52 protein-coding genes (2 of these 52 cut by a window edge) are annotated in these 57,671 nt (G+C 44.9%); 23 read left to right on the forward strand and 29 right to left on the reverse strand.

The genetic code is table 11. The features are described 5' to 3' along the window. Window positions 1-338, forward strand: the end of a protein-coding gene (locus tag OCU90_RS22120; RefSeq protein WP_004731849.1) for a methyl-accepting chemotaxis protein. It extends 1,534 nt beyond the left edge of the window; only the last 338 of its 1,872 coding nucleotides appear in the window; its start codon lies off the left edge, out of view; it ends in the stop codon at window positions 336-338. Window positions 339-457: 119 nt separating this feature from the next. Here OCU90_RS22120 and OCU90_RS22125 read toward each other — a convergent pair whose 3' ends face one another. Further along, window positions 458-1,870 (reverse strand): alpha-amylase family glycosyl hydrolase, encoded by a 1,413-nt coding sequence (locus OCU90_RS22125; RefSeq protein ID WP_004731850.1) that lies wholly within the window; start codon window positions 1,868-1,870, stop codon window positions 458-460. Between the two features lie 283 nt (window positions 1,871-2,153). Continuing rightward, window positions 2,154-2,432 carry a peptidylprolyl isomerase PpiC gene (ppiC, locus tag OCU90_RS22130; RefSeq protein ID WP_004731852.1) on the reverse strand — a complete coding sequence of 93 codons (279 nt, stop codon included), beginning with the start codon at window positions 2,430-2,432 and terminating at the stop codon, window positions 2,154-2,156. Between the two features lie 279 nt (window positions 2,433-2,711). Here ppiC and OCU90_RS22135 point away from each other — a divergent pair, with 279 nt between their 5' ends. Next, on the forward strand, window positions 2,712-3,626 hold the full coding sequence (locus OCU90_RS22135) for a chemotaxis protein (RefSeq protein ID WP_017077393.1): 915 nt from the start codon (window positions 2,712-2,714) through the stop codon (window positions 3,624-3,626). Window positions 3,627-3,750: 124 nt separating this feature from the next. Here OCU90_RS22135 and OCU90_RS22140 read toward each other — a convergent pair whose 3' ends face one another. From OCU90_RS22140 to hutW, 4 genes are all read right to left on the reverse strand, one after another. Continuing rightward, complete coding sequence (locus OCU90_RS22140) at window positions 3,751-4,293, reverse strand: ATP:cob(I)alamin adenosyltransferase (protein WP_004731855.1); 543 nt, start codon at window positions 4,291-4,293, stop codon at window positions 3,751-3,753. 113 nt (window positions 4,294-4,406) lie between these two features. Next, window positions 4,407-4,937 (reverse strand): heme utilization protein HutZ, encoded by a 531-nt coding sequence (gene hutZ / locus OCU90_RS22145; protein WP_061022074.1) that lies wholly within the window; start codon window positions 4,935-4,937, stop codon window positions 4,407-4,409. A gap of 141 nt (window positions 4,938-5,078) precedes the next feature. Continuing rightward, entirely contained in the window at window positions 5,079-5,600 is a 522-nt protein-coding gene (gene hutX / locus OCU90_RS22150; RefSeq protein WP_029405101.1) for a heme utilization cystosolic carrier protein HutX, read from the reverse strand. Window positions 5,601-5,657: 57 nt separating this feature from the next. After that, entirely contained in the window at window positions 5,658-7,067 is a 1,410-nt protein-coding gene (gene hutW, locus OCU90_RS22155; RefSeq protein WP_061022076.1) for a heme anaerobic degradation radical SAM methyltransferase ChuW/HutW, read from the reverse strand. A 160-nt stretch (window positions 7,068-7,227) separates the two neighbouring features. Here hutW and OCU90_RS22160 point away from each other — a divergent pair, with 160 nt between their 5' ends. From OCU90_RS22160 to OCU90_RS22185, 6 genes are all read left to right on the forward strand, one after another. After that, entirely contained in the window at window positions 7,228-8,043 is an 816-nt protein-coding gene (locus OCU90_RS22160; RefSeq protein WP_061022078.1) for an energy transducer TonB, read from the forward strand. 2 nt (window positions 8,044-8,045) lie between these two features. Next, window positions 8,046-8,747, forward strand: a complete 702-nt coding sequence (locus OCU90_RS22165; RefSeq protein ID WP_017081907.1) for a MotA/TolQ/ExbB proton channel family protein — start codon at window positions 8,046-8,048, stop codon at window positions 8,745-8,747. Further along, a complete protein-coding gene (locus tag OCU90_RS22170) occupies window positions 8,744-9,157 on the forward strand; it encodes an ExbD/TolR family protein (protein ID WP_061022079.1) in 414 nt (137 codons plus the stop codon). Before OCU90_RS22165 ends, OCU90_RS22170 begins: the two co-directional genes overlap by 4 nt. A 149-nt stretch (window positions 9,158-9,306) precedes the next feature. Continuing rightward, window positions 9,307-10,197, forward strand: coding sequence for a heme/hemin ABC transporter substrate-binding protein (locus tag OCU90_RS22175; RefSeq protein WP_061022081.1), 891 nt, complete (start codon window positions 9,307-9,309; stop codon window positions 10,195-10,197). A gap of 125 nt (window positions 10,198-10,322) precedes the next feature. Further along, entirely contained in the window at window positions 10,323-11,360 is a 1,038-nt protein-coding gene (locus OCU90_RS22180; protein ID WP_029222281.1) for a FecCD family ABC transporter permease, read from the forward strand. Further along, window positions 11,360-12,142: a heme ABC transporter ATP-binding protein gene (locus OCU90_RS22185; protein WP_061022083.1), complete on the forward strand. Its 783-nt coding sequence runs from the start codon at window positions 11,360-11,362 to the stop codon at window positions 12,140-12,142. Before OCU90_RS22180 ends, OCU90_RS22185 begins: the two co-directional genes overlap by 1 nt. A 396-nt stretch (window positions 12,143-12,538) precedes the next feature. On the opposite strand, the gene OCU90_RS22190 is transcribed toward OCU90_RS22185, so the two are convergent. Next, window positions 12,539-13,000, reverse strand: coding sequence for a TetR/AcrR family transcriptional regulator (locus OCU90_RS22190; RefSeq protein ID WP_004731875.1), 462 nt, complete (start codon window positions 12,998-13,000; stop codon window positions 12,539-12,541). A 530-nt stretch (window positions 13,001-13,530) separates the two neighbouring features. Between OCU90_RS22190 and OCU90_RS22195 the strand changes: the two genes are divergently transcribed. Continuing rightward, window positions 13,531-13,830, forward strand: coding sequence for a YfcZ/YiiS family protein (locus OCU90_RS22195; RefSeq protein WP_004731876.1), 300 nt, complete (start codon window positions 13,531-13,533; stop codon window positions 13,828-13,830). Window positions 13,831-13,869: 39 nt separating this feature from the next. Here the strand turns inward: OCU90_RS22195 and OCU90_RS22200 are convergent, their stop codons facing one another. Further along, window positions 13,870-14,169, reverse strand: a complete 300-nt coding sequence (locus tag OCU90_RS22200; RefSeq protein WP_054541830.1) for a DUF1496 domain-containing protein — start codon at window positions 14,167-14,169, stop codon at window positions 13,870-13,872. A 101-nt stretch (window positions 14,170-14,270) separates the two neighbouring features. Here OCU90_RS22200 and OCU90_RS22205 point away from each other — a divergent pair, with 101 nt between their 5' ends. Continuing rightward, window positions 14,271-14,870: a hypothetical protein gene (locus tag OCU90_RS22205; protein ID WP_017081422.1), complete on the forward strand. Its 600-nt coding sequence runs from the start codon at window positions 14,271-14,273 to the stop codon at window positions 14,868-14,870. Between the two features lie 170 nt (window positions 14,871-15,040). On the opposite strand, the gene OCU90_RS22210 is transcribed toward OCU90_RS22205, so the two are convergent. Continuing rightward, window positions 15,041-16,147, reverse strand: a complete 1,107-nt coding sequence (locus OCU90_RS22210; protein ID WP_029222283.1) for a 1-acyl-sn-glycerol-3-phosphate acyltransferase — start codon at window positions 16,145-16,147, stop codon at window positions 15,041-15,043. Window positions 16,148-16,322: 175 nt separating this feature from the next. On the opposite strand from OCU90_RS22210, the gene OCU90_RS22215 reads away from it, so the two are divergent. Then, the gene (locus OCU90_RS22215; protein WP_017077381.1) at window positions 16,323-16,949 is read left to right on the forward strand and encodes a hypothetical protein; all 627 of its coding nucleotides are present in this window, start codon (window positions 16,323-16,325) and stop codon (window positions 16,947-16,949) included. Between the two features lie 113 nt (window positions 16,950-17,062). Here OCU90_RS22215 and OCU90_RS22220 read toward each other — a convergent pair whose 3' ends face one another. Together OCU90_RS22220 and OCU90_RS22225 are read right to left on the reverse strand one after the other, a co-directional pair. After that, window positions 17,063-17,554, reverse strand: coding sequence for a hypothetical protein (locus OCU90_RS22220; protein WP_004731883.1), 492 nt, complete (start codon window positions 17,552-17,554; stop codon window positions 17,063-17,065). A gap of 22 nt (window positions 17,555-17,576) precedes the next feature. After that, window positions 17,577-18,098: a nicotinate-nicotinamide nucleotide adenylyltransferase gene (locus OCU90_RS22225; RefSeq protein WP_004731885.1), complete on the reverse strand. Its 522-nt coding sequence runs from the start codon at window positions 18,096-18,098 to the stop codon at window positions 17,577-17,579. Window positions 18,099-18,207: 109 nt separating this feature from the next. Here OCU90_RS22225 and nadE point away from each other — a divergent pair, with 109 nt between their 5' ends. Continuing rightward, on the forward strand, window positions 18,208-19,038 hold the full coding sequence (gene nadE / locus OCU90_RS22230; protein ID WP_004731887.1) for an ammonia-dependent NAD(+) synthetase: 831 nt from the start codon (window positions 18,208-18,210) through the stop codon (window positions 19,036-19,038). A 96-nt stretch (window positions 19,039-19,134) separates the two neighbouring features. On the opposite strand, the gene OCU90_RS22235 is transcribed toward nadE, so the two are convergent. Beyond that, complete coding sequence (locus OCU90_RS22235) at window positions 19,135-20,991, reverse strand: hybrid-cluster NAD(P)-dependent oxidoreductase (RefSeq protein WP_061022084.1); 1,857 nt, start codon at window positions 20,989-20,991, stop codon at window positions 19,135-19,137. Between the two features lie 217 nt (window positions 20,992-21,208). Here OCU90_RS22235 and OCU90_RS22240 point away from each other — a divergent pair, with 217 nt between their 5' ends. Both OCU90_RS22240 and pyrC read left to right on the forward strand, forming a co-directional pair. After that, on the forward strand, window positions 21,209-21,367 hold the full coding sequence (locus tag OCU90_RS22240; RefSeq protein ID WP_004731890.1) for a YqaE/Pmp3 family membrane protein: 159 nt from the start codon (window positions 21,209-21,211) through the stop codon (window positions 21,365-21,367). Window positions 21,368-21,569: 202 nt separating this feature from the next. Next, window positions 21,570-22,598, forward strand: coding sequence for a dihydroorotase (gene pyrC, locus OCU90_RS22245; protein ID WP_061022086.1), 1,029 nt, complete (start codon window positions 21,570-21,572; stop codon window positions 22,596-22,598). 174 nt (window positions 22,599-22,772) lie between these two features. Here the strand turns inward: pyrC and OCU90_RS22250 are convergent, their stop codons facing one another. Then, entirely contained in the window at window positions 22,773-23,678 is a 906-nt protein-coding gene (locus tag OCU90_RS22250; protein ID WP_061022089.1) for a DUF808 domain-containing protein, read from the reverse strand. A gap of 174 nt (window positions 23,679-23,852) precedes the next feature. Between OCU90_RS22250 and OCU90_RS22255 the strand changes: the two genes are divergently transcribed. Next, the gene (locus OCU90_RS22255; RefSeq protein WP_061022092.1) at window positions 23,853-24,779 is read left to right on the forward strand and encodes a M14 family metallopeptidase; all 927 of its coding nucleotides are present in this window, start codon (window positions 23,853-23,855) and stop codon (window positions 24,777-24,779) included. A 253-nt stretch (window positions 24,780-25,032) separates the two neighbouring features. Here OCU90_RS22255 and OCU90_RS22260 read toward each other — a convergent pair whose 3' ends face one another. The 10 genes from OCU90_RS22260 to xsc form a co-directional block, all read right to left on the reverse strand. Beyond that, on the reverse strand, window positions 25,033-26,640 hold the full coding sequence (locus OCU90_RS22260) for a BCCT family transporter (RefSeq protein WP_061022093.1): 1,608 nt from the start codon (window positions 26,638-26,640) through the stop codon (window positions 25,033-25,035). Window positions 26,641-27,142: 502 nt separating this feature from the next. After that, window positions 27,143-27,715, reverse strand: coding sequence for an aldolase/citrate lyase/malate synthase family protein (locus OCU90_RS22265; protein WP_017094519.1), 573 nt, complete (start codon window positions 27,713-27,715; stop codon window positions 27,143-27,145). A 236-nt stretch (window positions 27,716-27,951) separates the two neighbouring features. Further along, window positions 27,952-28,872: a cache domain-containing protein gene (locus tag OCU90_RS22270; protein ID WP_054545772.1), complete on the reverse strand. Its 921-nt coding sequence runs from the start codon at window positions 28,870-28,872 to the stop codon at window positions 27,952-27,954. Between the two features lie 11 nt (window positions 28,873-28,883). Beyond that, window positions 28,884-30,224 carry a TRAP transporter large permease gene (locus tag OCU90_RS22275; protein ID WP_004731904.1) on the reverse strand — a complete coding sequence of 447 codons (1,341 nt, stop codon included), beginning with the start codon at window positions 30,222-30,224 and terminating at the stop codon, window positions 28,884-28,886. A 37-nt stretch (window positions 30,225-30,261) separates the two neighbouring features. Continuing rightward, window positions 30,262-30,804, reverse strand: a complete 543-nt coding sequence (locus tag OCU90_RS22280) for a TRAP transporter small permease (protein ID WP_004731905.1) — start codon at window positions 30,802-30,804, stop codon at window positions 30,262-30,264. Window positions 30,805-30,968: 164 nt separating this feature from the next. Beyond that, window positions 30,969-31,970, reverse strand: coding sequence for a TRAP transporter substrate-binding protein (locus tag OCU90_RS22285; RefSeq protein ID WP_061022095.1), 1,002 nt, complete (start codon window positions 31,968-31,970; stop codon window positions 30,969-30,971). 117 nt (window positions 31,971-32,087) lie between these two features. Continuing rightward, a complete protein-coding gene (locus tag OCU90_RS22290) occupies window positions 32,088-33,554 on the reverse strand; it encodes an NAD(P)/FAD-dependent oxidoreductase (protein ID WP_061022098.1) in 1,467 nt (488 codons plus the stop codon). Between the two features lie 48 nt (window positions 33,555-33,602). Further along, a complete protein-coding gene (locus tag OCU90_RS22295) occupies window positions 33,603-34,040 on the reverse strand; it encodes a nuclear transport factor 2 family protein (protein ID WP_016767899.1) in 438 nt (145 codons plus the stop codon). 264 nt (window positions 34,041-34,304) lie between these two features. Next, entirely contained in the window at window positions 34,305-35,120 is an 816-nt protein-coding gene (locus tag OCU90_RS22300; protein WP_061022100.1) for an FRG domain-containing protein, read from the reverse strand. Window positions 35,121-35,550: 430 nt separating this feature from the next. Beyond that, complete coding sequence (gene xsc / locus OCU90_RS22305) at window positions 35,551-37,362, reverse strand: sulfoacetaldehyde acetyltransferase (RefSeq protein ID WP_004731917.1); 1,812 nt, start codon at window positions 37,360-37,362, stop codon at window positions 35,551-35,553. A 262-nt stretch (window positions 37,363-37,624) separates the two neighbouring features. Between xsc and OCU90_RS22310 the strand changes: the two genes are divergently transcribed. Together OCU90_RS22310 and OCU90_RS22315 are read left to right on the forward strand one after the other, a co-directional pair. Then, window positions 37,625-38,608, forward strand: coding sequence for an AAA family ATPase (locus OCU90_RS22310; protein WP_061022101.1), 984 nt, complete (start codon window positions 37,625-37,627; stop codon window positions 38,606-38,608). Window positions 38,609-38,611: 3 nt separating this feature from the next. After that, complete coding sequence (locus tag OCU90_RS22315) at window positions 38,612-40,330, forward strand: cobaltochelatase CobT-related protein (protein WP_061022103.1); 1,719 nt, start codon at window positions 38,612-38,614, stop codon at window positions 40,328-40,330. 84 nt (window positions 40,331-40,414) lie between these two features. Here OCU90_RS22315 and OCU90_RS22320 read toward each other — a convergent pair whose 3' ends face one another. Together OCU90_RS22320 and pta are read right to left on the reverse strand one after the other, a co-directional pair. Further along, on the reverse strand, window positions 40,415-41,179 hold the full coding sequence (locus OCU90_RS22320) for a TSUP family transporter (protein ID WP_061022106.1): 765 nt from the start codon (window positions 41,177-41,179) through the stop codon (window positions 40,415-40,417). Window positions 41,180-41,252: 73 nt separating this feature from the next. Next, the gene (pta, locus tag OCU90_RS22325) at window positions 41,253-42,338 is read right to left on the reverse strand and encodes a phosphate acetyltransferase (RefSeq protein WP_061022108.1); all 1,086 of its coding nucleotides are present in this window, start codon (window positions 42,336-42,338) and stop codon (window positions 41,253-41,255) included. 153 nt (window positions 42,339-42,491) lie between these two features. On the opposite strand from pta, the gene OCU90_RS22330 reads away from it, so the two are divergent. Together OCU90_RS22330 and OCU90_RS22335 are read left to right on the forward strand one after the other, a co-directional pair. Continuing rightward, window positions 42,492-43,280, forward strand: coding sequence for an IclR family transcriptional regulator (locus tag OCU90_RS22330; RefSeq protein ID WP_004731927.1), 789 nt, complete (start codon window positions 42,492-42,494; stop codon window positions 43,278-43,280). A 180-nt stretch (window positions 43,281-43,460) separates the two neighbouring features. After that, window positions 43,461-44,888 carry an NAD-dependent succinate-semialdehyde dehydrogenase gene (locus tag OCU90_RS22335; protein WP_061022110.1) on the forward strand — a complete coding sequence of 476 codons (1,428 nt, stop codon included), beginning with the start codon at window positions 43,461-43,463 and terminating at the stop codon, window positions 44,886-44,888. A 195-nt stretch (window positions 44,889-45,083) separates the two neighbouring features. On the opposite strand, the gene OCU90_RS22340 is transcribed toward OCU90_RS22335, so the two are convergent. Together OCU90_RS22340 and OCU90_RS22345 are read right to left on the reverse strand one after the other, a co-directional pair. Further along, window positions 45,084-47,267 (reverse strand): malate synthase G, encoded by a 2,184-nt coding sequence (locus OCU90_RS22340; RefSeq protein ID WP_017094719.1) that lies wholly within the window; start codon window positions 47,265-47,267, stop codon window positions 45,084-45,086. Window positions 47,268-47,441: 174 nt separating this feature from the next. Continuing rightward, window positions 47,442-48,395: a LysR family transcriptional regulator gene (locus OCU90_RS22345; RefSeq protein WP_061022112.1), complete on the reverse strand. Its 954-nt coding sequence runs from the start codon at window positions 48,393-48,395 to the stop codon at window positions 47,442-47,444. A gap of 141 nt (window positions 48,396-48,536) precedes the next feature. On the opposite strand from OCU90_RS22345, the gene OCU90_RS22350 reads away from it, so the two are divergent. Together OCU90_RS22350 and OCU90_RS22355 are read left to right on the forward strand one after the other, a co-directional pair. Next, complete coding sequence (locus OCU90_RS22350; protein ID WP_061022113.1) at window positions 48,537-50,135, forward strand: isocitrate lyase; 1,599 nt, start codon at window positions 48,537-48,539, stop codon at window positions 50,133-50,135. Window positions 50,136-50,389: 254 nt separating this feature from the next. Beyond that, the gene (locus tag OCU90_RS22355) at window positions 50,390-50,968 is read left to right on the forward strand and encodes a hypothetical protein (RefSeq protein WP_061022115.1); all 579 of its coding nucleotides are present in this window, start codon (window positions 50,390-50,392) and stop codon (window positions 50,966-50,968) included. Window positions 50,969-51,090: 122 nt separating this feature from the next. Here the strand turns inward: OCU90_RS22355 and OCU90_RS22360 are convergent, their stop codons facing one another. Both OCU90_RS22360 and OCU90_RS22365 read right to left on the reverse strand, forming a co-directional pair. Beyond that, on the reverse strand, window positions 51,091-51,483 hold the full coding sequence (locus OCU90_RS22360; RefSeq protein ID WP_061022117.1) for a cystatin family protein: 393 nt from the start codon (window positions 51,481-51,483) through the stop codon (window positions 51,091-51,093). Between the two features lie 222 nt (window positions 51,484-51,705). Beyond that, window positions 51,706-54,153, reverse strand: coding sequence for a M9 family metallopeptidase (locus OCU90_RS22365; RefSeq protein WP_061022120.1), 2,448 nt, complete (start codon window positions 54,151-54,153; stop codon window positions 51,706-51,708). Window positions 54,154-54,613: 460 nt separating this feature from the next. Here OCU90_RS22365 and OCU90_RS22370 point away from each other — a divergent pair, with 460 nt between their 5' ends. Further along, on the forward strand, window positions 54,614-55,885 hold the full coding sequence (locus tag OCU90_RS22370; RefSeq protein WP_061022123.1) for an acyl-homoserine-lactone synthase: 1,272 nt from the start codon (window positions 54,614-54,616) through the stop codon (window positions 55,883-55,885). Further along, window positions 55,878-57,671, forward strand: the 5' portion of a protein-coding gene (gene luxN, locus OCU90_RS22375) for a quorum-sensing autoinducer 1 sensor kinase/phosphatase LuxN (RefSeq protein WP_061022125.1). Its footprint extends 813 nt past the window's final position; the window shows 1,794 of its 2,607 coding nt (coding positions 1-1,794); the start codon lies at window positions 55,878-55,880; the stop codon falls past the right edge of the window. Before OCU90_RS22370 ends, luxN begins: the two co-directional genes overlap by 8 nt.

Below are 57,671 nucleotides of genomic sequence, written 5' to 3' on the forward strand. Positions count from 1 at the left end.
TGATCGAGCAACTCCAAGCGGGTGCAAGCTCAGTATCGAACGCGATGAACCAAAGTAAAGACACAGCCACTGACGCCGTAGAACGCGCTCAGCAAGCAAACTCTTCACTTGACCGCATCCGTGACGCGATTCAGCGTATCTCTGATATGAATATTCAGATTGCTTCAGCAGCAGAAGAGCAGAGCTTAGTAGCGGAAGAGATCAACAACAACACAGTTAAGATCAAAGACCTTTCAACACAAGTATCCAACGCAGCTCAAGAAGCAAACACGGCAATGCAGGTACAAACTGACAATGTTCGTGCACAGGATGAACTATTGAACAAGTTCACGGTTTAATCGCCTGTCTGTTTAACTAACGCTCCGCTTAGTAACCAATAAACAGCTTCAAATAAAAAGCCCCGCTTACTGATTGCTAGTAAGCGGGGCTTTCTTTTCAGTCTTATCTTTCTAACCGATTAGACGTAACTCATCACAGGTTCGAACTCATTGGTCGTCAGCATCATGCACTGATTAGATTCAACCTGAATGGTTAACGTCTTATCGACACAATCAAACACTGCACCAGACAACAAATCCGTTACTGTACCAGTCCAAGTCAGTGATGCCGTTTTACTTCGCTTCGACTTGTTGATCACCACAATGCCTTTGTCGCCACGGACAAACACCAGCAAATCATCATTTGCCTCAACCACACGCATCGCTTCGCCATGAACATGGTTATGGAACTGAATCATGTTTTTCATGTAAGGCGCTTGCCAATCGTTAAGCCAACGAGGCTGACCACTCTGATCCAGAATGCCGCTGGTACTCAGTTCACTGTAAACAAGCGGCACACCGCCGTCTCGACCAAGAATAAAGGCATGCGCTAATCGCTCGTCAACTTCACCCATTACGTGATCCAAAAATACTTCATTATTTGGAATATCATGAGTGACGGCAAAAGTGATTGCTCGCATATTCGATAACGCCTGACCAAAACAGTAAGGGTTGATCAGAGATTTAAAGCTGCCCTGCTCTTCAAAGGATTTGAAAATAGTATTGAACAGAGGGAAATCGTAAGCGCCTAAGCGAGTGTGTTTGAGGTAAGGCTCAAGGAACAACTCGTACTCTTCTTTGGTCGCACCACCATCAGTAATGATCTCGCCAAAGATGTGCATTTCTTCGCAGATATCATCAGTCCACACCTTACGTAGATGTGACAGTGTCATGTGTTTCGCTGCGTCTATGCGAAACCCTTTCACGCCAATCTCTTTTAAGGCTTTTAGGTAAGCTCTCTGCTGAGCGACCACATTGTCGTTATCTAACAGCGTTGGCAAGCCAGGGTCACTAACTCCACCGGTAATACGTCCGTTCTGCACTTCCCAAGTGTCTTTCCAGTTTTTGATACCAAACGCTTCAACAAAGTCGTTTTCATCAAATAAAGGCTTAGAAAGGTCGCCAAACAAACGTATAGATTCGTAATAGTCAGCATCTTCTTGATAAGACGCCATGTCTTGCTGATTTGGATACGTTAAATCGCCACGGATACCCGACTCGTTGGCCATGTGGTTAAACACGACGTCCACATAGGTACGAAGCCCGTGTTGCTTTAACGTGTTCACCATCGCAGTGAAATCTTGCGTGTCACCCAGCTGATTATCAATCACACGATAATCTTGTGGTTGATAGCGCTGCCACCATTGGGTGCCAGAATCACGGTCGCAACCTTTAGGTCCGCGTAACGACTTCATTGCCGGTGATACTAAAACAGATTTATAACCCAATTCTTGGATCAGTGGGGCGTTCTTCATTACGTCAGCGTAGCACCAGTCAAAGGCATGCAATATCACATCTGTCGCTGGGTTGCTTAACATAGCTGAACTATCCATGTTGTTCTCCTACCAAACTTGTTTACAGCTTTCTAGATAAATACAAAGGCTAAAAGGCAAAGCTGCATAAATTTCCTTAAGAATGGTATTTATTATATGAGTTACTCATTAAAAACCCTCCTCCTCCCACCGATTAGTCACGGCGGATAGTCAAGGGCGTAGTGCCAATTATCGCATAACGTCTGGGATGAACACTCAGCCATAGTGCTTTTAAATGCGCAAAAAAGTGACAAAAAAGGAGCGTATATACGCTCCTTTTATTCAATCTAACACATATTTATGACTAAGTTCTGTAAAGAACCTTCACGACGTGCCAGCCAAATTTTGTTTTTACAAGGTGTGGTACTAGCGTCTCGCCAGAGAAACAAACCTTATCAAACTGAGGCACCATTTGACCTTTTTTGAACTCGCCTAGGTCGCCGCCCTTTTTACCAGATGGACACGTTGAATGTTTCTTCGCTAGCGTTTGAAACTTAGCGCCTTTTTTAAGCTGCTTGATGATGTCTTCTGCTACTTCTTTGTGCTTCACCAAAATATGAAGCGCTGCTGCTGTTCTTGCCATGATAATTCTCAGTGTGTTGCGGTCAGTTTACTTACGACGGTTTAGAACATCGTTAATGAACGGACTGTTGTAATTCTGTTTATCGCTAACGACTTGTCGACATAAAACCATCGACAGCGCGCGTTTAGCGTGATTTTAACCCAAGAACTGTCAATCTTCACTCTATAACCGAAAACAACTGCCTTAAAGCCCCTAAAAACCGTATAGTGACTTGCCGACACCCCTGTTTCCCTTTAAATTAATCCTTATAAATTAAGCGCGTATTAAGTAGGAGCCACTATGGCCAAACCGATCAGTAAAGCGAGTCAGTCACAGGGAATGTTGATGTTCAAATTATCCCTTACTCAAAGTTTTGCGATTGGCACGCTTAAGGTAAGAGAAATAGTGCCTTTTCAGCCGATGACTCAAATCCCATACTCCCATCATCACGTGATTGGTACGGTGACCATCCGTGATCTTACGGTTCCAGTCATTGATATGTCTGCAGCGATTGGCTTTCGACCGATAACACCCGCTGAATACCAAGATTGTGTGCTCATCGTCACCGATTGTTTAAGAACAGTAGTGGCCTTTTTGGTTCGTTCGATTGATAAAATCATTGAATGTGATTGGAAAAGCATTGAATCGCCACCGGCCAGCGTGGGTCGTAATGTGTTTGTGACGGGTATTACGCGTTTTGAAGATCGTATCGTGCAAATGCTCGACGTGGAGTTATTACTTTCTAAGATCTACCCGGCTTATGAAAACGCACATATTCCAATGCTGACCGATGTAGAAAGGGAGCGTCTCAAAGCGCTGAATATCTTATTGGTTGATGACTCTTTAATCGCGCGGAAACAGCTATCAGATGCCTTAGACAGCATCAACATCCCTTACAGCATTTGTAATAACGGCTTAGATGCTATTGACCTGATGCGAGGCGAGGCCGCAAAAGGTACAGCAATTGATCTACTCGTGAGTGATATTGAGATGCCTGGACTCGATGGCTATGAGCTTGCGTTTGAAGTACAAAATGACAGCGCACTGAGTCATGCCTACTGTATTTTGCATACCTCACTGTCCAGTGAAATCTGTGTCGACCGAGCCAATCAGGTAGGTGCACATGAAGCGCTTGAGAAGTTCAATGCGGGCGAATTAATCGAAGCCATGCTACGCGGCGCAAAAGTCTTAAACGAAGCCTCTACCGCTGCTTAGACGCTATTTTGGAAGCTAAACCTAGCATCATGCTTAATGGTTTAGCTTCTTAGCTTCTTAGCTTCTTAGCTTCTTAGCTTCTTAAGGATTAGATATTAGATATGAATCAATATAGAGCTCTTCCTTAAGATTTCTTTGGCATAGAATAACTCTTACTCACAAATTCCACTTCTTCAACTTCATTGACATGATTGGTAAAAGACGCCAATGCATAGAGTGTGTTCGCGACTAAGTTGGCGTATTTGAAAAGAATCGGGTCTGGCGACTTTTTGCTTTCATGATGTTCAATACTCACCAAAGCTCGCACGACCTTTTTAGCCTGACAACGACACAAGTGAAGTTCACTAGACACTCGATGCCCGCCGGGTAAGACAAACCCTTTGAACCCGCCTTCTAGCTGCTCACGGATACGATGATAGTCTTGCTTGAGCTCGACCAATTCAGACTCGGTGATGGCAAGCTTACCGCGCACAGAGCCATTCAAGTGATAGATGTTTGGCTGCAAGCGTTGCAGGATCTCACGAACCTGAGGCTCTAGCTCTAAAGACAACACCAATCCAACTCGGCAACAAAGTTCATCCGACAAAATCTCAAAATCACAGATAGGACTGTCTTCATAGATAAACGGATAACAAAACTCGTCCCAATCTCGACTTACTGGTTTCACGTACCGATCCTTACAAATAAATAGTCATCAAACGCCAATATACCAAACTCTTTGATTTAGACATAAAAAAGCCCTCACATTGGAGGGCTCCTGAAGAAATCAGTTAAACGAGATTACTCGTTAGATACTTTTTTGTGGCCTTCTTGTAGGTGAACGAAATCCACCAGATCGTCGCCAGACACTTGGTATGCCTGACCAAAGCCTTTCACGAACAGTCCATTCTCTGCTTTAAGGTTGAACAGAGAGAAATCTTGAAGCTGACTCAAACCATCAATGATTTCACCAAAACGCTCTTGCATCTGGCCGATCACTTGAGTCCAAAGTTCCGTTTCACGCTCCACAACACTTGCTTGAGCATCAAACGTTAAACGCTTACGCGCGTAAAGCTGCTTCGAGCTCTCTTCGTCTTCGATCATCATCAAAGAGACTTGAGGGTTCGCTTTCAAGTTACGAGCATGACGAGCAATATCAGAAATGAGAACAAAGTAACCTTCTTGGTTCTGAACGAAAGGCGCGTAACTTACGTTCGGGCGACCTTCTTCATCAACCGTTGCAAGTTGAAGGGTACGGCGCTCTTGGCGAAACTCTTTAATTTCTGGACCTAGGCGACCTTGTAGACGTTCTTGTTTTACTTGGTGTTCCATGGGTAATTCCTTTCTTCACTTTCTCTGATTTATTATTTTTGCCCGAGGTTGAGCGATCATCAGCGAACTAAACGATCCTCGAGCATTGATGTACTATTTAAGCGATTAGGCAACCTTATTTAAGCTTGCCGTTAAGTCTGGTTAAGCTTGTTCTTTTAGTGCTTTGAAGCGTTCAACTTGGTCGGCAATAAGTTCACGCTTTTCATTGCGGCCTAGGTAGATCTTAAAAATGTTCTCGCCCGTTTCACTGAAGAAACCGAAGTAATGACTTTCACGACCCATGAACGCCTTGCTCACCAAACCAACGTGTTTGATGTTGTCGAGTTTCAGGTGGCCATGAAGCTCGCCCTCTTTGCCCATCAAGTTGTAGTAACCACGCGCGACTTTACCTTTCGGGAATGGCGCTTTTACTTCGAAGATTGAGCCGAATGAATGCATAATTGTGGTCACTGGGCCCCAACCAACCAAACCTTCTAGAATCTCTTGAGCACGGCTGCCATCTAGCATTACCGCCATATCGTTTGGAAAAGCAGCAACCACTTCAACCTCTGAAACACCTAGCTTCTCAGCAATTGCTGTCGGCAGTAGTTTTGGCTCTTCTTCTAAAATTCGAGCTACGCTTTGTTCTAGAGTTTCTGTCATTTCTAATGTTGTATCTGTCATTGAATAGGTTCCGTATAAACGAGTAATTTACGTAAGTTATAAACTAAAAATTCGATATTAAGCGTGCTTCAAGCTTGCATGCGGGTGAACGCCCGAACCTGACACTTTCGGCGCTGGGTGCATCGCTTGATATTCAGCGTTAAGCACTTGAATTACACTCTGCGCTAGGCTTACTGCCCAGAAGCTGCCAGCAATAGTCAGGCTCAGATAATCTTCTGAAAGCTCAACTAAACCGTTCTTCTCCCAATGCGCGAACAAAGGCTTTAGGTAGTCGAACGTGTCTTGTCCCATAAAGGTCGGTAATGTGCTTCTTCTAACAACACCAGAATCAAAACCTGCCTTCAATGAAGAGAAGCTTGGCTCTAATGAGCTTTGCTTGGTCATCATGGCTATAGGCAATTGACCTTGCTTTATAGACTCCATGTAGCTGTCTAAAGTTCGATGTTGCATTACACCGTGGCCACCAATGTTGCCACCAGCGCCACAACCAATAGGCAGAACTTCGGCGTAGGTTTTCGCTAAGCTGTTGTAAATGCTGCGTTCGCGATTATCACGAGTCCAGTGATTCACGCTCAGTTGCTTGACCTTATTTTTTGCCATGAACTCAACACCCGCCAAATACATACTCGCCTTATCTGGCGTATTGGCCGGTGGTGGTATTTTTCCTTTCTCAACGAGATTCAGCATAGGAGCATTGCCCGAAACAATCAGTTGGTAGAGGTCAATGCCGTGTGCGCCAGTAGACATGTAGTCTTCTAAATCTTGTTGGAACACTTCCATAGACTGGTGCGGTAATCCGTACAGCAAATCAAGAACGATCGGAGCTTGTTCAGTGCGGCTCAGTGAACTGATACGTTCCAACACCACTTCTCGGTCATCCAAGCGCTTAGCACTGCGTCGAACCTGAGTGTTAAAACTTTGAATACCGAATGAGAAGCGATTGAAACCACCTTCAAGCGCACGATCAAACATCTCGTCGCCAAAGCGATTGATGCGTCCTTCCAAGGTCATTTCCACATCGTTTGCTAGTGGGAAATATTGACGAATGGCTTTACCAAGCTGCTCAACTTGTTGAGGAGACAAATCGGTGGGTGTTCCGCCACCAATATAGACAGCGTGAAATAGTCCAGACTGAGCCCAAGGTGTTTTGGCTTTCTGCTTTAGCTCGACCATCAGTGCATCGAAATACTCATCCACTAATTTACGGCTTGCGGCATTTTGGAAGAAATTGCAGAACGTACAGCGCACGCGACAAAAAGGAATGTGGATATACAAGCAACGCTTATCCTGTTTTTTCCCTTCACTCAGCATCAGTTCGTCAAAGAGTTCTAACTTCTTACTCGGGTCGACCGGAATTGAACTTCCTCCGGCATGGGCAGAATGCTTTTTAGCAAACGCAAAACGAAGCGGATCAGGGCTAGAAACACCCAAGATTGATTCGTCATACTTATAGATATTAAGACTCATATAATCTCTCTAAACACTTACATAGCAAAGTCTGGAAGACTATTCGCTAAAACTGAAATAATCATAAATAGACGCAAATGATAATGCAATTGATAATTGATCTTATTTAGATTCTAGGCAATAATCCGATACAGATTTTGGATTTGGTAAAGGATTGAGTGTGAACGTTCCTAGATATGTTATTGCAGGCGGTGCATCGTTAGTGATTCATGCGGCGCTATTATTTGTCGCTCAAGAATCCAAAGTATTCGCGATGCCTGCAGGTAGCCAATCGAACACGGTATCGATCAACTTCACTCCCAAGAGCACGCCTTCTCCAGCTCAACAAAAAACCATCACAGAGCCGGTTGAACCAGAACCAATCAAAGAAACGGTCTCACAAGCTGAACCTAAACCTGTCGAACCCAAGGCCGTTGAGCCAAAGCAAGCCAAACCGACGCCAAAGAAAAAAGCGATCACCAATAAGCCTCAACCCAAGAAAGTAGAGAAAAAGGTTGTTGAAAAGAGAGTCGAGAAGAAGCCGATTCAAAAGAAACCAGTGACTCAGAAAAAGGTCGTTAAGAAAGAACGCCCAGAACCAAAGTCCAAACCAACGCCTCAACCAGAAAAACTGGCCGACAAGAAAGTCGATAGAAATCTGGCTGAGTCTGCCAACCAACCTCAGCAAGTAAACCAAGGCGTATCAAACCAAGAGCCTGTGCTAGTCACTAAGCCTTCGTTTTCTTCACGCCCGACACCACCGAATTACCCGCGCCAAGCTAGACGTCGTGGGGTTGAAGGTGTCGCAACTTATGAGGTCTGGTTAGACGCTGAAGGCAAACAGATTAAACAAGCATTAGTAAATTCATCAGGCGCACTAATGCTCGACAACGCCGCTTTAGATGCCATTAAACAATGGAAATTCTCACCTCACACTGTCAATGGTCGAGCGATTGCTCACCGTGTACAAATACCTGTTCGTTTTAGGTTGGATTAATCATGCAACAAATCAGTTACTTACAAGATCAACTTGGCTTAATGACTTGGCCTCTTCTTATATGTTCAGCATTAACCGCAATGATCATCGCTGAACGAGTCTTCCAAGTCATGCTAAGCATTGGTGTTGGCAAGCGCGCCATTCGTCGCGAGCTCAATCAAATATCACCAACCAACAGCAAAGAAATTGAAGCACTTGCTCAGTCTATTTCAGGGAAAAGACCGCTGCTGTACAAGGGCGTCTCGATGTTGCTTGCTCACCACTCTTTTTCGAAAGGACTACGTGAAGATGCAGCAGGCATCTGGCTACAAGAAAAACGCCACCAGCTTCATGCAGGTTTAAGGTTGCTTGGTTTAATCGGCGTGATCAGTCCACTAATTGGCTTGCTTGGTACGGTGCTTGGTCTTATCGAGATGTTCAAAGGTGTAGCTGCTACCACCGGAAGTATTACACCTAACGATCTAGCTGACGGCCTTGGCTTAGCAATGAGAACCACAGCTGCAGGTTTGATGATTGCACTGCCTGCGATCTCAGGGTCTCAACTGCTTGGACTTTGGGCCGATAGGGTTTTGGCGCAGCTAGAACATACTTTGAATTATGTGAATGTGTGGTTAGAAGGCATGTCGATTCAAACTAATCAGTCTGACGAAACTAAAGATTCATCATTAAACAAAGTCGCTGTCGGTGATGTGAGACAAGCATGATTAAAACGCCCCACTCATCTCAAACACAAAGTTTGGCTCCGGACTTAACACCGCTGCTCGACATCATTTTTATCGTGATGGTATTCCTGCTGCTGACAGCATCGGTGAAGTTGGAGTCATTAGAAGTCGAACTGCCGAGCTCTGATATTAAGAACGTTTCTGAAGTTCATAAAGATTCGATTAGCGTCAATATCTTAGTCCACGAACCCTACTGGGCGATTAACGGCCAAGAGTACATCGACTGGGAAAACTTCAAGATTGCATTGCTAGAAGAAACAGGCACATCAGACAAGAAGCCGATCATCATTGGTGCAGATAAAGCCGCCAACGTTGAGAACCTAGTGAAGTTGCTGTCTTTCCTTCAAGAGAACGGAATACCAGCGACTCAATTGCTCACTGAAGATGGCTAGAACAACTCTCTATTTTCATGAAGTTAGGCTCTTGATGACTAACACCAAAGAAGCAGAGCTAAACCTCTCTATCGATACGAACTCACAATGCGAACGGACTGCTCACTGAGAATCTTCGCGAAACAAGTAGATAATATAAAGAAATGATTATGAACAACTTAAACGTGCTCAATAAATTAACGACCAAGAGACATCTCCTTTCAGTAGCTGCAATGAGCTTGGCACTGACTGCGCCAACGGCAATGGCCAATGACGTAGAACAACCTCGAATCATAAGTGCAGGCAGTGCCGTTACTGAATTGGTCTTGGCATTAGGCGCTGAAGAGCAGTTAGTGGCGATTGATGTGACCAGCCATTTCCCTCAAGCAGAGAACCTGCCGAAGATTGGTTACCACCGAAACCTTTCAGCAGAAGGCTTGATTGCTTTAGAGCCAACGACACTAATTGGCTCAGATGAAATGGGACCTGACAACGCGATTTCTCAATTGAAATCTGCCGGTGTCGATGTCGAGATCGTCAATACCGAAGCAAACGTTGAGGGGTTATTAAAGCGTATCGACCAAATCGCAAAAATTACCCACACCGAAGCTCACTCACAGCAAGTCAAAGCTGAAGTAAATAAGAAGATTGCGGCACTAAAAGCAAACCAAGTACCCAACAACGAAGCGAAGAAAGTGTTGTTCCTGTTATTGCATGAAGGTCGCCCGGCAAACGTTGCTGGCGGTGAAACGTCACCAAACGCGATCATTGAATTGGCTGGCGGTGTAAACCCTGCGGCTAAAAGCCTAACGTCTTACAAGCCACTATCGATGGAATCACTCGTTGAAATGCAGCCTGATGTCATCTTGGTGAGTGGCCGCAGCTACCAAAAAATGGGCGGCGCTGACGCTATTCTTAAATCGCTGCCTATGTTAGCAGCGACTCCTGCTGGCATGAACAAACAAATCATTACCGTAAAAGGCAGTGCATTAGTCGGCGGACTTGGCCTCGAAAGCCTTTCAGAAGCCAAGCGATTAAACGCTCTTATCTATCCGTTATAACTTATCTACCCGCTATAACTCAACTACCCTATTTCCACTGTTGCTTGCTTAATGCTCATCACCGTCTCGTTTTTTGCGAAGTCGGTGATAAGTATTGAAGCGGGTGATAGACATTGAGGCTCTTTATGTTGCTACGATCCGTCCCACTGAAAACATCGATGTTAGGCCTAGGGGCTACCCTAGTCTTCGTCGCACTGTTCTCAATTACCGTTGGGCCAATGAACATTAGCTTAGCTGACAGTGCAGCGAGCTTACTCCAACCAAACAATGATTTAGCCCCACACATCAATTTAGTGATTCAAGAGATTCGCTTACCTAGAACTATTTTGTGCATGCTAATCGGCGCGATTCTCGCGTTATGTGGTGCGGTTATGCAGGGGCTATTCCGCAACCCGCTTGCTGAGCCGGGGATCATCGGTGTCTCTGCAGGCGCGGCATTAGGTGCAGCGTTGGCTATTGTTCTTTTCTCTGAACTCTCATTGCAATACCCGGCCTTCATGAATTTTGCGGCCGTTCCTGTGTTTGCCTTTTTAGGTGGCGCTTTAACCACACTCTTGGTCTATAAACTGGGCACGGGTAAATTCGGAACCTCAGTAACCATCATGTTGTTGGCGGGTGTGGCGATCAGTGCGCTCTCTGGGGCTGGTATTGGGTTCTTAAACTTCATCGCTGATGACCAAATGCTGCGTGATCTTTCGTTATGGTCGATGGGGTCACTAGCAGGAGCGAAGTGGTCAGGCATTTTGCTTGCTGCAGTTACGCTCGTAGCACTGTTTATTGTTTTTTACCGTCAAGCGATGTCACTGAATGCCCTGCTCTTAGGCGAGTCAGAAGCGCAACACCTTGGCATTCCAGTACAAAAACTCAAACGAAAACTCATTCTATTGACAGCTGCGGGCGTTGGTATCACAGTGAGCCTGTCTGGCATGATCGGTTTCATCGGGCTCGTTATCCCTCATTTAGGTCGTATGTTGGCAGGCCCAGATCACCGAGTTCTTTTGCCATTGTCAGCAGTGCTAGGCGCACTATTGCTAACAGCCGCAGACATGTTCTCTCGAGTGGTACTGGCACCAGCAGAATTGCCTGTGGGCATTGTTACCGCGATTATCGGCGCTCCATTCTTCTTGTACCTTCTATTTCAACAGAAAGGGAGAATCCTTTAATGTTTCCTTCAGCGTTAAAAGCGACCGATATCGAAGTGAAGTTCGGCAGCAAAGTGATATTAGATGGCGTTTCTATTGAGATTGAGGCAGGAAAGGTAACCACACTGCTTGGGCCAAATGGCGCAGGAAAAAGCACGTTACTTAAAGCCTTGTGCCAAGAGATATCAAGCAACGGCGATATCCAATATTTTGGACACACCAAAGACAAGTGGCCTTCTCAAAAATTGGCGAAGCATCTGGCTATGCTACCTCAGCACAGTACGTTGACCTTCCCATTTTTGGCACATGAAGTTGTCGAGCTTGGTGGTATTCCTCTGCAAGAGTCCAACAAGAACCTCACCAACATCGCTAGTCAAAAAATGGATGTTGCCGATGTGACTCACCTGAGTGAAAGGCTCTACCCTTCGCTATCCGGCGGTGAAAAACAGCGTGTTCACTTGGCTCGAGTGCTAACCCAGCTTCACTATTCTGGTGACCAATGTATCTTGATGCTTGATGAACCCACATCAGCACTGGATCTTGCCCACCAGCACAACACCTTAAAGATCGCGAGAGAGCTAGCCGACAACCACAATGCCGCGGTTATCGTAGTTTTGCATGACTTAAACCTATCCGCTCAATACTCCGACCGATTAGTGGTATTGAAGGATGGACACTTAGTTTGCGATGGAAGTCCTTGGGAGGCGCTAAAGCCGTCAATGATTGAAGACGTATACGGATACAAAAGTATCGTCGAAAAACACCCAACCATGAGCTTCCCTCAGGTTCATCCCGCACAATAAACGCAATAAAAAACTGGCGCATTTAAAGTATTCGTTCCTTCTAACGCCGACACCATTCAAAGCCTCGATTTAGTCGAGGCTTTTTTATTGGCTCACAGCCTCTCTCTCGCCTTAAACTCAATTTTGTTAGTAACCATAGCAATAAGCTATAAAACGGCTCACCCAGAGCGTTTGAGGCTCTAGAAATAAACATAATCAGTTAGTGTTGCTAAGCTTTTCGCAATTGAGGTGGAATGTAAGACTCGAGCGTAAGCATATAAAAAGAAAAGAAATAACTTCATTTGGCACAAAGCAAGATAGCAGAAGCGATATGAGTTCGAGAGAAAAAGCGAAAGAGAAAGAGAAATTGCAGACACAAAAAAAGCCCCCGTAGGAGCTTCTTTTATCGTGTGTTGATTACTGACTCATGCGAATCAATGACTTACCAATCAACCACTCTAGTTCTTTACCGCTAGTATCACCAAACTGAGTTTCAGTCAGCTTGTATAGACGGTCAATACCGTTTGCAGCGAACTCATGAGCGCTCTCAGCAGTAACGATATGATGGAAAAGTAAACGTAAAATTGCTAGGAACTCAGCGTCTTCAAGTGCTGCAACCCAGCTTGCTGAAAATGCGTCAAGGCCATTTTCAAAGTCAATGTGTTCCATAAACATCTTGAAAATACGACCGTCTAAAGCAGCAGTAAAATCCGTTTTCTTAGGAAAGTGATGACTAATACCTGTACGAGAAACGCCTGTTTGTTGACTCAATGTCGTGTATGACATCTTGTCGTAACCCAATCTCAATAGCTGGTCCACAACGGCATCCATGATCTTCTGGATCGTGATTTCTGTATCTTCTTTACTACGCTTTGGCATATTCAGGCTCTTCTCTTTGTAAATCCATCTAACTCAATCAAATGAAGTCAGAATGAAAATCGTTATCAGCATTATGTGAGCAAGATGTTTTTTCGCAAGTATTTAGAACTAAATGCACACAAATACTATGTACGAACAATTTTACAGTGATGTCTCTTTGGACACTTTGTCTAATTATTCTTCGAAAATCACCTTACAATCCTAAGTCGATAATTTTAAATAACGACTTCGAATATGAAATACCCAACGAAAAATTCATTGTATAAATACCTATCAAGCGATAGATAGTCTTATAAAATCATTCCTGACGCAACTAAGTGAATGATATTCTGACAAATTAATAACATTCCTTTTCAACAAAACGTGAGGTAAATCACATACATATTTATCGGCGCGAATGTAGATATTCATTAAACACCTTAACAAACAACATAGCATACCAGTATAAATTAGTTCAAAGGTTTTAATTTTTGTAGATACAGTTCAAATTGCTCGTTAGAATAACCTCAGACTTTGTAAGAGGATTATTTATGAGCCAAGATATTGGTAACAACGATGTATGTGAGGCTTGCGGTTGCGCAGGTGAAATTGGCTTCATCATTAAAGAAGGCGACGAGGTTGCTGAGGTAACGGTTTACGGCAACTCCAAAGCACTTATTGAAGCTGAATTAGCTAAGTACGTTGAGTTAGCAAAGCAGGTGTCTAGCAATGTTGAATTTGAAGCATCAGAGATGACTGAAGACAGCACAGAATTGCACGCACGCTTTAAATTTGAAGTAAGCGCTGAGAAAATTATTTTCGAACTTAAGACTCGCTCTCTAGCGCGTTAATATAAGCACTTATGCTCATATAATTAAAAGACGAGTTTATTACTCGTCTTTTTTTATTATTTCAACCCAACCTAGAGCACCATTGGTCTCAAAGTCATTTTCAGCCGCACATTTAATCACAACACCAGTGACCTCAACGATAGCACCAACACTATATGCCTTATCATTGTAATAACAAACTCGTTGCTGTGAAGTACTCTGAGTGACAACCACTGCCGCTTTTGCAGGCGTTGATATTATTTTATTAGCACTTACTGATATTGAACAAAACGCAGAGGTCAGAATCACAAAGCATTTTAGAATTTGATGCTTTATTCGAACCGAAAATTTACCTTTCATTGTCTCTTATTCCTTTCTACCTACCAACAAATGAGTAAAACACTATGCGAGAATAATTTTTTCTTTATAGTGTTAACGTCTATCGTAATAAGAAGCTTGTTATGCTCCGAATAATTGCACTTATTATTGGTTCTTTAACCATAACAAATGTGACTGCTGAACCACTCGATCAGTATCAAATATTGAACCATCTGGATAATTACGGAAACTTATATTTACGAAATAAGCCATACACATCACTGCCAACAGGGTTAATCGTTGATGGCAACCTCAATATTGAGAACACTGCGATTACCCGCCTACCCAAAGGATTGGAAGTAAACGGAAGTCTTAAAGGCGGTAACAGCCAACTCTCGCGGGTTCCCTCGGGAGTGAAGATAAAAGGCTATGCCGACTTGATTGGCAGTCAGATTTCCAGTTGGCCAAGAGGTGTGAGAGTGGGCGGATTTATTAACCTCACGGATACTCCCCTCCAGAGCCTGCCCAATGGCTTTAGAGTGAAAGGCGACCTGAGCGTGATTCGTACGCCTTTGACAGAGCTACCAAACGGGATAGTGATTGATGGCGATTTATATATAGGCGGTTCTGGGATTACAACATTTCCCGATACCATGACAGTCAAAGGTAATATCTACCTCGGTGGTAACACGATTACCACGTGGCCAACCAGCCTAGAGCTTGGTGGCGCTGTCGCTCGCTAGTTCAGCCTAAAACTCTAATGCTCTGAAGCTCTAAAGCTCTAAAGCTCTAAAACTCTAAAACTCTAATACAGCAGTAGCAGTAGTAGTAATTCAGAAACAAAAAAGGAGCCCAAGGCTCCTTTTTCAATTCAAGCAAGTTACGACTCAACTCACAAGCTAACTAACGCTCGTTAACCAATGTTCTTCACTGGATTCGCATAGCTGTCGATCAAGTACTGACGAGCACCTTGTGGCAAACCAGATAGTTTATCTTCAAACTCCTGCTTAACCGCTGCTGTAATCGACTCGTCTTCTTTTTCCGCTGCCAGCAAGTTTACTGGAAACAGTTTGTAGTTGTCGTGGATCTGGCGGTCGATCTCTTGAGCAAGCGCTTCAGGCGTATCAAAATCTTGGTCGATAACCTGACCGAAACCAACATGAACACGTCCTTTATTGCCGATGATACCTTGAATGATACTTTCGATATCTTCAAATTCACCCTTTTCGTAACTGCCGTTTACGTCTTTTTCAAAAAGCTCGATCGCTTTCGCGATGTCACATGGATCGTTTTCGTAAGAAATAGACACAGGAACGATCTTCAACGACTTCACGTATTCAGGGAAGGCGATTTTTTGCTTACGACCTTCAACGTGGAACATCTTCAAGATTGCTGGCTCAGTAAAATCATTGCCGTCTTTTGCACGGCCTTCCTTTTGAGCGATCCAGATAGAATTGCCCGTTTCCAAAGAATGCTTGATGTACGAAGACAACTGCCCCAGTGCTTTCATCATCTCACGAGGCCCTTTTAAAGAACGCTTTACAATAAAGCTCTTATTAAGGCGCATCAGTTCAGTCGCACATGGTTTCTTCAACAAGTTGTCACCAATTGCAATACGGCAAGTTTGGTGATTGTTGTGATGCAATGCGTAGTTAACTAATGCCGGATCCATAGCAATATCACGGTGATTTGAAATAAACAGGTAAGCTTGACTAGCGTCCAGTGACTCTACACCTGTGTATGTCACACCATTCGTGGTTTTCGCTAATGTATCTCGCAAGTATTTCTTAACTTCAATCTGAATGGATTCAACGCTGGTCAGCTTGCTCCATTTCATTTTCAAGTAAACGCGCAAGATCGGACTCATTAATGCTTTAAACCAAGACGCATGGTTTGAAAAACGATAGTGCAGTATCGCACTGATAAATTCTTCATCATTAATAAGACGGTTTAGTGCCGCTGGAATTTCATCATCGCCGTAAGGACGAATATCAACATATGGATCGGTCGGAGAGGTCATTTTTTAATTCAAATAATAAAAATCTGGCTCATTCTACGCGTTGTTTTGACTTCTCGCAGCTACAGAGTCCATACTTTTGACAAGGTCAGACCAGAAAGATTGAAAATACCCTGTTATTGTTGGCATTCTTTAAAATTAACGGTAATCTTGACGCCCCAAAATTAAGGTACTATCTATGAACTTCGCTATTGAATATACATCGGCTTACTTTTCACACTTGGTGATCACACCTCGCAAAAAAGTACTTAAACATAGCCTTGTATCGGTTCAAAGTGGCTTGGTTTTGATAAAGCTGGGTAAGCAAGAGTATGCCGTCGAGCCAGGCCAGAGTGTATGGATTCCATATGACTGCCTAACATCACTGACCTACTTTCCAAACACCCAGGTTAATCGTGTCGATTTCTCAGTTCGTTTGACCGACTCATTCCCGAGACAAGCAGGATACATCACGCAAACCAACCTCTCTTCTGCGTTACTGGAAAAGTTGGAGCTAACCAAAGCTCGCGCTTCAAATGCCAATAATACGGAGCAAGCGTTTAAAGATATGCTTTCTGTTCTCAAGCAAGAAGTGTTGGCATTTAAGCCACTGCTTTGCGAAAGTGCTTTGTCTCAGCGATTCAATCAGTGGAACATCGATGACTCGAACCTACCGCAAGAACACACCTTGGTGATGGTAATGCGCGAGGCAAAGAAACGTATGCAGTCGGGTCAGAAACGTGCACTTGTGATTGATGATTTGTTCTCAGGCAAAGAAGAAGAGTTTGAACAGCTGTGCATGCTTGTTTTTGGTGAAGATTTATAGCTTAGCGATAAGTTATAGCTAATATGAAAGCAACAAACCAGATACTAAAAAGCCGCAAAAACTCAGTTTTTGCGGCTTTTTTAATTCTTAGCATCGATTAATAACCTAACGGTCTAGAACGGTAATTCAACCTGCATCATTAGGTCAGCGTCTCGTGAGTCATGCCAACGGTAATCAAATCGCATGCGCGGTTGCCCTTCTACTTTATCACCAAAGCCAATGCTTAATTGAAGGCCATGATTCATCAACCACTCTTCTGTCGACATATCATACTGATCATCTTCGAGATCTTCTGGGAACCACATACCTAATCCAACGTAGTTAGATTCAAGGCTTTGAGTTAATAGAGGCGCATCTTTGCTCTGAATAACCCAATCAGACCAATAGTCTGCCGTTGATTCAGGTTCATCTTCGCTTAATCCACTGAGCTCCATCATACGTTGACCGAAGGATTCAAGGCTTGTAGATAAGTCTAAACAGTTATTTTCATCGTCAGAAGTCAGCATGATCGAATCTAAGCTAAAGAAATCACAATCAGCGTGAGCAGGCATACTGCATGCTGCAATGATCATCGTCGCTGGTATCGCGCGCTTTAGCATAGTCATCAGACCTCTTAAATTAGTGAATCTACATTATTGTATACAGTTCACCATCTTGCAATATCTTTGTAACTGACTTTGTACTCAATTTCGCCACATTGCTCCCACTTTGCAAAGCAAGGCGGATATCGGTACTACGAATCTTTACTTTTTCAGGGCAAGCCATCACAGACCACTGCTTGGTAATCTCATCTGATTTATAGAAAGATGAGAATTTAAAGAAGTTATCTGGGCCAATAACAAACGTCAGTTCAGCGTCACGATGTAACTTTTGGAGTTCACTGAGCACCGCGTAAGTCGTCACGCTTTCACCTGGAGTGAACAAACTTTTTTCGATCAAAGAAAGCTCAACTTGATCCAGTGAAAGATCGCTAATAAATGCGTTAACTAACTGACATCTCGTATCAAAGTCTAGCATCTCTTTTCCCCAAGCATGGGCAATACTTGGAACAAGTAGAATTTTGTCAAAGTGAGCCAACGAATCAATCACACTTTTGTGCCCTAAGCTCGGCGGATTAAACGCACTACCGAAAATGGCTATTTTTTCCATTATTTATTACTGCCTTCTCTTTCTAAGCTTGTGCAAAGAGGTTTTTAAATCGGATGATTTAGGTATGATAACACTAGATTTTTAATTTGCTTGCAGGAAAGGAATACGAATGGAACAGTTAATTCGTGACGAAATGCGCGTACTACCTTCAATTGACCCTCACTTCGAAGTGACTCGCCGTGTGGACTTTATCAAAACGAAACTTCAGCAGTCAGGCTGCAAGTCTCTGATCCTTGGTATCAGTGGCGGTGTGGATTCGACAACTTGTGGCCGTTTAGCACAAATGGCCGTTAATAGCCTGAATGAAAGCGCTGGTAGCGACAACTACCAATTCATCGCCGTTCGCCTACCATATGGTGAGCAAAAAGATGAAGATGAAGCACAACTTGCTCTATCTTTCATTCAGCCTTCTCAATCCGTTTCTGTCAACATTAAAGCCGGTGTTGATGGGCTTCACGCTGCATCTCATGTTGCTCTTGAAGGCACAGGCCTGCTGCCAACAGATTCAGCAAAAATCGACTTTGTGAAAGGGAATGTGAAAGCTCGTGCTCGCATGATCGCACAATACGAAATCGCAGGTTACGTTGGTGGTCTTGTCATCGGTACCGACCACTCAGCGGAAAACATTACTGGCTTCTACACTAAGCACGGTGACGGCGCATGTGATTTAGCACCTTTGTTCGGCCTGAACAAACGCCAAGTTCGTGAGCTTGCAGCAACGCTGGGCGCTCCAGAGCAACTTGTTAAGAAAGTACCAACTGCTGATCTAGAAGAGCTTGACCCTCAGAAAGCCGATGAAGCAGCATTGAACCTTTCTTACGATCAAATCGATGATTTCCTTGAAGGCAAAGAAGTCTCTCAAGACGTATCAGATCGCTTAGTTGGCATCTACAAAGCAACACAGCACAAGCGTCAACCAATCCCAACGATCTACGATTAATTTTTAAATTAGCCTCAGAATCAAAAAGGCCGGAAGCTCATTTACGAACTTCCGGCCTTTTCTATTTAGTGTTTTTCCTTTTGACCGAACGTGTCGTTAATCCACAACTTCGATATCGGTTTGAGGCACACTGCAACACGCCAGTATCTGACCCATATTGCGTTCATGCTCTTGCAATGCAGGCACATCAGGTTGATGAACTTGCCCAGACTCGAGGGTCACTTTACAAGCGCCACAGAAACCAGCACGGCAGCTTGAAGCGATAGACACACCCGCCGACTCTGCTTGCTCTAGTAGGGTTGACTGATTATTACCTTCGAACAAGTAGCCATTGACACTCAATTGCAGTTGCTTCACCGCCTCTTCGGTAGACTGAGCGACACCAAACGCTTCTTGGTGGTAATGCTGGGGGGTGAGTCCCATTTGAATCAGCAGTTTCTTTGCATTATCCATAAAGCCGTCAGGGCCACACACGAACGCTTGGCGCTTGTGTAGCTCTTCAATTTTAGCGACATGAGACACGCTCAAACGTCCTGATAAACCTTCCCACTCTTTCGTTGGTTGACTTAATGAATAAATCACACGTAGGCCGGCATGCTCACTGGCGATCTTATCAATCTCAGCTTGATAAGGAATGTCCTCTTCGCTGCTACATTGATGATAGAAAACCACATCATCAATTTGATCATGGTCGGCTAGGTAACGAAGCATCGACAGCATTGGCGTAATGCCACTACCTGCGGATAATAGTAGTAACGGGTGCGTTGGATTTTGTTCTAGATAGAAAGCACCATCTGGGTTTTGAGCAACAAGAGTATCCCCCACTTGGAAGTGATCATTGAGCCAGTTTGAGATTTGACCATCGTCCACTCGCTTTACAGAAATCGCTAAACGCCCTGCGCGTGATGGGCTCGAAGATAATGTGTAACGACGAGACACTTTTTCGCCATTAATTACCATCTCAATCGGTAGATGTTGCCCTGGCTGATAGCTTGGTAATGAATGGTTCTCTTTCGCTGGCTCTAGCCAGAACGTCGTGAAGTCGCGAGCGATCTCTTCTCGCTCAACACACGTTAAATGTAGCGATTCTACCCATGTATCTTCGTAGTGCTCTTTTTCTTTAGTTTCTAATAGTTCAACAACATCACCGGCTTTGACTAAGCCTTCATTTTTAGCCACAAGGTTTTGGCCAAAGAAAACGCCACCGCGCTCGTTGGCTCTGAATGATGAAAAGGTGTTAAGCGGCTCTTTTGTCGATCTAAGTTCGCCACTCTCAACATCAACCGTGGTTAGGATACATCGTTCACAAGGCTTAACGGATTCAAATTCAACCTCACCAATTCGGATACGCTTCCAGCTATCTTCGGCAAAAGGTTCTGTGTTGGAAACAACAAAGTTGGTGCGGAACTGATCCATTGAATGGGTTTCAGGGCTGCGGCGATTGAGTTCATCAAGAGAGGCTTGGCTGATCACTAACATTGGGTAACCGTCGGCAAAGCTCACATTATGACCGAGCTTTTCTCGGACACGATTCGATTGCTCACCAGAAAACAGTAGCTCAACGCGCACGCCCAACACATCACTGAACCAATCATCGGCTTCATCACATGTCGTGTATGCCGTGAAGCTGTCTTTCCACACCGTTGCTGGCGCTTCTTGCATCTTGAAGCTCGCATACTTTAGGCGCAGCGCTTCTTTACCTTCATAAGTGAAGATCAAACCATCTGGTTGCAAACTAGAAGATACCTTGACCATTTTAGGGTACTTACGTGCCGTCACCATTGAGCCGTCAGCCAACGCCAACATAAAACGTCTGTCGAAGGTAAGGCCCTGTTTTTCGACCCAAGCAGAAGAGAGTGCAATCCCGCCCACTGACTTAACCGGAAATACATTGATTTGAGATAGAGAAGGCACTTGCTGTGAAGCCTTTTGATCTGACGGTAGCTGCGACATAACGATTCCAATGTTTTGTTATTTGTCCCAATGCTAACAAATGGTTATAAATAGATAAACTGGCAGGCATTAAACACTTGATACTAAGCTATTATCTTGAGATGTTTAGCTTTCTATTTTGATACATTAAGGCAGCAATGCAGTAACACTCTCCATACGTTCTATACTTTGAACACGATTGCTGCTTTGAACTTTCATTGAATAAAAAGGATTTATCATGAACAAACTCGTCATTATCATCTTATGTGTACTACTTCCGCCTGTTGGCGTGTTCTTCGCTCGTGGTGCAGGTAAAGACCTATTGATTAACATCATCCTGACCTTCTTCTTCTGGGTGCCAGGAATGATTCACGGACTCTGGGTGGCGACTCGCTAACCCGCCTCCTACCATCTCCGAGAATTAATACCGAATAAAATACTCAGAAAAACAAGCTCCTAACCCTGAAGAGTTAAAAATAGGATGAAATGAAAGTGCTTTTCCACTATCATCCTGTCGCCTAAACGTAAGCGATTGCTTTCACAGATTTCGCTGAGTTTAGGCTCCAACTACATAACACTTCAAATGGTGGGAGCCTTCAATGACACAACTTACGATTACTCGTCCTGACGACTGGCACGTTCATCTACGCGATGGCGAAGTATTAAAAGATACAGTGCGCGATATCAGCCGCTACAATGGTCGAGCGTTAATCATGCCAAACACCATCCCACCGGTAACCGATACCGAAATGGCTTTAGCTTACCGTGAACGCATCATGGCAGAGCAGCCAAGCGAGCAATTCCAGCCTCTAATGGCACTTTACCTGACAGACAACACAACACCTGAAGAAATTCGCAAAGCGAAAGAGTCTGGTGCAGTAGTGGCTGCAAAGCTTTACCCAGCGGGCGCGACGACTAACTCTGATTCAGGTGTAACGTCAGCACAAAAGATTTACCACGTGTTAGAAGCAATGCAAGAAGTGGATATGTTGCTACTGGTACACGGTGAAGTAACGGCTCACGATGTTGATATCTTTGACCGTGAAAAAGAGTTCCTAGACACGGTTCTAGCACCGATTGTGAACGACTTCCCTAACCTGAAGATTGTTCTTGAGCACATCACGACTGCAGACGCAGCGACTTTCGTTAAGAATGCTAACGACAACGTAGCAGCAACCATTACAGCGCACCACTTGCTTTATAACCGCAACCACATGTTGGTTGGCGGCATTAAGCCACACTTCTACTGCCTTCCTATTCTGAAGCGCAACACTCACCAATTAGCGCTTATCGAGGCGGCAACAAGCGGCAGCAAGAAGTTCTTCTTGGGTACAGACTCTGCACCACACGCAAAAGGCGCAAAAGAGTCAGCATGTGGTTGTGCGGGTTCTTACACAGCGCACGCTGCCGTTGAACTGTACGCAGAAGTGTTCGACTTAGAAGGTAAGATTGAGAACCTAGAAGCGTTTGCAAGCCACAACGGCCCTGACTTCTACGGTATGCCACGTAACACGGACACCATCACTCTTGTTAAAGAAGAGTGGAACGTTGCTGAAACCATGCCTTTCGGTTCAGACATCGTTGTGCCAATCCGTGGCGGCGAGACGATTGCTTGGTCTGTGAAATAAACACTTGGTCTGTAAAATAAACGCTTAGTCGGTAAATTAGCGCTCATATTGAAAAATAAGAGCGTGGTGTTAATTAAACACGACCTATTAGACTAAAAGGGGCACCATAATGATTATGGTGCCCCTTTTTCGTTTCGTGGAGAGAGGGTTTTATTAAGACCAATAATGAGCGGATTACTTACCGCGAATTTTTCCAATCACAGTCCAAACAGCAACAACGCTCAGTCCAGCTAAGACGCCAATAACACCATTCAACAGAGTTGGAACAACCGCTGTCGCTATCGTGTGTCCACGAAAATCCATAATAATCGGCTCAATTAAGTGATGAATCGCAGGAACGTTGTGCACCACAATGCCGCCGCCAACCAAGAACATCGCCGCAGTACCGACCACAGCAAGCGTCTTCATTAACTTGGGCGCAAATGCGACTAGCCCGTTACCCAATTGGGTTTTAATGGCACTCCCATTCGATGTTCGCTGGAGATAGAAACCTAAATCGTCCAACTTCACGATCCCTGCCACTAAGCCATAAACACCAATCGTCATCACAACCGCAATCAAACTCACGACAAGAATCTGAGTGACGATACTTGTACCCGTCACGGTACCCAGAGCTATCACGATGATTTCCGCAGATAATATGAAATCAGTACGAATCGCGCCTGCGACTTTTCTCTTCTCATATTCCTCTATGGATTCGCCAGTACTCGTATCCTCTCCCTTTTCATCATCTTGATGAGAATGAGGAAACAGCTTCTCTAAGATTTTCTCTGCGCCTTCAAAACAAAGAAACAGACCACCAAGCAAAAGCAAAGGCATGATCAGCCAAGGAGTAAAGGCACTGATCAATAATGCCGCAGGCACCAAAATCAGCTTGTTTTTAAATGAGCCTTTGGCAACCGCCCATACCACTGGGATTTCTCTTTCAGCAGAAACACCGGATACCTGCTGAGCGTTCAGCGCTAAATCATCCCCCAACACACCAGCGGTTTTTTTAGCTGCCACCTTAGACATCAGTGCGACATCATCCAACACGGTTGCAATGTCATCCAGTAGCGTTAATAAACTTGCTCCAGCCATTTTATGGTCTCTTTTAAGGGATTAAACAATTGATAAAATGTAACACCATCAATCCACTCATCAAAGTTATGAGTCTGTAAAAAATAGAGTCACAAGTTGTGTTTTCTATTGCCGTCTCAGCTAGACAGGACTAGTCTGTCTTCATCTTTCACGAACATAAAAGAAGAAGTATAGATGAAAAGTGAATACTCCTACCCAATCGGTGAGCCTGGACAAAAATGGCAACAAGCAGAACGTCAAGCATGGTTCGCTCAAAGAACGGTTAAGCGTGAATATCAACAAGAAGTTGTACCAAAAATCCAAGCACTCGCAGACCGCTTCGACATCGAACAATACGGCGCACTAAGCTACGACGAAGCTCGCTTCCCGCTTTTTGCAATCAAGAGCAAAAACTGGGACGAGTCAAAACCGACGATCCTTGTCACGGGTGGTGTCCACGGTTACGAAACCAGTGGTGTGCACGGCGCGATCAAGTTCGCCGCGACTCAAGCAGAACAATACGCAGCGCACTTCAACATTGTAGTAGCACCTTGTGTAAGCCCTTGGGGTTACGAAGTGATCAACCGCTGGAATCCAAATGCTGTTGATCCAAACCGCTCTTTCTATGACGGTACGCCAGCAGAAGAATCAGCAAACCTACGAGCTTTAGTGGCCTCTTTGCCAGAAGTATTGGTTCACGTTGATCTGCATGAGACGACGGATTCTGATGAAACAGAATTCCGACCAGCACTCGCAGCGCGTGATGGTATTGAGTACATTGAAGGTATGATTCCAGACGGCTTCTACACGGTTGGCGATACAGAAAATCCACAGCCTGAGTTCCAAGCGGCTGTCATCGCTTCAGTTGAAAAAGTAACCCACATTGCGCCAGCAGATGCAGACGGCAAGATCATTGGTTCTGAAGTTACCCAACATGGTGTGATTAACTACCCAATGAAGAAGCTTGGCTTATGTGGCGGTGTGACTGATTCTAAGTACGGTACAACCACAGAGGTTTACCCAGACAGCGACAAAGTGACAGACGAAGAGTGTAATGACGCTCAGGTTGCCGCGGTAGTCGGTGCTTTGGATTACGTAATTCAACACGAATTAAACGCTTAAGCGACTACTTAAGACCTCGCACCAAGCACTTAATAGCGAGTTCCCTAATAGCTAGTCTCCTAAAGCTAATCCCTAAAACTAAAAAAGAGCCACAAGTGACGATTCACTTATGGCTCTTTTTTTGTCTTTTCTACTTGTCTTTGATTTCTTCTTGGGCATAAAAAAGCTCCCTTGCACACAGTACAAGAGAGCTTTGAAATAATACTTAATAAGGAGTAACTAGAGAACTATCTACTCCCCATACTTGATTACTTTATTTAGCGGTTTCGCTAACGTTTTCTTGTCCTTTATCTACTTCAGTCAGTAGACCTTTCAACAAGCTGAAACAACCAATCAGAAGAATGATCGTAAACGGTAGTGCAGCAATGATCGTGATCGATTGCAGGGCTTGGATAGATTGAGTACCACCAATCCACAGCATCACCATTGCAATAGCACCTGAGATAACCGCCCAAACCACTTTCTGCTTCACTGGCACTTCAAGCTTACCACCCGCAGTCATACCATCGATAACAATAGAACCTGAGTCTAGTGTTGTAACGAAGAACACGATGATCAGCGCGACTGCGAGAACTGACAGAATACTACCAAACGAGTAAGCATCTAGCATGTAGAACAAGCTTAGAGACACGTCTGTGATGCCTTGGTCAAGGCCAAGTTGCCCTACATGATTAATCACCTGCTCGATAGCCACGCCGCCGAAGATAGCCATCCAAGCCGACGTTACCAATGTTGGGATAATCAGTACGCAAAGTAAAAACTCACGAACCGTACGGCCTTTAGAAATACGCGCTACAAACATGCCGAAGAAAGGTGCATACGCAACCCACCATGCCCAGTAGAACACAGTCCAGCCATGCAGCCATGTTGTGTCTTCACGACCAGAGCTTTGGCTCAACGCTACGATGTTATTCGCATAACCCGTCACCGCCGTTGCCACAGAATCAAGTACGGTTGTGAAGTTCAGAATAGCGATAAGACCAAGGAATACGAACGCAATAACCATGTTCAAGTTACTTAGGAACTTAACACCACCGTCCATACCACGTAGAACAGAGATGATCGCCAAGCCCATGATCAGAACGATAATAGATTGCTGAAGGAAGATGTTGTTTTCCAAGCCAAATACATGGCTGATACCACTTGCTGCTTGTGTACCGCCTAAGCCTAATGAAGTCGCAAGGCCAAACAATGTAACCAGTACCGTCAGTACATCGATCACATCACCGGTTTTGCCCCACACTCGCTCACCCAAAATTGGGTAAAACACAGAACGCATAGATAGCGGCAAGCCTTTGTTATAAACAAAATACGCTAGACAAAGTGCCGTCATGCCATAGATAGCCCATGCATGAAAACCCCAGTGGAACAGTGTCGCACCGAGTGCCAGTTCGCGGCCAGCTTCTGTAAAAGGTTCTGCACCGAGTGGCGTTCCGAACCAGTTCGTGAAGAACGCGGTTGGCTCTGCAACACCCCAAAAAATAAGTCCTATACCCATACCCGCTGCGAATAGCATTGCTATCCAAGATGACATGGAGTAATCCGCCGTCGCGTCTTCGCCACCTAGACGAATTTTACCCAAAGGTGAAAACGCGAGAACAACGGCAAACGCTAGCATGATGTTAGCTCCCCACATAAAGAGGAAGTCAAACTTTGATAAAACAGCACCCTTGATAGAATCAATAGCAGCTTTAGCATCTGCAGGAGGAAGAGCAAGAAGAGTGATGATGAAGAGAAGAGATAAGCCTACTGAGGCTACGAAGACTGTGTTATGGACATCCATGCCCCATTTACTGACGTTGTCTTGACCAACTTGATAGTCAGTAGAATCAATACTGTATTTTTTTGATTTAAAACTCATAAATTATGATGTTCGCATATCCGAATCAACGAATATAAGGACGCTCTCCATATCCAATTACTACTTGATTGGCTCGCCGCATCACCTAAATAAAAAGGCGATAAAAATCACAATGATTGGTGACAAATGGACTTATTGGCTCAATCCCAAGGCGCGGATTATAGCACAGCTCAAAGCATTTTGACTGAGTTTTAGCTCAATAGTCACCCAAACCACCGTCAATAGTGATAGTTAAGCCAATAAAAACAGAATAAAATAAACAAATAAAAATCTTTAAATACAGTACTTTAAATTAAAATAACGCACCGTAAAATCTCATTCAAACTTTCTAAAGATAAAATCAACAACAGCCTAATTTATTTATAGCTCTAACAAAAAAGCCCCGCTATAGGGGCGGGGAAATTACCAAAGGTAAAAGAGAAATCAGTATTCAAATGTCAGTGCTACGTCTAGCAGAGCAGCACTGTACATTTCAAAGACAGTACATTTCAAAGACAGCACATTAGATGGCGAAGCAAAAACCTAGGTTATAGTCTTCGCCATTTTTTGCCGTGAACTCTTTATCTTCACTTGAAGCGTTCGGTCGACCGCTCTCATCGCCTTTCACTAAGCTCACCCAGTGACGGATGCCAGAAGAACGGCTCGCCTCAGTTTGGCCAAACGTGGTGCATGTCTCTAACTGGATATCTTGAATATCAACCAATTCTAAGTAGCCAGTGCCTTTACGAGCACCGATTGTCACTTCAACGTGTGTACCGCTTTCATCACGAAATAGGATTGCTGAAGGCTTAGACTTATCGCCGGTGAAAGCAACAAAGTGCTTCGCTCGTTTTAGGCCAGTATGTTCGCCATTTTTGAAGTAAACCTGAACATGTCGGTAGTCAATCTCATAGCTCACTGCGTCTTCGTGTGAACCAGCCTCAAGAGGAAATAGAGTATCAAGCAACTGTTTCGCCATTTTTTGTTTTTCGAGCTGCTTGTCTGCTTTCACCATTTCTACGGCAAAGACAGCTTCAGCAATAAATGTTGAATGGTTTCTGTGAAGTTCTGTTTTGTCTAGTGTCAGCATATTCATAGTCTTTCCCTCTTACGGCTTTGAATTTCATGTAGGTCAAAAATCCTGATTGACCCTTTTCAAAATTGTTCTTTACTGTGTTGCTTCCATGTATTTCATACTACTTGTATTTTAGAAACAATTTCACAACAAAAATTTCACAGTGTTAATTTTACTAAATTGCTTTTTTACACAAACCGGTATTTTGAGCCCCCAGCCCTTTATCTAACTGGGTTGAGGGCTCAGTAGAAACACTTTTACGTGTTGTTTGAATTTGTGTAATAACCAACACCAACCAGCTTATTGTCGATCACTCGATAGTAAGTGTGCTTGGTTTCCACTTTGCTCGACAGCGGGTTTAACCATTGATAGGTATAAACGCCTCGCCCATTTTCTTTCGCTAGATTTAACATCTCAGTGAGAATTGGCTTATCGTCAGGGCTTAGTATTTCGTTGTGTGAACGCCCAACAAGCTCAGGGGATACACCGTGCGCGAGCAGCTTTCCAGAGCTCATATCCATCACGAACACATACAAGTCTCCCTCAACAAAGCTGCCTTCGGTATCATTGAACTCGGCGAGACTGTCCTGCTCTGATTCCACTATCGCGGCCATCGCTCTCGCCAATAATCGCTTAGCTTCTGTTGCACTAGAGCGTTCTGGGTAATACCCCACGGCAACAATCACATCACCCACACGTTCAAAGAAAGTGGTTTTAGGCTCGCCCATGCGGTCAGTCGGATTGGTCCAATGGTACTGAACTTCGCCAAACCCGTTGTGCACAGCCTTAGTGATCATTTCACGGAAAAAGGGATTACCGTAAACGTCTTGAGTATCCAAAACACTGTCGCCCACCAACACCATTGAAGAGCCGCCACTGGCAAGGAATTGGCCATCAATACCAAGAGCAAACACATAGAGCTCACCGTCTATATATTCGGCATCACTCATGAAGTCTTTGACACTCTCATCGCCATCCTTTTGTACATGGACAACCGCTTTAGCAAGCAGGGTTTTGGCTCTTCTTTCAGCATCGCTGACGACATGTGGCTCTGAAATATCGAGCACATTAACTGGCTCGTTTTCTTTTGCTGTTTCTGAATGTTCGGCACGTAGTCCAATGCCACTGATCACTGCAAATACGGCACAACCAATAAGGATAATTCTTGATATATTCATAGTGACTTCTCCTAATAGCCTACTAAGGACGGTAGCCAAAGCGTAATTTGTGGGAAGAAAGCGATAACGAACACGCCAATGACGGATGCAAGCACAAAGGGATGGATCTTCGCGGTGATCTGTTCGACCGTGGCTCCGCCTATCCCCGAGGCGACAAAGATATTTTCACCGAGTGGCGGCGTAGCAAATCCTATCGAGAGCGTACATACCACCACAATACCAACGTGAGTAGGATCCGCGCCGAGCATGTACATGATTGGCAGCAAGACCGGTACGATAATCATGATCGCGGCTAACGTTTCCATGAACATGCCAACGAAAAGCAGTAACACAATAGTCAGTGCCCACACCATGTACATGTTGTCAGTGAACCCTAACAGTGACTCCGCCACCACAACTGGAATTTTTTGTTCTATTAACAAGCGACCAAATACCGTTGCCGCGAATAGAATCAGCAACACACGTCCGGTGATCCATGTCGTTGTCGACAATGATTTAATCGTGCTTTTGAACGATAACTCTCGGTGAATAAACACCCCGACAAACAGTGAATAGAAGATAGCCACAACCGCCGACTCTGTTGGTGTGAACATGCCACTGTAGATGCCCCCGAGAATCAAAAACGGAGCCAGTATCGACCAAATACCACGACGTAAAGAGTGTCTTACTTCGCCAAATGACCAGTTTTCGGTCAGCCCTTTGTAACCTTCACGTTTAGCAATAAAATAGTTAGTAACCACTAGCGTCGACGCCATAATGAAACCCGGCACAACCCCAGCAACAAACAGTTTTGGAATAGATAAAGAGGCAAACTGTCCGTGTTGAGCAATGGCCTCTGGCGGTGCCATCAATCCCATTGCGGAGATACCAAAAATAACTAGCGGAATGGATGGCGGGATAATGATACCCAATCCCCCTGAAGCGGCAGTCACCGCAGAGGCGTAGCTCTTATCGTAATCTCGCTTAACCATTGCTGGTACCATCAACATACCAACCGCAGCGGTCGTGGCTGGGCCTGAACCCGATATAGCTCCAAAGAAAAGACACGCCATTACCGTTGCAGCGCCAAGGCCACCCGTCACAGGGCCGGCTAAACTCTCGGCTATATCCACCAACCGTTTGGAGATACCCGCCGCCTCCATTAATGCGCCAGCAAGAACAAAGGCCGGCAGCGCCATTAATGGGAAGTTACCCACCGAAGTAAACGCGATTTGTACTAAAGCGATGGGATTTTTGTCGAGCAACATATAGGCCGCCATTGAAGCGCCGGCCAGTGATACTGTGATTGGTGCACCCAGAATTAACAGGGTTAAGAAGCCACCAAATAAAATTAGAGTTAAATAGGATTCCATTATTACATCTCTCTATTACGGCTATTCTCTGTGACGACTACTGTGATGACTTTTGTGCCGTCATTTTTCGCAGTTCTTTGACTTCTGGATCTTCGTTCTTAGCGCCTTTAAACAAACGCTCGTAGTTGTTCCAGATAATTCGAATCATCATCAACGAAAACGCGATAGGCAAAATCATATAGAAGTACTTCATTGGGATGCCTGTGGTTTGAGATTTCCAGAACAGGTTCATTTTGTTGAACACGAAATCGTAACTGAGATAGACAAAGTAACCGTTGAACAGCAACCATAAGAAGTCAGCGATGGTTTCACAGACGGTCTGAACAATCGGAGGGAAGAACTTGAAGTGAAAACTGACTCGGTTATGCGCCGACATTTTGGCCGCCACAACGGCGCCTAGATAGGCAAACCAAACGAACATGTAAGTCGCGACTTCATCACCCCAAGGTATGGAGTAATCGAAAAGCTGACGAGTAAGGATTTGTGTGAACAGTAATAAGACAAAGCTTGCTAGCAACAGACAACAGGTATATTCCTCGATGTTGTTAAGATGCTTTTTTATAGTTTTAGCGACTGACATATAACCTCCAATGTTGATTTCCACATGACAACCAGTCGCTCGCGGTACTGAGCAGATCAGGTACTAAACAGATCAACGAGTAAAGCCATGTAAATGCCCTATCTCACTGTTCTATCGCTAGGTGATTAAGTAGCGGAGAACAGCAGATAGGGCGTATCTGATCGTTACTTTCTACCTAGTAACTCAAGAACGTCGTCTAGCTTGTCTTTGCCACCAATGCTTGAATAGAACTTAGGCCAAACTGATTTCGTTACCTTGCTGATCCACTCTTGCTCATTGTCTGCTGGGTCTGTGAATACCATGCCTTTTGCTTGTAGCTCTTCACGGATCTTGCTTTCAGTATTCTCTAGATAAGCAAAGCTGTGTTCTGTTGCTTCCTGACCCGCTTCAAGAATGATCTTTTGCATCTCAGGTGTCTGTTGTTGGAAGACTGTTTCACTGACGATTAACGGCTCAAGTGAGAAGATGTAACGCAGGTTTGTTACGTACTTTTGTACTTCATTGAACTTCATCGCATGAACAGTGATGTATGGGTTGTCTTGACCATCAACCACACCTTGCTGCAGGCCAGTAAATGTCTCTGACCATGCCATTGGTGTTGGGTTTACACCCCATGCTTGGTACGAAGCAATCATAATTTCGTTACGAGGAACACGAATCACTAACCCTTTTAGATCCGCTGGTGAAGCGACTGATTTTTTCGAGTTAGTCAGAACCCTAAAACCAGAATAAGCCCAACCTACGATGCGAACACCTGCATCACGAATCGTGTTATCGACAAGGTCTTGACCTACTTGGCCTTGAGTTAATAGCACCGCTTCTTCTGCACTTTGGATGACGTAAGGCATGGTCAATAGACCAACCGTTGGAGAGAAAGGCGTCACGTTGTTGATCGCCAATACAGAGAAGTCGAGAAGGCCGATTGCCGCGTCGTTGACGGTGTCTTGCTCATTGCCCAATTGACCATTCGGGAACAGGTCAATTTTGACTTTGCCGTCTGTTTTTTGCTCCATCAATTCAGAAAATGATGTCGCTAATTCCCATTGAGTACCACCAGCAGCATCGCCGATAGCCATTTTAAAATTTGCTGCTGCCGCGGTATGAGATAGCATCGCTGTTGCTACAATTGTGACGCCAGCAATAATTTTATTTTTAATCAATTTCATAGTCTTAACCTTTAATATCATACAGACGTCCTGCCTGTACTTTGCTCACAAGGTGACCTGGTACAACTTTCCTGGTCGTAGTTCTATTTCCCTATTTTGGAAACAATGTTCGAGTAGCTAAAGCACTTCATCCTTTAACGAATACCACTGATAAAGGAACTGTTGCCCTACTCTTCGAAATGGTGCAAACATCTCAGATTCCACCACTTCCCTCACGTTGGGGAACGGAAGTTTTGATTCAAATATTGGCAAGTCAAGCTTATGACCTTCACCTGCGATCCACTGGGCAAGGCGCTTGCCTGCTTGAGCGGAGTACATCACACCATTGCCGCCATACCCTAGTGCGTAGAATATGGATTGCTTTGGATTCGGCTGATAGATTCTTGGCATCATGTCGTGGCTAACATCCACCCAACCCCACCATGAATAATCGATTTTGATCTGATCGAGAGAAGGGAATTTTCGGGTTAAATCCGCTCTCAACATATCTTCGTATTTCTTTTCAGGTGCATTCTTGCCACTGATGGCACTGCGTGTACCAATCTGCACTCGGTTATCCGGTAACAAACGGTAGTAATGACGCAGAATTCTGGTATCAGTAATCACCTGATTGGTTTTGAAGTTACACGCAGCGATTTCTTCTTGAGTTAACGGACGCGTCACCATAGAGTTAGAAAGTACGGGTAATAGGCGATTCTTAAGCTCTGAATGCAAACCTTGGCTGGTATACCCGCCGGTACAAACACCGACAGAGCGAGCCTTGACCACACCACATGGTGTTTTCAGGTAGTGCACACCGTTGCGTGTTTCCCAACCCATCACAGGGCTTGCTGGGTGAACTTTTACGCCGAGTGCTCTCGCCTTTCTTAGATAACCAAACGCCAGTTTCCCTGCATGAATACCAATACCTTCTGGCTCATGCATTGCGCCTGCCGCTTCTTGATCACCAACGTAATCACGCTTTACGGTTTCCGCATCTAAGATCTGCGCATCGTAATCGAACGTGTCACGCAGCAACTTGGCTTCTTTCTCGAGTGTTGCCATCACTTTTGGACGGTGAGCAACGTATAAGTGGCCACCCGGCTGCGGGTCACAATCAATGTCTTTGATCAGAGACTTAAAGGTGTTCATACCATCGACGCATTCGCGGTGCATTTTTAGCGCGGTTTCGAGTCCCCAGCGTTCAATCCACTGAGAGCGCTTCAAACGTCCTGACGCACACTGAGCCTGACCACCATTTCGGGTACTGCAACCCCAACTCATACGGTTAGCTTCAATCACAGTCGCTTTAATGCCGTACATTTCAGCAAGGTGTATCGCGGTGCTTAAGCCTGTGTAGCCTGAACCGATTATCGCTACATCGACATCCATATCCGATGTAATTGGGCCATCATCTTCAGGTGGCGCGCCTGCGGTATCTACCCAATAAGTCGGGGCGTATTCCTTGCCGTGACCTGGGCTCTTGTCTTTAAGTGGATCGTATTTTGGGTCGTATCTTTCTTTTGCTTGGGTACTTTCTTGTGCTTGGGTGCTTGTCACCTTTGGCGGCACATCGGCTGCCGGTTGTTCCATTACTAAACTCATAATTCGACTCTCCTAGTCATAACACGTGAACGGGTTGTGGTTTCGTGTCTAGCTCTTGGGAGTGTTGTTAGGAGTCAAAAGAGGTCGTGTTTTACGGAAGGCATTTTTTACGCTGATTTTTCCCTCTTTCAGGGTAAACACATCAACCATACGAGCTTCGATGACTGTGCCATCAGGGTTAGTCGCAGAGAACGTTGATTCGCTTACCGCGCGGTCACCACACACAAAGTGGACAGGGTCGCTCCAGGCTGCATCTGGAAAGTTCTGCCAAACCAATTCAAAGCTATTGCGAACGGCTTCGTACCCTTCGATAGTGTTGCCAAGCTCGCCTTCTCCTGCCACGGTGTGGAAGACACAGTCTTCGGTCATAAACGACATTAGCGCTTCAATATCATGGTTATTCCATGCATCACTAAAAGACTGTAAAAAGGCGGTGTCGACTTGGTTTTCCAGCACGAATGTCGCTGCATTGGTTTGCATATTCATATTCCAGAATCCTTTATGTTTTCGTTATTGGTTTAAATTTCAGTAGCTTTGCGCCACTTTTTTATTAGAGTGTTTAAACTAGATCTGTGAAATTTAACAACTTGATAACAAGCTTCGCCACTCTAACTTCGAGTTACTTTATAAACAATCTTTAAGCTCACAGATTTCATCTTTTTATAAATTAATTAGTGTTCTAATTTTATTTAGACAGTCACTCACTAGATTTATACGAGGTCTAAATAAAATAATTAAAAATATTAGACTTTAGTCGAAGTCAAAATCTTGATGGTACTTTCGGCCATACTGCTCAAACTGGCGATCATGAGTATTAACTTGTAATTCGATATTACCCTCACCTTTATTAATTGCTTGATTGTTATCTACATGGGCTTCATTTTTCAAATCAGCAAGTTTTTCTTCAATATATTCTGCCGGTTCATTTAAAACATTCATGGAGGTTAATTCCTTTATCAGGTTTACTTTCGCTGATGGAAGAATATGAACGGACACTAGACCGTTTGAATATTCTTTATCATCGTACAAAGGCTGAATGGCATCATTGCCACCTTCCTTAAATGGGTGAATGGAATACCACTTATCCTTTCGTTGCTCTTGTTGATCACAATCAGCCACATTGAATATCTGAGTTCTATTCAGGTCACATGGTGAGTTAAAAACACTAACCTTATGATAATCAATGGCTTTAATAATATTGATACAGTCTTTGCTTTGGCTATGACACACAGACCACAACGCATTGACCAGGTTATCTGTCCACTCAAGTAAACGGGTTGGAAACCCCTGTTTCTTGGCTAAACACATCAATAACCAATCATTTATCTCGTGTGCATTCAACGAATGCCCGCCATAAACTCTCACGGTCGAAAGAAGCTCTTGTTCGACACGGCGAATATTCTTTCGATTTGAGCGACCTAAGCTTGGCATCAGGTTATTATTTTCATAATCACACACGTTATAAATCAAACCACGATGCCCACTACACTCTGTAATAAGTGAATCGATTATTTTATACAGCTCGTCGAGTGAGCTTATATAATGTTTATTTTTCACAACATGCATACTACGATTCACTTAATTTAAATCCGGTAAAATCCAAATATCAACAACCCTATCTATCGATGATAAAAATCAACCAATAATAACGATTGACCAATAGTCAACGAGTGTCGTTATTTTATTTTCTTCTAAAATGATAATAAGTATATATATTCATAAACAAGTATCAGCATTAGAACCATTCACTAAGTAGCTATGAGTTAATGGTCGATTAATAATAACGAGTAACAAAGTTTATATAGCTATAACCACTTATTTTCCTAATGAACATTTAATTAGTGTTCTAATGTTTAACTGGAAATTATTGAACTAAGCGTTTACGTTCTTCACCTAAGTCCTTTGCCAATACCCGTTGGTATTGCCCGACCACATTCTCGATAGCACTTTCTCTAACACTCTCGAGATTTCTGTGGCCGGACAAACTTCCTATGACTTATACGTAATCTTTGTATTTATCTAGGAAACGAACCGGTGTTGATAGTGCATCTCGGCGGAACGGGTCGCCCAATTCCTGAGTACACATGATTTCAATGATGGTTGTTTTGCCTTCGTTCATCTGCATGTCGATGGCTTTTTGCAAGGTTGGACCTACATCTTCTAGCTTATCAACCGTGATACCTTCAGCGCCCATAGCTCTTGCGATTTCTGCAAAGCTTTGGTTTTCAAGTTCACCAGCAACAAAGCGTCGGTTGTAGAAGTCGACTTGGTTCTTCTTCTCTGCACCCCATTGACGGTTGTGGAATACCACGGCTGTCACTGGAATGTTATGGCGAACACATGTCATGGTTTCCATCAAGCTCATGCCCCACGCACCGTCGCCTGCATATGAAATAGCGGGGCGATGAGGTGCCGCAGCTTTCGCACCAATGATGGTCGGGAACGCGTAACCACAGTTACCGAAACTCATTGCAGCAAAGAAGCTACGTGGTTTTTCAAAGCGTAAGTAGCTGTTTGCCACTGAGTTGATGTTACCGATATCCGTCGAGACCATTACGTCTTCTGGCATCGCTTTTTCTAGCTCACGCAATACTTGGCGTGGGTGTAAGTATTCGCCACCAGAGAACGGAGTCTCGTGTGAGTTTTCCTCAATCATATCCAAGCTGAAAGAGTCACGTTCGTGTGTCCACTCATCAAGCTCTTTTTCCCACAGTGCTTTCTCTGTTGCGACTGTGTCTTGACGAGCGCCTTTGTTGTCATCACACAACAGTGCGCGGCCTTCCAACCTTTCAGATAGAGCAACAGCTGCTGCTTTCGCATCACCACAGATACCAACCGAAATCTTCTTAACCAGACCAAGCATCTTGTTGTCAGCATCAATCTGAATGATTTTCGCGTTCTTCGGCCAGTAGTCCATGCCATGTTGAGGCAAGGTACCAAATGGACCAAGACGTGTACCCAAAGCGATAACCACATCCGCTTGAGCCATCAATTTCATTGCTGCTTTCGAACCTTGGTAGCCTAAAGGACCACACCATAATGGGTGACTAGCAGGGAAAGAGTCATTGTGTAGGTAGCTGTTCACAACAGGAGCACCCAGTCTTTCTGCTAATGCCGCACACTCTTGAACTGCATCTGCCATGACCACGCCGCCACCAGAAATGATGACTGGGAACTTCGCTTCAGCAATCAGGTCTGCCGCTTCATTTAGAGATTTTTCACCACCTGGACCACGGTCTAAGCGCGCGGGTTTAGGGATCTCGGTTTGTGTTTCACCGTAGAAATAGTCACGTGGAATATTCAGTTGAGTTGGACCCATTTCACTCATCGCACGGTCGAAGCATCGGCCTGTGTATTCCGCCATACGGTCTGGGTGCGTTACGTGTCCTTGATACTTAGTAAACTCTTGGAACATTGGAAGCTGGTTACATTCTTGGAAACCACCTAAGCCCATTGTTTTAGTGCCTGTCTCTGGCGTCACAATTACGACCGGGCTATGTGCCCAGAACGCAGCTGCAATTGCTGTTACACAGTTACTAATACCAGGGCCATTTTGCCCGATGACTACACCGTGGCGACCCGATACACGAGAATAACCATCTGCCATGTGGGCAGCGCCTTGCTCGTGTACTACTGGAACCAATCGAATGCCAGCAGGAGCAAAGATATCCATTGCGTCCATAAATGCCGACCCCATGATGCCGAACATATCGGTAACATCATTAGCAACCATAGTTTCAACGAACGCTTCTGATGGTGTCATTGTTACTGTGCCGGAAACAACCGTACGTTTTTCTTGCTCGCTCATTCTTCCATTCTCCTTGAGTTAACCAAAATTTCATTTTTCGGAATAAATTGTCTCTTTTTCGAATTCATTTTCACCTTAGTAGTAGAATTTTTGCGCGTCAACTTTTTATATTAAATTGGAACAATTCATTCTAATTAATAAAACTGGATCACATTATTGGTAGTTTTTCGTACAAAAAGTGCCGTTAACTTAACTGGAGCTGTTAATAATCGATGACATATCGCGATAGCAGCGACAAGTGATGAGCTATATAGAGGGAAATATGATGAAAGAGGCGGAATTGGTACCAACGCAGCCGGTAAGCGTGAGAGAACGCTTTGGCATCGACAGTAACCTAACCGTGATGGCATTTGAACATCCGGGTGAATATGTGCCGAGAGTCGATCCTAATTACTGTTTTGACCCCGAAGTGACGCTGGCTATATTGGCAGGGTTCACCTCCAATCGTCGCACATTGATACAAGGCACGCACGGAACGGGCAAGTCTTCTCACATTGAGCAAATTGCCGCGAGATTGAATTGGCCGTGTTTGAGGATCAACCTAGACGGACACCTGAGTCGATTGGATTTCATAGGTAAAGACAGCATCGTCATTAAAGACGGAATGCAGGTAACAGAGTTTAAAGAAGGCATTCTTCCTCAGAGCATTCAACAACCCATCGCACTGGTATTGGATGAGTACGACGCTGGTCGCCCTGACGTGATGTTTGTGATTCAGCAGTTGTTAGAGCAAGACGGAAAGTACACCTCTTTAGAACAAAACCGGGTGATCACACCTCACCCTTCTTTCCGCCTGTTTGCTACCTGCAACACGCTTGGCTTGGGTAACTTTTCAGGTTTGTATTCGGGTACTCAGGTGCTTAACCACAGTCAGTTAGATAGATGGAACATCATCGCTACGCTCAACTATTTAGATCCACAACATGAAACCAAGATCGTGTTATCCAAGCTTCCAGAGCTGAATAATGAAAGTGGCCGACAACTGGTTGAGAAAATGATCGCAACCGCAGGATTAACGCGTAACGGGTTTCGGGCTGGCGACCTTTCGACTGTGATGTCTCCGCGAACAGTGCTCACTTGGGCTGAAAACATCCAAATATTCGACGATGTAGCGACGGCATTTAGGTTGTCATTCTTGAATCGCTGTGAAGACGAAGAGAAAGAACTGGTTAGCGAATACTATTTCCGTTGCTTTGGTGAAGCCTTGGAAACGCATACTCAAAACTATTCGCACTCGGAGTCGTAAACCATGGCCAATGTTTCTTCCCAGCAGAAAAAGACCCTCGATATTGGCGTGTCTGTCGCCAGAGCGATCAGCGGTGAGTTGAGTCTGAATTATCGGGGAGAACGTCTCTATAAAGGCAATAGCCCCTGTTATTACCAGTCTGCACACACCAACGATCTCACCTTTGTTTCTCGCCATGAGCTTAGAAACAGCAAGCTTTCGATGCAAGGCAAGATCGATTCATCGGCACTGCGACTATTGCTTTCAGACGCTCACCTCCATTATTCATTACGCCCTAAAAACGAAGTCGAACGTCTGTTATACGATTTCTGCGAACAGGTCAGAATTGAATCTCAAGTCCCGCCTTATCTAAAAGGCGTGACCACCAGCATCCAATTCAACTTTGCGTATTGGAGCAACCAATATCATCAAAATGGCTTTACCGAATCACGAATAGGCATGTTGCTGTTTACACTGATGCAAGTCATCTACACCCGCTTAACTGGCGTTCCGGTGTCTGAGCCTATCGCTGAGACCATTGAATCGACTCGCGCCGGCATCGTGCCTACTTTTGGGCATAGCCTGAAGCGCTTAAAACAACATAGAACCGACCAACAACAGTTTGCACACTGCGCCAACGAGTTGGCAGCCCTTGCACAAGAGCTCATCGACCAAGAGCAAGAGAGCGATAGCTCGGCTACGCCAACCGTTGAAGAAGACATAAAAATCCTTGCGCAGCTTGCCCTTATCGTTGATGGAGACATTCAAGATCAAGACGTCGATACTGACATCACGGGCAGTAGCAAGGTGTTCGAGCTTTCGGGCGCGAATTATCAGGTCTTTAATTCAGAATTTGATCAAGTCATCGCCGCAGACAAACTCGTCAGGCGCGCCCTATTACTCGAACTGAGACAGAAACTCACCGATGACATCATGGCGAGACAAGTAAACACTCGCCGTTTGGCCGCTATGCTCACTAGCTTTGTCGCCACGCTACAAAGGAACCGACGTCAGGACCATTTAGAAGAAGGCATTGTTAACGCCACTACCATCACCAAGCTCATCACTGCGCCATTGGATCGCACTGTCTTTTATCAACCTGACATCGGCGCATCTCATCAATGTGCCATCACGTTTTTGATGGACTGCTCAGGTTCAATGCAGAAACACAGTCACAAGCTAAGTCTACTGATAGATACAATTCTCAAATCCGTTGGACTGGCCAACATTCCATTTGAGATTATTGGCTTCACCACCAACAACTGGAATGGTGGCAAGGTCTATCGACAGTGGCTTAAACAAGGCCAACCAAAGCACCCAGGCCGCTTGAACGAAGTTCGGCACATCGTGTTTAAGGATTTTGATACGCATTGGAGACGATCTCGCCTTGGCATTGCGAGTCTTCGTAAAGCAGACGTCTTTAAAGAAGGGATTGATGGCGAAGCGGTGCAGTTCGCTAGCCAGCGGTTGCAACAGCACACTGCTCAACGAAAGGTTTTGATCGTGTTCTCAGACGGCTGCCCAATGGATACCGCCACCAGCACCGCCAACGATCAGTTCTATTTGGATAACCACCTCAAACAAGTCATTGAACGTGAGTCGATCAAAAACGGAATTGAGATTCATGGCGTGGGGATGGGCGTCGATTTAAGCCCGTACTACCGCAGTAACATCACCTTAGATGTGCAGGAGAGCTGCTTATTTGGATTATCTAAGAGCGTAGTTGAGATGCTAAAGCGCTGACGTGTCAGTGAGGAGGGTGTCATCAAGCATTAAACGAGAATCAAGCCCTCCTCCTTCAAAGATAATTTTGATAAAGAAAACGTTCTAAGCCAAAAACAACGACCATACAGAGACCGCCATCAAATACCCGCCTATCAACATCAACACAATAAACACTAACTTTCTGAGTTGATCATTAGACAACGGCGGTGGGAAACGTCGAGCAAACATCGTGACAAGCGCTACCAAGGGAACAGCAATAGCAGATAACCACAGTATGCTCTGTTCCATGTCGCCTGCAGCGTAGACATTGACAGTACGCGACATCGACGTACAAGCGAAAACCATCAGCAGTGTGCTTCGCACCAGATCGAGCGTAAAAGGCTGCCGATAAAGATGATAAACAATCGGTGGACCTGCCATCCCAAACAACCCACCCGCTAACCCAGAGCTAAAGCCTGAGACAAGAAAACATACGGTTGCCGAGCGATCCTTTCTGGTTTTAGGTTTGAACATAAAGCTCAGACCTGCGAATAGCACCATCGCACCCAATAGTCCTCGGAGAATATGCGTTGCCGAATCGCTTAACTCGTCCAGCAAGTACACCCCCATCGAAACGCCGGGAATAATACCGATGACCAACACCACCAGAATCTTGAGTTCCCCAAGCAGTGGCTTACCCATCAATGCAACCAAGCAATTGAACAAAGTCACAATACTGACCACAGCAGCTATAACGGGTAAGGAAACCAGATTAAGGCTAACCGTTAAACCAATCACGATGATACCGAGGCCAAATCCGGTGACAGTTTGAAAATAGGTACCCACCGCAATAGTGGTAAGAATGGCGAGTAAAACAGGTAACTCCATTAGCAATCCTAATTAGGTTGTTTGGGGATTGGATATGAGTGCGAATTTGAGTGCTAGATTCAGGAGCGAGATGTTAATACCTAAAATCAAACGTCGACTCTTGTCTTTCTTCAACCTCAGCTTCAACCTCAGCTTCAGTATCAGCCTTAGAGTCAGACACTTTCCCTTGCTGCGCTTGTACCGCGGTCACCGCGATCACATTAAAGATGTCTTGTGCGCAACACCCTCTTGATAAGTCATTCGCAGGTTGATTCAACCCTTGTAACAGTGGACCAATCGCAACTGCCCCGCCTAACCTTTCCGCAAGCTTATAACCAATATTACCTGCTTCTAAATTGGGAAATATCAACACGTTCGATTGACCTTTCACCTCTGAATCTGGCAGCTTTTTCGCGGCAATCTCAGTCACAATTGCGGCATCGAGTTGAACATCCTGATCGACGGCGATTCCGGGACAACGTTGTTTTACGAGTTGAGCCGCATTACGAACCTTATCGACCGATTCGTGCTTGGCACTGCCGTTGGTCGAAAAAGACAGCATTGCGACTTTAGGTTCTTCCATCAGTAGCGTTTGAGCGCTGTTTGATGCGGCTACGGCAATCGATGCTAGCTCGGTTTCATTGGGGTTAATCACCAAACCACAGTCACTGAAAATCATGCCGCCTTTAAGATTATGGAAAGGCTCACACAACATCATCAGAAAGAAACTCGATACCAATTCACTGTCTGGCGCGGGGCCGATAATCTGAAGCGCAGCTCGCACCACATCAGACGTGGTATAAACCGCACCATTAACTGTGCCATCCACCAGCCCCTCTCTGACCATCAGGTTGGCAAAAACGAGTGGGTCTAGAACCAGCTCTAGCGCGTCATCGTAAGTCATACCTTTCCCTTTTCTTAACGTATACAACCGCTCAGCGAGCACTTCTTTGAGTGATGACGCCTGTGGGGAAACAATATGAATGCCTACAAGATCAATGTGATGCAATTCTGCAGCAGCGATGATCGCTGGTTCATCCCCGACTAAGGTGATGTAAGCGAGCTGTTTGTCTATCGCCATTCTTGCGGCTGCTAGTACTCGCGGGTCCTCAGCTTCACTCAAAACCACTCGCTTACGATCTAAGTGAGCCTTGTCAATAATCCGTTCAATCGCCTTCATCTTAAATTCCATTTATTGAGATTAATTGTTCCATAATTTATATTTATATTATTGGAATAATAAAAAAGGTCAAATTTTATTCAGATAATTGAAGAATAATGATTTGGTATGTACACTCTTAGGCATAGACATATCACAAGGATGGATCATTATATGCAAACAGAAACACCACCAGTTCAAGGGGATACACCGACTCTCCGACTTTTTGCACTATTAGAGGTGATAGCGCAAAAAGACGAGTTTATTTCTCTTCAAGGATTAGTCGAAGAAACTGGACTGCCAAAACCTACGCTGCACCGAATGCTTCAGCAGTTAGAAGCGGCAGGCATTATTCAAAGAGACGGCGATGAGAAGCACTACAGCTCAGGTATTCGACTCAGAAAGCTTGCCGAAAACCTATTGTTGAATAGCACCATGCACAGTGCCCGACGCACCATTCTTGAAAACCTGAGAGCAGAAGTTGGTGAAAGCTGTAACCTAACGGCGCTATCAAGTGGCGAGATCATCTATCTTGATCGCGCAGAAACTGAAGCACCCCTTCGTTTTCATCTACACCCAGGTTCTCGCGTCCCAGTGCATTGCTCTGCAAGCGGAAAACTGTTTTTGGCACACATGTCTAAGTCACAGCGCAGACGATTAATTGAAAATGTGCCACTGACTCAATACACCGTGAACACCATTACAGACTATTCGATGTTAGAGAAAGACATCGAAGAAGCAAAAATCCAAGGCTTTGCGATTGATGACGAAGAATTTTTGCCGGGCTTAGTCTGTATCGCCGTGCTGATCCCGTCATCTACGGGTCAATCAAACCTCGGCCTAGCGATACAAGCGCCCGTAATTCGAGTCAAACCCGATGAAGCGATCAAGTACCTACCCGCTCTTCAGAAAGCCGCAAAAGCGCTAGCGAAAATAGAGTCTGATAATTGGAGTCAACAATAGGTCATTTTCTTAGACCGCTTCGAGTGGCTATCGCTTCGCAAGCAACAACTTAAGCACTAACGAGCTAACGAGCTAACGACCACTATCTTCGACCAATCAACGGTTGGTCGAAGTCATTTGAACACTCGCCAACCCGCATATAAGCAACACGTCTAAAGTAATCACAACAAAGGAATCACGATGCTAAACATTAAGAACCAGCACTTACTCTCTTTTATGGTGACAGAAGCGAACAACGCAGTTGCAGTCACAAACCCAGCGACAGGTGAACTCGTCGGACACGCACCTATTTCATCACAAGCAGAGTTAGCAAACGCGATTGAACGTGCTCATGTTGCACAGAAAGAGTGGGCCAGGGTTCCAGCTAAATCTCGTGCTGCATCACTGCACCGTTGGCACCAACTGATCCTTGAAAACAAAGAAGATCTGGCTCGAATCATGACGATTGAGCAGGGTAAACCGTTATCAGAAGCGACAGGCGAAGTCGTGTATGGCGCGAGCTTTATTGAGTGGTTCGCAGAAGAAGCCAAGCGTACTTATGGTGATTCTATTCCTAGCACAGTCGCTGGCAAACGCTTGGTGACCATCAAGCAGCCTATTGGAGTCGCGTGTGCAATTACGCCATGGAACTTCCCTATTGCAATGATCACTCGTAAAGCAGCTCCAGCCTTGGCAGCCGGTTGTAGCTTTGTCGTAAAACCTTCAGATGAAACACCGCTTTCTGCGTTTGCTGTGGTTGAACTGGCTTATCAAGCGGGTATCCCGAAAGATCTACTTCAAGTCGTTCTTGGTGAAAGCCCTGAGCAAGTTGGCACCCTATTCACTTCTCATCCACTGATTAAAAAAATCTCTTTCACGGGCTCGACTCGAGTCGGCAGTATCTTGATGGCTCAAGCGGCAAAAGGCATCAAACGCACTTCTATGGAGCTCGGTGGCAACGCACCTTTTATTGTGTTTGACGATGCAGACATCGACGCGGCGGTTCAAGGCGCAATGGCGTCAAAATTCCGTAACGCGGGACAAACATGTGTCTGTGCAAACCGATTCTACGTTCACAGTAAAGTGTACGATGAGTTCGTGGCTAAATTCGATCAAGCGGTTCAGCAGCTTAAGATTGGTAACGGCTTAGATGAAGGTGTCACCATTGGTCCTGTTGTCAGTCAGAATGCGAAGAACAACATCCAAGCATTAATAGACAGAGCGGTAGAACAAGGCGCGACACCTGTGACGCCAACTCAAGAGCTTGATGGGCTTTTCCTTCAGCCTGTCATTCTGAAAAATGTGAAACACAGCATGGACATTGTTCAGCAAGAGATCTTTGGTCCTGTCGCTCCTGTGATGCAATTCGAGACAGACGAAGAGCTTATTGAGATGGCAAACGACACCATTTATGGATTAGCGTCGTACTTCTACAGCCAGAACATTCATCGAGTATGGAACATCGCAGAGGCACTTGAGTACGGTATGGTCGGTATTAATGATGGCCTCATCTCAACCGAGGTCGCGCCCTTCGGCGGTGTTAAGCAATCAGGTATTGGCCGTGAAGGAGCTAAAGAAGGCATTGATGAATACATGGATATCAAGTATCTGTGCTTTGGTAGTAACTAGGTTTCGGCAGTGATTAGGGCTCGGAAATAATTAAGTCTTAGTGATCACTAACCTGCCCCACTTTCCACCTTTCCCACCACAAAAATGAATCAAAAAAAAGCCGCGCTATAAAAGCGCGGCACCTTGGGCTCGGTTAAAGGGGGTTTCTTTTTTTTAGTATTTTACATTCTCTGTTTTTGTTATTGGGTTGCTTCTCTATCCCTGTGCTTTCAGTTTTAGACGCATAGCATGCAGCACTGGCTCGGTGTAACCACTAGGCTGAGCACAGCCTTCGAATACCAACTGACACGCTGCTGAAAATGCGATGCTGTTTTCAAAGTCAGGTGCCATATTACGGTAGCTCGGGTCGCCAGCGTTTTGCTCGTCAACTACTGCGGCCATGCGCTTCATGGTTTTCATTACTTGGGCTTCATTACAAATCCCATGACGTAACCAGTTCGCAATGTGTTGGCTCGAAATACGCAGCGTAGCGCGGTCTTCCATCAAACCTACATCGTTAATATCTGGCACCTTAGAACACCCGACGCCTTGGTCAATCCAACGCACTACGTAACCAAGAATACCTTGCGTATTGTTGTCCAATTCGTTTTGGATATCTTGAGCGGTCAGCTTTTGATTACCTAATAGCGGAATAGTCAGAATATCATCGACGTTCGCTCTCACACGCTCACGAAGCTCTTTCTGGCGGCTTGGTACACTCACCTTGTGATAGTGCAAGGCATGCAAAGTCGCGGCAGTTGGAGAAGGAACCCAAGCAGTATTTGCGCCCGCTTGTGGGTGTCCGATTTTCGCGTCCATCATCTTCGCCATATTGTCTGGCTCTGGCCACATACCTTTACCAATCTGGGCTTTACCTTGCAGGCCACAAGCTAAGCCAAGGTCAACGTTCTGATCTTCGTATGCGCCAATCCAAGTCATGGTTTTCAGCTGTGTTTTAGGAGCGAATGGTCCTGCTTCCATACTGGTGTGAATCTCATCACCCGTTCGGTCTAAGAAACCTGTGTTGATGAACACAACACGATCTTTAGCCGCTCGAATACATTCTTTAAGGTTAACCGAAGTACGACGCTCTTCGTCCATGATGCCAACTTTGATCGTGAATCGATCTAGCCCTAATGCATCTTCAATGCGGCCAAACAGCTCATTGGTGAACGCGACTTCTTCAGGACCATGCATCTTAGGTTTTACAATATTGATACTGTTCGCGGTCGAGTTTTGGTAAGCACTGTTCCCTTTTAAATCGTGCATTGCGATTAACGAGGTGACCATGCCATCCATAATGCCTTCAGGGACTTCATTGCCTTGAGCATCAATAATGGCAGGGTTGGTCATTAGGTGGCCCACATTGCGTATGAACAACATGCTGCGACCTTTCAGCGAGATCTCGCCGCCCGTCACACTGGTGTATTGACGGTCTGGATTAAGGTTACGAACGATGGTTTTGCCATTTTTCTCTAGCGACTCTTGTAAGTCACCTTTCATCAAGCCTAACCAGTTACGGTAAGCCAGTGCTTTGTCTTCACCGTCAACCGCAGCGACCGAGTCTTCGCAATCCATAATGGTGGTGAGAGCCGATTCCACCAACACATCTTTAATGCCAGCCACATCAACGCTGCCAATTGGTGCGCTTGGGTCAATTTGAATTTCAATATGTAGATTGTTGTGCTTAAGCAGAATACTTGAAGGGGCACTAGCATCACCTTGATAACCAATGAACTGGTTGCGATCAATCAGAGTGACTTCTTCGCCGTTGTCTAAGGTCGCTGTCAGTGTATTGCCAATACTGACGTTGCTGATGCTGTATTTGGTGACGTCTTTATGAGATACACCGTTTAACGGTGCAGCGTCATCAAGGAAACCTCGAGCGTAGCTCACCACTTTAGCACCGCGTACCGGGTTAAAGCTTCCTCCCTTTTCCGCGCCGTCACTTTCACTGATGACATCGGTTCCGTAGAGCGCATCGTATAAACTTCCCCAACGCGCATTAGCCGCGTTAAGTGCAAAACGTGCATTCATAATAGGTACAACAAGCTGCGGACCCGCTTGTGTTGCAATTTCAGGCTCAACGCTGGCAGTCGTTACTTGAAAGTCATCACCCTCAGGAACTAGGTAGCCAATCTGCTGTAAGAACTGTTTGTACTCGGCCGCATCTAGCGTTTGTCCCGCACGCTCTTGGTGCCAAACGTCAATTTGATGTTGAAGATCTTCACGCTTGATAAGCAGTGCGCGGTTCTTGGGAGCCAAGTCTTCAAGGATAGTTGCAAATGATTGCCAAAAGTCTTCAGCGACAATGCCTGTTCCAGGAATGACCTGCTCATTAATTAATTGGTAGAGGGTGCTATCAATGTTCAAGCTTCCCTGTTGAATACGACTGCTCATAAAATCTCTCTCAAACTAACTGATGACTACTCATTAAATCTACGTAACTGGCTTAAATTCACGTTACTAGCTCAAATTTACGTTACTAGATTAAACTTACGCAACGGACATAAATTTAGCTAATTTATGCCAGTTATACTGGATATTCACAAAAAAAATACCCTACAAACTGTGTTATTCCGTCACGCCACTCTCGATTTCATTAGCGACACTTTTAATCAAGCGACGCATCCACTGATGGTCTGGATTGGTTTGTAACAATGGACTCCACGCCATCTTCACCTCAAAGGGTTCAATCGCAAATGGCGCAGGCTTGATCAACAATCTAGGGTTATTGCGCTGCAGTTGAGCCGCTTTGGTTGGAATGGTCAGGATCAGATTCTTTTGTTGTGCGAAGAGAATCGCCGACAAATAGTGTCGAGTAAACACCGTGATATTGCGCGTTTTACCAATGCGCATTAATGCTTCATCTATCCAACCTAGCTTTTGCGCCTCGCTTGGGTTGATCCCAACTCCGGTTCCCATTCCGGTCTTACTTACCCAGATATGTTGCGCCTTTAGATAAGACAAAATATCGAAGTTGTCGGCTATTGGGTTGTCACAACTAAATAGACAAGAAAACCCGTCGTGCCAAAGGCTCATCTGATGGAACGACTGTGGAATATCGTCAAAACGGTTGATGATAATATCAACAGTGCCTTGCTCTACATCCTGATAACTCACGTCACTTGGCGTCATGATATCCAGTCGTATTTTCGGTGCTATCTCGCTCAATTTTTTCAATAGCGGCTGAATAATAGTCGACTCAGCATAATCACTCGCCATGATACGAAACACGCGTTCACTGTCTTCTGCATTAAATTCCGTGGTCGGCTGCAGTGTCTTCTCTACATTAACCAAAATGTTTCGAATCAATGGCTGCAACTTATGTGCTCGTTCAGTCGGTATCATCCCTTCACTGGTTCTCACCAACAGCGGGTCTTCAAACAGATCACGCAATCGGCGCAGGCCATTACTCATGGCTGGCTGAGTAATACCCAGTTGATTTGCTGCACGCGTTACGTTTCTTTCACGTAGCAACATGTCTAAATACACAAGTAAATTAAGGTCTACACGAGCAATATTCATAAGAAAAATACCGAATATAATAACTATAAATTAACAAAATTATCACATACATGGTTATTCTTTGTCCATGGTTAGATTTAATCCAAATCAAATGACCTCGCCAAATTGGCCAACATGTCCACGTGAAACTAAGGAATAGTTATGTCGCAAATTACACAAGATATCGAAAAGATTGAAGTTGCAAAAAGCGCTGCTGGTGCTCCATGGGATGCAATTAACCCTGAATCTGCAGCCCGTATGCGAGCTCAAAACAAATTCAAAACAGGTCTGGATATTGCGCAATACACGGCAGATATTATGCGTGCAGACATGGCGGCTTACGACGAAGACAGCTCTCAATACACTCAGTCTCTGGGTTGCTGGCATGGTTTCATCGGCCAACAAAAGCTGATTTCGATTAAAAAGCACTTTGATGGCAAGACAGACCGTCGTTACCTATACCTTTCAGGTTGGATGGTCGCGGCACTTCGCTCTGACTTCGGTCCACTTCCAGACCAATCAATGCATGAGAAAACCTCGGTTGCTGGCCTAGTAGAAGAGCTATACACCTTCCTACGCCAAGCAGATGCTCGTGAACTAGGTGGCTTATTCCGTCAACTAGATGCGGCACGTGAAGCTGGCGATGTGAATCTACAAGACCGAATCCAAGACAAAATCGACAACCACGTAACACACGTAGTGCCAATCATTGCCGATATCGATGCTGGTTTCGGTAACGCAGAAGCGACTTACCTAATGGCTAAGCAGATGATTGAAGCGGGCGCATGTTGTCTACAAATCGAAAACCAAGTAGCCGATGAGAAGCAATGTGGTCACCAAGACGGCAAAGTAACGGTTCCTCATGCTGACTTCCATGCAAAACTTCGCGCACTTCGTTACGCTTTCCTTGAACTAGGCATCGACAACGGCGTTATTGTTGCTCGTACCGATTCACAAGGTGCAGGTCTAACAAAAGAAATCGCCGTAGTGAAAGAACCTGGCGACCAAGGTGATATCTACAACTCATACCTAGATGTTGAAGAGATCGATGTTGCTGATATGGCTGAAGGCGATGTTTGCTTCAACCGTGACGGCAAGCTAGTTCGACCTAAGCGTTTGCCTTCAGGCTTATACCAATTCCGCGAAGGTACAGGTGAAGACCGCTGTGTATTCGACTGTATTGAAGCAATCAACGCGGGTGCTGACCTTCTTTGGATTGAGACTGAGAAACCACACATTGGTCAAATCAAAGAGATGATGGATGGCGTACGTGAAGTTCACCCTAACGCTAAACTGGTATACAACAACTCTCCATCATTCAACTGGACGCTAAACTTCCGTCAACAAGCATACGATGCACTGGCAGCAGCAGGTAAAGATGTATCAGCTTACGACCGTGCAAGCCTAATGAGTGCGGAATACGACGAAACGGAACTGTCTGCAAGCGCTGACGAGAAGATTCGCACATTCCAAGCCGATGCATCACGTGAAGCGGGTATTTTCCACCACTTGATTACACTACCTACATACCACACTGCAGCGCTGTCTACTGACAACCTTGCGAAAGAGTACTTCGGTGACCAAGGCATGTTGGGTTACGTTGCGAATGTTCAACGTAAAGAAATCCGCCAAGGCATTGCATGTGTTAAACACCAAAACATGTCTGGTTCAGACATGGGTGATGACCACAAAGAGTACTTTGCTGGTGAGAATGCACTAAAAGCAGCAGGTGAAGCGAATACATCAAATCAATTTGATTAATCGCTAGCACTTTTGATTAGTCGCTAAGACTTTTGATTAATCGCTAACACTAAAGCCTCCCCCGCCCTTCTCTGTCTTACTTAGGTAAGATCCGGGGGAAGGCTTTGAGATAAAGCTACTACTGCCAGCTTTATCTCAAAGCCTCAGATTTGTGTTCCACACCACGGTTAACCGAACAACTTCTGTTTAAGCTAACTGTATCCATATTTGTTTATATTCCTATTTGTTGAGATTCTTATTTTTTGAGAGTGCCTATGACTTCAATACCGACACACCTACAAGATGCAAAAACACTGTTATCAGAAAATGGTTTCGCAACGGGTGATACTTGGTATCACGGCACATCTTCAGCTTTACTCGCGTCTATTCAAGGTCAAGGGCTAAAGCGCTCTGGAGACAAAGCGCTCAATGAAGCCGCTTCAAAAACCATGGCGACCATCGGTAACAACTACACCGAATCGGTTGAACCAGTGTTTCTCACCCAGAGCAAAGAACTGGCGTATTACTGGGCTCAGCAAACCATTCGCGAGCGCAGCACTCGTTTTGAGGGTGAAGAGCAACCTATCGTGTTAGCCGTCAATCTATCTGACAAACAACAAGCAAAAGTCAGACCGGACGTTGGCGCAATGAGCTTATTGATGATGAGTGTTGGCGAGCAATTCATGACTCACTTGACTGAGATCTATCAAGAGAACGACATTGCAGGCCCCGACATTGAGCTTCGCACAGCCGATCGCATGGACTATCTGAATAAACTTGGGATGGCCTACATTGATGAAGACATCAGCCGAGCTTGTGTTCAAAAGTTATCGGAACCCGCACTGGCAAACTAGTGACGTTTAAAAACGCCTCTAAGTAGAATAAAAATGGCTCCTAAATAGGAGCCATTTTTTATGTGCGAAGTTATTTACATGCTAGTTAATCAATAGACCAGTTAATTTCTGGACCAGTTAATCTATGGACACAGACGACCTTGCTGTGCAGGTTGCGTCATTTCGATGTCACCTTGTAGCGAGCGATAAACAACGGTATTCCACACTTCACCATTATCCATTTCAAACTCAATAGCGTAGTTCAAACCCGCGACAACCTGAGTTCGAACACTCAAGATCTGTTTGAGCTTGGCAGAGGTGTTCATTTGGCCAAGAACGACGTCTAACGCTTGCTTAGCTTGTGGTGTGATATCACTTTGCGACCAACCACCCGTCAGATTTTTAGTGCTACAAATCGGATTCGCATTCTCTTGTGATTGAACTGGAACCTCAGATTTCTGACTGCATCCGGCTAACACAGCGACACTAAACAAGGTTGCTACTCCAAGTAATGATGTTAATCGTACTTTCTTCATAAATTCTCTCTACCTCTGTCATTCACGAGGCGTTACCCGCAATGATGTTTCATATGCAGACAAGCTTAAACCTCGAATGTCATCACTTCATCAGAAATTATGCTGTAACGATCCCCTAAACACAGAACACTGTCAGAAAAACAAAGCCGAGCACTCATGCTCAGCTTTTTATCTCAATGGCTTAAATATCATTGATGATAAAAAGCCATTGAGGTTAGTGTCTTAATGAAAGTACACCAACATCTCGACATCATCCCCTTGCTGTTCAGCACTGAGTAAGAAGTGCACATAGCCTTCTTCTGTTACAGGGATTTGTAGGTACTCATTGCTACCACGGTAATCAGACGCATAGTCATGTTGCCCTGCCGTTGGCCAATATGAGTGACTGGCGAACAGATCAACGTTGCCTCGATTTGGTTGCTCAGTATTCTTATCGTTCAACCACACTCGAACCTCTTGTACGCCCTGTGGTACATAGACTGCTGCATAACGTCGTTGGTGCACAGTCAATACTTGAGCCTGACCGGATTCCAATACTACAGGCGTTAAATCATCTTGTTCTTGTGTTGGTGGTGTTGGCGTTTCTGTTTCTAGCGAAGCCAACAGTGCCACATCATTGAAATCGGTACGCCCCGCAATACTCATGTAGTAGCGTCCCGGTTTGATATAACCTGATGCCTCTGGTTCAAACGTCACATGCTCATTGCTGCCATTACCATATTGGCTGAATTCAAAATCATAGTAATGCGCCTGTTTGTTGTAACTCACGTAGAGGTCAGCATCACCTTGGCTTTGTCCTAGAGCATGACCTTCAATAGAAACCGAAAAATGCTTGGTGTTTTCTGGCACATCAACATAAAACAACTGCTCGCTATACGCCTCTCCGCTCAGCACCACGCTTTGGTTCGCGACAAGCACCGTGAACTTCTCGGTGGGATCAGTTGGCTCTCCTGGGTTCGGATCCGGGTTTGGTATTTCAGGCTCGGTTGAGACAGATTCTAACCAACGCTCAAACTCACCATTGTATTGTTGCCCAAAGACTTTCACTTGCTGCGCCCATTCGGCAAACTGACCAGAACGAGACAATGCCAATAAGCTTTCAACATCTTGCGGGTGTTCTTCCATCATAAAGCGCACCGCTAAGTAACCCCATCGGTAGATACGATTAGAATCGTGGGAGTAAGTGGTCGCAAACACATCCGACAGACTCATTTTTCCACTAGCAATCAAATTAATCGCGGCATCGTAGCCTTGCTGGTAATGCATGAACTCTGCAAAACCTTCTAGCCACCACACCACATAACCATGAGCCAAATTGTCACTAAAGGAACCATACTGGTTAAAGCGCGCATCGAGATAGTGAGTATACTCATGCTCTAAATTGAGAATAGAAAGGTCATCGCCATTGGCGTAACGGTAAGCCACGAAACGTGCCACGTTACCCACTTCAGCAGGGTTTCCTTCTAAATACTGACCGCCGTTATCGGTGGTGTTTCCAAACAAGAATGCAGAGTAATCGGTGTAGCTGCCTTTACTGCCAAATACCGCCACTTCAACGCGGTTGTTGTTATCGTCGGCTACAGGTTGTTGGCCCGTATTCGCCACTTGATGAAATTGTGCTTCTTTGGCCGCCAACACATCACACGCTTCAATGGCTTGTGACGCACTCAAGTCTTGAGATCGAATAATGGCAGGCCCTTGGCATTCATGACGATTAGGAAGAACGCGCATCGCTAAATCACGTTTTGCTTGCTCAAGATCCAATCCGTTTAAGCCTTCAGGAGCGTAATACCCCATCATCTCAACCGCTGCTAACCAAAGTTTGTCGTGCTCACTGCCAAGCGGGTTTTGTACCATCACTTGCTGCATAACTCGCAACGCTTTGTCTTTAGTTTCTTTGTTTGGGCTTGCAAGCAAGCGACCTGTTTCACGGACTGCGTTATAAACAAGAAAGCCGGCATCAGTATCCAGTGCCCATGAGTTATCACGAGCGAACGCTGCAAGTGTATCGATATGCTGAGTATGACTCGCCATATAATCGTAAAAATCATCTCTAGCCGCGTGACCAGCCATTGCTCGAAACAGATTGTTTAACCCGTCGACCCATTGTGAGTCTTGCGCGGTCTCACTATTGAAGTGGCTCAGTGCCGCAAGTTGTGCATCCATTGTGAGTGGCAGTTGCTTTACGTTATCAACCATTAGCGTCAGGCTTTTCATTGCGCCAACTTGTTCACGACCTTGGTTTAGCGCATTAGGATTAGTAAGGAAGGCAATGGTTGACTGAGCAAACCGCTGGCTCAACGCTTCACTGAAGTCTTGTGCTTGTGCGTTATAGCGAACGTAATAAGCCGCGCGAACAAACTCACCAAGGTTTTCTAGCCTACGAGCTTGTTCAGGTTCGCCTCGATAACGGGCTATTTCTAGGTTCAGCGTAAATTGAATGCGACTTAAGCTCGCTTCGCTGTAGATATTGTTCAATGAACTTTCATCTGCCGAGAACCAAGCGCTATAACAAGCGTTGTCTGCTGCTGAAACTGAAGAAACGAGATCAGATGCCTGTTGAAGATCAGCAACATCACATTGATTTTCGGCAAAAGAAAAACTAGAAACACTGGCGATCATGCAAGCAAGCGCCAAACGATGACGTGGGAATAAACGGGGATGAGACATACGACACTCATTAGTTAATTGTATATTTAGGGTCGCCGTTATATTCCTTACAACTAACAAGGTGAATTTACTTGCATATGATTTATGAGATTGGTTCAAAAAATAGATATTTCACGTTATTTTATAAATTCAAAAGTTTATGCTCGACTTAACTACACTTGGATCAAATACAGGAATAACCAACACAAACTGTTGATAGTAATGTATTTTATTCTTACATGATTTAGTCAATATATGACAAGCCTATGTTGTTAAGGGGCCGTGCAAGTAGTAGAATCTCGCCCGATTATGCAACTTATCCCTCAAGTAATAGGCTCAAGTAATAGGCTCAAGTAAAGTTACGGCAGACTCGCTCCAAGTAACATGACTCAAAAAAAATACTAAAAAAATTTGTGTCCTGTAGACAGTGCAGATCGAATAAAAATAATTATATAAACCTAAGCTAGGTTCGGTTAATCAAATGAAAATAACGTCGTCTTTAGATTCACTGTTGGCTAGCAGTCTGTCTATCGAAATAAAACAGCGAGCTCTGATAGAGCTCGTCATCAGTACCTATCAGCCACAAGAGCGCACTGCTCTTTTCCAAAGCGTGACAGAATATCGTAGAAGCCAGTTAGAATTGTTTTTCCCTGAGCATCAAAACAAAAGCTATTCGGTATTGTTTGAGGTGATGGACTACCGCGATCTGATTCTGCGCTATCCAAACACACTATCTGCAGAGGTTGATCTTCTAGAGCAGGCCGTAGGCCAGTGCTACATGCATTGGTTAGATTTTTGGTGTGAATGTGAAATTGCCGCAATCAAAGCAAAATCGCCATTGAACACCAAGTCCCCTTCTTCTGTTGATCTGCCCATTAAAGATAGTGCCTACTACGGTGCAATCGTTGAACACATCGAAGATGCTCAACTTGTAGTGCAAACGCCCTGTCACCCACAAGGAATGTCAATCAGCGATGCCATTGCTTTAAGCAATCTTGAGGTGTTCATCAAGGGCGAGAAATGGTTTGAGATGCTGCCTTTATTACACCTTTCTCAGGCAGGTAAGCATTTTATTCTACTCAAACATCCAGTTGATGAAGCCTTTCCGACACTGGTTTCCTCTGCACTGATTCAAGATTGGTCAAAGAGTGATACGTGGTTAAGTTACGCGCCCCCGTTCAGCAATGAGCAATGGCACTACTGTTTACCCAATCACGGTTACGACGAACTGGCGAAGCTACAACTTTTCACACCGCCTACACTGTCAAAGTGTTACTCTCTGCCAGAATTTGACCAGCAATTCCAGTTACAATTGTCTGCTAAATACGCCCTATGTGAAGTACTGCGTCTGACAGTCAGTGGTAAGACTCAACAAAAGCTCTATTTCCTCTATCTTGCTCAAAAAGAGCTGATGAGTGTCTTACACCAAATAGGGTACAAAATCGGCTTCACTATTATCGAGCAACCTTTCATGCTTCAGTTTTATCAAACTATTGAACCCAATGCGTACTTCCACTCAGGGTATTGCGAATTAAATGATGACGGCACAACAATTTATCGTGGGTTCTGGAATTTCGAGATGATGGTAAAAGCATTCAATGACATCGATTTTCGCAGCTACAAAAGCGCAGTGCGTGAGAGCAGAAAGCTAAGCTCACTAGAAAAATTGAGTTCTGCGGAAAAAACGATCTCAGAAAAAAAAGCAAGGGCGGTATTAAAACCGAGTTCGGTAAGAAAGGATGAACATGTTTGATTTTGGCCTAGAGGCGATCATCTATGCAAAAGCAATCACGCTGCTTGCTACCGTGGCTGTGGTTGTTATGTGGTTGCTCTATTATTGCTACCGCCTAAAACAAAAGAACGAAGTCATTGCGGGGACACACCATGCCCCGTACATCGCCTATTCGATCTGTATTGTTGCGTGGATCAGTAGCAACGCCTATTTCCATACCGATTTATTGCCAGAACTTGGGGCCTCGGCCGCTGTGTTCGCGGCAAAGTTTGCCAACCTCGCCTCTTTCTTTGCGTTTGCCTTTGCCTATTACTTCTCGTGCAAACTCGCAGCCGAACAACGTAATGGTAAGGTTCATGCGTGGCAGCAAGCCATTTTTGTCACACTGACTGTCTACTCCTTCTTTATCAATTTAAGTCCGGGGTTAACCGTTGAACATGTCACGATTGCTGGCCCAAGCCAGTTCGTGATCGAGTTTGGCACACACACACCGTACTTCTTTATCGGGATGATCAGCTTCGTTGTCCTGACGCTATTCAACCTCGTGGCCATGCGCGCCAACAGCAGCAAGCTTACCTTAGCCAAAACCAACTACATGATCGCGGGCATCTTAGTGTTCATGCTGTCTACTGCGACAATCCATCTAGGTATGACCTACTTCTTGCGTGACTTCTCACTCACTTGGCTGCCACCAGCCTTGTCGATCAGTGAGATGTTGTTCGTTGGCTATGCTCTACTGACCTCTCGCTTCTATAGCGTGAAATACCTTGCGTACATGAGCCTAAATACGTTGTTGGTGTGTGCAATTTTGGTGATACCTTTTGGCGCGATATTTATCCCACTGACAGACGATAACCAATGGCTCATTGCTATCCCGATCTGCGCGGTTATCGGCATCACTTGGCATTTACTCTACAAACGTGTGAGCAACTACGCCTCCTTCTTTATCTACGGAAACAAGAAAACGCCAGTACAACAGATCCTCGCGCTAGAAGAGGATTTCAAGCTATCAATTGATGATGCAATGCGTCGTTTGGGTAGCCTACTGCAAATTCCAGAAGATAAGCTACGTCTAGTGAACAGCAACTACAACGAAACCTTCTACGAAGATTATCTGTCTACTAACAAGTCCGTTTTAGTGTTCGATGAGTTGTCTCAGGAGCTTGATTACACCGCACCAGCCAAGCGCTCAATCAAAGCCCTGTATGACAAAATGAGCTCCAACGATACCGCCTTGGTGATGCCTCTATTCGGCCAGGGTAAATCGGTCACGCACTTGTTAGTATCGTCACACAAGAGCAACGATCAGATGTTCTCTAACGAAGAGATCTCTGCCCTGCAAACCTTGTTAACTCGAGTACAAAGCACTATCGAAGCCGATAGACGTATCCGCCAAAGTCGTGCCCTTGCTAACTCAATCGCTCATGAAATGCGTAACCCACTGGCTCAAGTGCAATTGCAATTTGAACTATTAAAACAGCACATTGATAATCAAGCTCCAGCGAAACAGATCTTACTTGATATTGAGAACGGCCAAGCTGCGATTCAACGTGGTCGACAGCTGATTGATATCATCTTGCGAGAAGTCAGTGATAGCTCACCCGAGCATGGACCAATCACCATGACCTCTATCCACAAGGCCGTGGATCAAGCCGTCAGCCATTATGGCTTTGAGAACGAGAAGATCATTGAGCGAATTCGTTTACCACAACATGCTGATTTTGTCGCAAAACTGAATGAAACCCTATTCAACTTCGTTATTTTCAACCTGATACGTAACGCGATCTACTACTTTGACTCTTATCCA

The organism is Vibrio splendidus (assembly GCF_024347615.1).
Lineage (GTDB): Bacteria > Pseudomonadota > Gammaproteobacteria > Enterobacterales > Vibrionaceae > Vibrio > Vibrio splendidus.

Excerpts from the sequence above, each read along its gene's own strand:
- OCU90_RS22125 (WP_004731850.1), bottom strand. The coding sequence starts at position 1,870 with ATGGATAGTTCAGCTATGTTAAGCAACCCAGCGACAGATGTGATATTG.
- ppiC (WP_004731852.1), bottom strand. The coding sequence starts at position 2,432 with ATGGCAAGAACAGCAGCAGCGCTTCATATTTTGGTGAAGCACAAAGAA.
- OCU90_RS22135 (WP_017077393.1), top strand. The coding sequence starts at position 2,712 with ATGGCCAAACCGATCAGTAAAGCGAGTCAGTCACAGGGAATGTTGATG.
- hutZ (WP_061022074.1), bottom strand. The coding sequence starts at position 4,937 with ATGGAACACCAAGTAAAACAAGAACGTCTACAAGGTCGCCTAGGTCCA.
- hutX (WP_029405101.1), bottom strand. The coding sequence starts at position 5,600 with ATGACAGATACAACATTAGAAATGACAGAAACTCTAGAACAAAGCGTA.
- hutW (WP_061022076.1), bottom strand. The coding sequence starts at position 7,067 with ATGAGTCTTAATATCTATAAGTATGACGAATCAATCTTGGGTGTTTCT.
- OCU90_RS22165 (WP_017081907.1), top strand. The coding sequence starts at position 8,046 with ATGCAACAAATCAGTTACTTACAAGATCAACTTGGCTTAATGACTTGG.
- OCU90_RS22170 (WP_061022079.1), top strand. The coding sequence starts at position 8,744 with ATGATTAAAACGCCCCACTCATCTCAAACACAAAGTTTGGCTCCGGAC.
- OCU90_RS22175 (WP_061022081.1), top strand. The coding sequence starts at position 9,307 with ATGAACAACTTAAACGTGCTCAATAAATTAACGACCAAGAGACATCTC.
- OCU90_RS22180 (WP_029222281.1), top strand. The coding sequence starts at position 10,323 with ATGTTGCTACGATCCGTCCCACTGAAAACATCGATGTTAGGCCTAGGG.
- OCU90_RS22185 (WP_061022083.1), top strand. The coding sequence starts at position 11,360 with ATGTTTCCTTCAGCGTTAAAAGCGACCGATATCGAAGTGAAGTTCGGC.
- OCU90_RS22190 (WP_004731875.1), bottom strand. The coding sequence starts at position 13,000 with ATGCCAAAGCGTAGTAAAGAAGATACAGAAATCACGATCCAGAAGATC.
- OCU90_RS22195 (WP_004731876.1), top strand. The coding sequence starts at position 13,531 with ATGAGCCAAGATATTGGTAACAACGATGTATGTGAGGCTTGCGGTTGC.
- OCU90_RS22200 (WP_054541830.1), bottom strand. The coding sequence starts at position 14,169 with ATGAAAGGTAAATTTTCGGTTCGAATAAAGCATCAAATTCTAAAATGC.
- OCU90_RS22205 (WP_017081422.1), top strand. The coding sequence starts at position 14,271 with ATGCTCCGAATAATTGCACTTATTATTGGTTCTTTAACCATAACAAAT.
- OCU90_RS22210 (WP_029222283.1), bottom strand. The coding sequence starts at position 16,147 with ATGACCTCTCCGACCGATCCATATGTTGATATTCGTCCTTACGGCGAT.
- OCU90_RS22215 (WP_017077381.1), top strand. The coding sequence starts at position 16,323 with ATGAACTTCGCTATTGAATATACATCGGCTTACTTTTCACACTTGGTG.
- OCU90_RS22220 (WP_004731883.1), bottom strand. The coding sequence starts at position 17,554 with ATGACTATGCTAAAGCGCGCGATACCAGCGACGATGATCATTGCAGCA.
- OCU90_RS22225 (WP_004731885.1), bottom strand. The coding sequence starts at position 18,098 with ATGGAAAAAATAGCCATTTTCGGTAGTGCGTTTAATCCGCCGAGCTTA.
- nadE (WP_004731887.1), top strand. The coding sequence starts at position 18,208 with ATGGAACAGTTAATTCGTGACGAAATGCGCGTACTACCTTCAATTGAC.
- OCU90_RS22235 (WP_061022084.1), bottom strand. The coding sequence starts at position 20,991 with ATGTCGCAGCTACCGTCAGATCAAAAGGCTTCACAGCAAGTGCCTTCT.
- OCU90_RS22240 (WP_004731890.1), top strand. The coding sequence starts at position 21,209 with ATGAACAAACTCGTCATTATCATCTTATGTGTACTACTTCCGCCTGTT.
- pyrC (WP_061022086.1), top strand. The coding sequence starts at position 21,570 with ATGACACAACTTACGATTACTCGTCCTGACGACTGGCACGTTCATCTA.
- OCU90_RS22250 (WP_061022089.1), bottom strand. The coding sequence starts at position 23,678 with ATGGCTGGAGCAAGTTTATTAACGCTACTGGATGACATTGCAACCGTG.
- OCU90_RS22255 (WP_061022092.1), top strand. The coding sequence starts at position 23,853 with ATGAAAAGTGAATACTCCTACCCAATCGGTGAGCCTGGACAAAAATGG.
- OCU90_RS22260 (WP_061022093.1), bottom strand. The coding sequence starts at position 26,640 with ATGAGTTTTAAATCAAAAAAATACAGTATTGATTCTACTGACTATCAA.
- OCU90_RS22265 (WP_017094519.1), bottom strand. The coding sequence starts at position 27,715 with ATGAATATGCTGACACTAGACAAAACAGAACTTCACAGAAACCATTCA.
- OCU90_RS22270 (WP_054545772.1), bottom strand. The coding sequence starts at position 28,872 with ATGAATATATCAAGAATTATCCTTATTGGTTGTGCCGTATTTGCAGTG.
- OCU90_RS22275 (WP_004731904.1), bottom strand. The coding sequence starts at position 30,224 with ATGGAATCCTATTTAACTCTAATTTTATTTGGTGGCTTCTTAACCCTG.
- OCU90_RS22280 (WP_004731905.1), bottom strand. The coding sequence starts at position 30,804 with ATGTCAGTCGCTAAAACTATAAAAAAGCATCTTAACAACATCGAGGAA.
- OCU90_RS22285 (WP_061022095.1), bottom strand. The coding sequence starts at position 31,970 with ATGAAATTGATTAAAAATAAAATTATTGCTGGCGTCACAATTGTAGCA.
- OCU90_RS22290 (WP_061022098.1), bottom strand. The coding sequence starts at position 33,554 with ATGAGTTTAGTAATGGAACAACCGGCAGCCGATGTGCCGCCAAAGGTG.
- OCU90_RS22295 (WP_016767899.1), bottom strand. The coding sequence starts at position 34,040 with ATGAATATGCAAACCAATGCAGCGACATTCGTGCTGGAAAACCAAGTC.
- OCU90_RS22300 (WP_061022100.1), bottom strand. The coding sequence starts at position 35,120 with ATGCATGTTGTGAAAAATAAACATTATATAAGCTCACTCGACGAGCTG.
- xsc (WP_004731917.1), bottom strand. The coding sequence starts at position 37,362 with ATGAGCGAGCAAGAAAAACGTACGGTTGTTTCCGGCACAGTAACAATG.
- OCU90_RS22310 (WP_061022101.1), top strand. The coding sequence starts at position 37,625 with ATGATGAAAGAGGCGGAATTGGTACCAACGCAGCCGGTAAGCGTGAGA.
- OCU90_RS22315 (WP_061022103.1), top strand. The coding sequence starts at position 38,612 with ATGGCCAATGTTTCTTCCCAGCAGAAAAAGACCCTCGATATTGGCGTG.
- OCU90_RS22320 (WP_061022106.1), bottom strand. The coding sequence starts at position 41,179 with ATGGAGTTACCTGTTTTACTCGCCATTCTTACCACTATTGCGGTGGGT.
- pta (WP_061022108.1), bottom strand. The coding sequence starts at position 42,338 with ATGAAGGCGATTGAACGGATTATTGACAAGGCTCACTTAGATCGTAAG.
- OCU90_RS22330 (WP_004731927.1), top strand. The coding sequence starts at position 42,492 with ATGCAAACAGAAACACCACCAGTTCAAGGGGATACACCGACTCTCCGA.
- OCU90_RS22335 (WP_061022110.1), top strand. The coding sequence starts at position 43,461 with ATGCTAAACATTAAGAACCAGCACTTACTCTCTTTTATGGTGACAGAA.
- OCU90_RS22340 (WP_017094719.1), bottom strand. The coding sequence starts at position 47,267 with ATGAGCAGTCGTATTCAACAGGGAAGCTTGAACATTGATAGCACCCTC.
- OCU90_RS22345 (WP_061022112.1), bottom strand. The coding sequence starts at position 48,395 with ATGAATATTGCTCGTGTAGACCTTAATTTACTTGTGTATTTAGACATG.
- OCU90_RS22350 (WP_061022113.1), top strand. The coding sequence starts at position 48,537 with ATGTCGCAAATTACACAAGATATCGAAAAGATTGAAGTTGCAAAAAGC.
- OCU90_RS22355 (WP_061022115.1), top strand. The coding sequence starts at position 50,390 with ATGACTTCAATACCGACACACCTACAAGATGCAAAAACACTGTTATCA.
- OCU90_RS22360 (WP_061022117.1), bottom strand. The coding sequence starts at position 51,483 with ATGAAGAAAGTACGATTAACATCATTACTTGGAGTAGCAACCTTGTTT.
- OCU90_RS22365 (WP_061022120.1), bottom strand. The coding sequence starts at position 54,153 with ATGTCTCATCCCCGTTTATTCCCACGTCATCGTTTGGCGCTTGCTTGC.
- OCU90_RS22370 (WP_061022123.1), top strand. The coding sequence starts at position 54,614 with ATGAAAATAACGTCGTCTTTAGATTCACTGTTGGCTAGCAGTCTGTCT.